Genomic DNA, 57,671 nt, shown 5'->3' on the forward strand with positions numbered 1-57,671 from the left:
GCCTTACGGGTTATCTGATTATCTAAACCGGCTTCGAACTTTTCTCCCCAACCATTGAAAGTAAAGTCCAGCAAACATGCTCCATTCGTATTCATCAGAGTGATGGCCCCATGATCACGTGCCCAAGTGTCATTCGTTTCGCACTCCAGAAAACGTACATTGTTCATATTCACTACTCCGGCTATCTGATTCTTTACCACCTCCGGACAGGGAGTAACAATAAGCAAAAGCTCACGCTTGGCAATTTCACGAGCTATGTTGATAAAACATTCCTGAACCTCAGAAAGCATATATGCCCAGTCTGTTTCAGCATGCGGCCATGTTAATTGCACACCACTTTGCAAAAACCATTCCGCAGGCAGAAAAGGAGCCAACATCTCTACCTGATCATCGACAGTTAAACCAAAGTTCAGTTGCAAATCTTTCTCTGAACCTCCTGAAGTAGGAAGACCGACTATTATTCCCATTATATTTTAGTTTTTTGAAGAATAGGATACGGATAACAAGTGGATACATCTTTGAATGCCACTTGCTATCTATGTTATTTATTAGATTTACGATCAAAAAATGGATTCTTGGAAGAAGCACTAACCGGAATAGCCATTACTTGGCGACACCCCTTCAACCAGTCAAGACGTTGGGCAGCCAATCCGGCCGAAAACATTACACGGGTGTCTACCCGCAGATCAGCAGCTGTAGCACATGCCGAACCAATAGCAATACCCACATCAATACTATTCAATGCACAAGGCACACCTTCGGCACGCCCCGCACAAGTAGCATAACCGCAATGCCCACAATTCAGTCCCTGTGCTTGCTCCCGTGTACCTATTAACAGAATACATTCAGCCTGGAGAATATTATCTGCATCCCGCAAGAAAAATTTCATTCCCATCTCTTCGAACATAACTTTCAATGTGTCCGAAAGTAACTGTATTTCTTTACCGGTGACAACTGCAGTTTCTATGATATCAATTCCTTTCCCTTTAGGGGCGGTACGGGCAGCAGTCATCATCTGCCGTGCCACATTCAATATATGCTCGTGGCGACTATCTCGTTCGTTCAGTATCATATCTTGTCCATTAATTAGTGATACAAAGATAAAAGAAATCCCGCACATATTATGAATTTTCACTAACTTTGCAAGATAGATTTAAAGATACACAATGTTACAAATAGACAATGCATGCATTGCTTTCGGGGAGGATATACTTTTTTCTGAGTTTTGCATGCAGCTTAAAAAAGGCGAAACAGCCTGTATAACAGGAGAATCCGGACGTGGAAAAACTTCTCTGCTCAACGCAATCATGGGATTCGTTCCTTTACGGAAAGGCCGAATCAAAGTAGGGGATATTTTACTTGAACCTGCCACCATTGATATTATACGCCGACATATAGCTTGGATTCCACAAGAGTTAGCGCTTCCCTCCGAGTGGGTAAAAGAAATGATAGCACTACCTTTTGCACTAAAAGCCAACCGACATATCTCTTTTTCTGAGGAAAAACTCTTCACTTATTTTGATGAATTAGGTCTGGACAAGGACTTATACCAGAAGCGGGTAGGAGAAATATCCGGTGGACAACGCCAACGCATTATGATAGCAGCGGCAGCTATGCTGGAAAAGCCTTTGATTATTGTAGACGAACCGACATCTGCATTGGATTCCGGTTCTACAGATAAAGTTTTAGCTTTTCTACGTAACCAGACAACAAAAGGAACAGCTATACTTGCCGTTTCACATGACCGGGCATTCGCCTACGGATGTAACCAGCTAATCACATTATAGTTATATGGGAACTATCGATATATCTTATTTCAACCTACTCGTAGGACTACTACTATTGGCAATCCCGCTTTTCTATCTGTGGAAATTCAAGACCGGATTACTGAAAGCCACCCTGATAGGGACGGGGCGCATGATTATACAGCTCTTCCTGATAGGCATGTACCTCAAATACCTGTTCCTATGGAACAATCCATGGATTAATTTTCTTTGGGTTATCATCATGATTTTTGTAGCCGGACAAACCGCCTTAATGCGCACCGGGCTAAAACGTGAAGTACTTTTGATCCCTATATCCGTTGGATTTCTGTGTAGTGTTGTTCTGGTTGGCATGTATTTCATAGGCATTGTATTGCAACTGGACAACATCTTCAGCGCCCAATATTTTATCCCCATCTTCGGGATCTTAATGGGAAATATGTTATCGAGCAATGTCATTGCATTGAATACATATTACAGCGGATTGAAACGGGAGCAACAATTGTACTGTTATCTGCTCGGCAATGGCGCCACCCGCCAGGAAGCACAGGCACCATTTATACGGCAAGCTATTATAAAATCCTTCAGTCCACTGATTGCCAACATCTCAGTAATGGGATTAGTAGCACTCCCAGGTACTATGATCGGACAGATTCTGGGAGGAAGCAGCCCGAATGTCGCCATCAAATACCAAATGATGATTATGGTCATTACTTTTACGGCTTCCATGCTATCACTAATGATCACCATCTCACTGGCCTCCCGTAAATCATTCGATGAATATGGCCGTATGTTACAAATAACCAAAGAATCCCTTAAATAAGTAACCATGACACTAACCGACTCCGTTTTACAATTAATAAGCGAAATACATATTCCGGGATTCTTCATTACCACAGATTTTCTGCAAACTGGAGAATTTCTCCCCCAAGGAATAGATTTTTTTTTTAAAAGAAAAGCATGCGAAGATAATTCAAGGTGCCAACGGAAGAAAATTCATTTATCAACAATCCGGCTGGCGCATAGCATTCACATTCTATCCAACCGATCGGGTAGTCGATGAAAAATATGCAATGAAAAACAAAATGATAAAGAAACGATATGATTATTGATGTAAATCAAATCATTACTATCAATATTTGCCTATATTTGCGAACATTAATAATTAAACAATACTACAAAGAATATGCACATCAGTCACATTGCTATCTGGAGTACCCATTTAGAAGAGCTAAAAAATTTCTATATTACTTATTTCAACGGAACAAGCCATGAAAAGTATATCAATCCTAAAAAGGGATTTGAATCTTATTTTGTCAGTTTTGACCAAGGATTCGCTTCCCTGGAAATTATGCAACGACAAGACATTACTACCCCGGCATTAAAAGATAGCCTCGGATTGGCCCATTTCTCCTTTTCTGCCGGTAGTAAAGAAGCTGTATTGAAACTCACCGAACGTCTACGCAAGGATGGCTTTACAATCGCAAGTGAGCCACGGACTACAGGAGACGGCTATTTCGAAAGTGCAATCCTGGATCCTGAAGGAAATATTGTAGAAATCACTATTTGACACGCTTAGCAAGTGCAGGTATGTAGCGAAGTTGCACATATTGCTCGCCAGGATTAATATACCGATTGTCCATCAGTATCTTCTTAACTTTGAAATCTTTCAGCCGGTAACGGATATATCGTTGTGCATTTGCAGGCTGTACTTCCACAAAGGACTGAAGGGCAATCGTCCCATCAGTCCGAATAATAACTTTAGCCTTGGCCGTACGAAAAGAAAGAGCATCGTCCTTTTTCATTTCTTTCATATGGTATTTATCGATCCAGAAAATAGCCGTTGCCTTGGAAAGGCTATCTACTGTTTCTTGCAATCCATTTTCCTCTTCAGTAGCAGATATAGGAGTTTCTTTATGCTGTTGACATGAAATAATAAAAAAGAGAGAAAAAAATAATAATAGAATTGCCTTCATCGGTTTGTGCTTTTATAAATTTGGAGGTAAATATATTAAAAAATCAATAAAAGCAAGGTAAAGTATTGGCTTTTTCTTATCTTTGCAACAAATTATCTACTGATAATGAAAATTAAAGAAATTGTAAGCGCCCTTGAACGGTTCGCGCCTCTGCCATTGCAAGACGGATTTGATAATGCCGGCCTGCAAATCGGACTGACAGATGCGGAAACAACAGGGGCTTTGTTGTGTCTTGACGTTACCGAAGCTGTGCTTGACGAAGCTATCGCGTCCGGCTGTAATCTTGTTATATCCCATCATCCCCTTATTTTTAAAGGTTATAAATCGATTACCGGTAAAGATTATGTTGAACGTTGCATCTTAAAAGCAATCAAAAACGACATCGTCATTTATTCGGCCCATACCAATCTTGACAATGCTCCGGGGGGAGTGAACTATAAAATAGCTGAGAAAATAGGATTAAAAGATGTACGCATACTTGAACCCAAAGAGAACTGCCTGATAAAGTTAGTCACATTCGTCCCGACCGCACAAGCCGAAGAGGTCCGTAATGCTTTATTCACTGCCGGATGTGGATATATAGGCGACTATGACTCATGCAGCTACAACACAGAAGGCGAGGGAACTTTCCGTGCACAGGAAGGAAGTAAACCTTTTTGTGGAAATATAGGAGAACTTCATCATGAAGCGGAAGTACGGATTGAAACCATCCTGCCGGAATATAAGAAAAGAGAGGTTATCCGTACGTTACTATTGACACATCCCTATGAAGAACCGGCATACGACTTATATCCTCTTTACAATAGTTGGGCACAGGTCGGAGCAGGAATCATCGGAGAGCTGGAAGAAGCTGAATCGGAGCTTGAATTCCTGAAGCGTATAAAGAAGACATTTGAAGTAGGGTGTTTGAAACATAACAAACTAACAGGCCGCCTGATTCAGAAAGTTGCCCTCTGTGGAGGGGCAGGAGCTTTCCTTATTCCACAAGCTATAGGTAGCGGAGCTGATGTTTTTATCACAGGTGAAATTAAATATCATGACTACTTTGGTCGTGAAACAGACATTTTACTTGCAGAAATAGGACATTACGAAAGCGAACAATACACAAAAGAAATTTTTTATTCCATAATACGGGATTTATTTCCTAATTTTGCACTCCAATTTAGTAAGGTTAACACGAATCCCATTAAATATTTATAAGTAAAATGGCAAGAGAAGCTAAAAATGAACCGAAAGAGTTGACAGTGGAACAAAAGTTGAAAGCTTTGTTTCAGCTGCAAACAACATTATCTAAAATTGACGAAATTAAAACGTTAAGAGGTGAACTTCCATTGGAAGTGCAAGACCTTGAGGACGAAATTGCCGGTCTGAGTACACGTATCGATAAGATCAAGGCGGAAGTAGACGAACTCAAATCAGCTATCGCCGGTAAGAGAGTGGAAATTGAAGCAGCCAAAGCTTCGGTTGAGAAATATAAATCACAGCAAGACAATGTTCGTAACAACCGCGAATATGACTTCCTGACAAAAGAAATCGAATTCCAGTCCCTGGAAATAGAGCTTTGCGAAAAAAGAATCAAAGAATTCACTGCAGAAGAGCAGGAAAAATCTGAAGAAATAGAGAAAAATACCAAAGCACTGGAGGAACGCCAGAAAGACCTTGACCAGAAAAAGAATGAGCTGGACGAGATCATCGAGGAAACTAAACAAGAGGAAGAAAAATTGAGAGATAAAGCTAAAGATCTTGAAACAAAAATAGAGCCGCGCTTACTCCAGTCTTTCAAACGTATCCGCAAGAATTCACGTAACGGATTGGGTATTGTTTACGTACAGCGTGATGCATGCGGTGGTTGTTTTAATAAAATTCCGCCTCAGAGACAGTTGGATATCCGTTCACGTAAGAAAATTATCGTTTGCGAATATTGCGGACGCATCATGATCGACCCGGAACTGGCAGGTGTGGAGATAGAGCACAAAGTAGAAGAAGCACCCGTTACAACCAAAAGAGCTATCAGAAGAAAAGCTGAATAAAGCCTTGCATTGATATTCTGATGGTCCAATTTTAAAAGTTCGGAATTCATTATATTTAAAACCCGTAATTTTACTATAGCCCGATTGTTAGCATAGTAAAGTTACGGGTTTATTCATTAATATCCGTTTCTTCAATAAAGAAAGTATATTCCCTTTAAGCATAGTGATTCTCTTATAGACAGGATAAACAAATATTTCTTTTCGTTGTTATGTTTTCATTTCTAAATAACCTAAACTTATGAAACTACGAATAGGAAATATCATGTTCTTGCTGTTTCTTTCGTCCGTAGCCTTTCCACAGGCTACGAACCGCTATCTGGACAAACCTTTGCCACAAGAATGGGAAGAAGATGCACAAATTTTTCAGCAAGTATTGCCGGTGGATGACCAATGGTGGAAAGCTTTTCAGGATCCGGTTCTCGATTCTCTTATTTCTGTTGCGGTCAAACAGAACTACTCGATACTGACCGCTATTGACCGTATCAATATGGCAAAAGCCAACCTGAGGATGGAACGTGGAAACTTTTTTCCAACGATCGGACTGAATGCCGGATGGACTCGTCAACAAAGTAGTGGCAATACCAGTGAATTGCCTCAATCCACTCAGCATTATTACGATGCCTCGCTGAATATGAGTTGGGAATTAGACCTCTTCGGAAGCATCCGTAACCGTGTAAAAGCTCAGAAAGAAAACTTTGCTGCCAGCAAAGAAGAGTACACCGGTACAATGGTATCACTCTGCGCCCAAGTAGCTTCAGCATATATCAACCTGCGGGAGCTGCAACAAGAATTGGCAGTAATACAAAAGAACTGCGCATCGCAGGAAGCCGTATTGAAAATCACAGAAGTGAGATACAATACCGGACTCGTTTCTAAATTGGACGTAGCACAAGCTAAATCTGTGTTTTTCAGCACAAAAGCCTCTATCCCCCAAATTGAATCGGGTATCAATCAATACATTACTACCCTTGCTATACTATTAGGCACTTATCCTCAGGAGATACGTCCCACATTAGAGTCTCCAGGAATATTGCCTGACTATATGGAACCAATTGGAGTAGGACTTCCGGCCGACTTACTGCTTCGTCGTCCGGACATCCGTAGTGCAGAACGAAGTGTGAATGCTCAAGCGGCTTTAGTGGGGGCATCCAAATCGGACTGGCTGCCTCAGATTTTTCTAAAAGGTTCGCTTGGTTATACTGCTAAGGACCTGAAAGATCTGACCCATCATAAGAGCATGACCTATGAAATAGCACCGGCACTAAGCTGGACACTTTTTAAAGGGACTCAATTGGTAAATGCCACCAAACTGGCTAAAGCACAATTAGACGAAGCTATCAACCAGTTTAATCAGACTGTATTGACTGCCGTACAAGAGACAGACAATGCCATGAATGCTTACCGGAACTCCATCAAGCAAATAGTAGCTCTACGCGAAGTGCGTAATCAAGGACAAGAAACCTTGACACTCTCACTGGAACTCTATAAACAAGGATTAACCCCATTCCAGAATGTACTGGATGCACAACGCTCGCTACTCAGTTATGAGAACCAACTGGTCCAAGCAAGAGGATATTCCTTGCTCCAGCTGATAGCCATGTACCAAGCCCTGGGAGGCGGATGGTCCGGAAACCTAAATGATTAACTATAAAGACCTATCATAATGAAAAAACTAATGTATATTTTTCTCATCTTTCCTTTGGTAATGACCGGATGTAAAGGAAAAAAAGAAGCCGGAAGAGGAGAGATGCCTACTCCGGAAATCAGTGTGGCATATCCACTCGTACAAAACATTACCCTGACAAAAGATTATCCGGGATATCTGACTACCGAACAAACCGTAAATCTGGTAGCCCGGGTCAACGGCACCCTGCAATCCGCCTCATTCACACCGGGGACTCGTGTAAAGCAGGGGCAACTCCTGTTCGTTATCGAACCTACTATCTACAAAGATAATGTAACACAGGCTGAAGCGCAATTGAAAACTGCGCTTGCACAACTGGAATATGCCCGCAATAACTATACCCGAATGAAAGAAGCTTTGAAAAGTGATGCAGTCAGTCGTATACAGGTTTTACAGGCAGAATCAAACGTTGCCGAAGCCACCGCTGCTGTTAGCAATGCTGAAGCCACCCTGAATACTGCACGTACCAATCTGGGATACTGCTACATCCGTGCTCCTTTCAATGGAACAATCAGCCGCTCACTTTACGATGTAGGAAGCTATATCAGCGGAGCCGGACAACCTGTCACTTTGGCCACGATCTATAAAGACGACCGAATGTATACCTACTTTAATGTAGCAGACAACCAATGGCTATCCATGCTACTTTCACAAACCGGTAAGGAGAAAGAACTTCCCAAAAATGTTATCGTACGCTTGGGAGAAAACGGTACACAAAACTATCCGGCTACACTGGATTACTTATCGCCCAATGTAGACCTGGGTACAGGAACACTTAACGTACGCGCCAACCTCGATAATCCGAAAGGGGTTCTGAAAAGCGGACTATACGTCAGCATTACATTGCCATATGCCGAAGCGAAGCAAGCATTGCTCGTACCAGAAGCCTCTATTGGAACAGACCAGTTAGGAAAATACCTATATATTGTAAATGATTCGAATGTTGTGCGCTATCGCCACATCGAGCCGGGACAGCTGGTTAACGATACGTTACGTCAAATTAAAAGCGGGCTTTCGGCTAAAGAGCAATACGTCACAACGGCATTAATGAAAGTGCGTGACGGCATGAAAATCAAGCCAATATCAGTCAATCACGAGTCACAAACCTCTAATCATTAAGTACATGTTTTCAAAGTTCTTTATCAATCGGCCTATATTTGCCACGGTACTGGCATTGATTATCGTGGTGGCGGGATTGGTAACATTAAATATATTGCCTGTTGCACAGTTTCCGGAGATTACTCCACCTACAGTACAGGTGTCTGCTTTCTATCCGGGAGCAAATGCTGAAACTGTAGCTCAAACTGTCGGCATCCCCATTGAACAGCAAGTGAACGGAGTAGACGGTATGCTTTACATGAGTTCCACCGCATCCAGTTCGGGTGCCTATTCACTGACTATAACCTTTGCCGTAGGCACAGATATCGACATGGCTACCGTACAGGTACAGAACCGGGTAAGTGTAGCGCAATCTTCACTGCCGGAACCAGTTGTAGTCCAGGGAGTAACTGTACAGAAACAATCGTCCAACATTGTGATGTTTCTCACAATGCAGGCAAAAGACTCTGTATACGACGGACTATATCTTACGAATTATGCACAACTAAATCTGGTAGATCAACTAACACGAGTACCGGGTGTAGGAGCTGTCAATGTAATGGGGGCAGGAAACTACAGTATGCGTGTCTGGCTCGATCCGGAAGCAATGCGTATCCGTAATCTCTCTCCTGCGCAAGTTTATCAAGCTATCCAGTCACAAAACATTGAAGTCAGTGCCGGCTATATCGGACAACCTATTGGAAAAAATAATAATAACGCCTACCAGTATACGTTGAATGTACAGGGACGGCTGACATCTCCCGAAGAGTTCGGTAACATCATTATCCGAACCGGAGAAGGAGGGAAAATGCTCCGACTGAAAGATATAGCACGCATCGACCTTGGCAGTTCCTCGTACAATGTTGTCTCTAAACTAAAAGGACATCCCACTGCTGCCATTGCTATTTATCAACAACCGGGTTCAAACTCGCTTGATGTTTCCAAAGGAGTCAAAGCTAAGATGCAGGAGCTTGCACAAAACTTCCCGGCAGGCGTCAGCTATAATGTGACATTGGATACAACCGATGTCATCAATGCATCTATCGATGAAGTATTGGTAACTTTCCTGGAAACCACCTTACTGGTAGTACTTGTTATTTTCCTGTTCCTGCAAAACTGGCGGGCTGTTATCATCCCATGTATCACCATCCCTGTATCACTGATTGGTACTTTGGCAGTAATGGCTGCTCTTGGATTCTCAATCAATACTTTAACTCTGTTTGGATTAATACTTGCCGTAGCGATAGTGGTAGACGATGCAATAGTAGTGGTAGAAAATGCTTCCCGATTATTGGAAACGGGACAGTATTCTCCTAAAGATGCCGTCACCAAAGCAATGGGAGAGATCACCGGCCCAATTGTCGGGGTTGTACTGGTATTGCTTGCTGTTTTCATACCAACTACATTGATCAGTGGCATCTCCGGACAGCTTTACAAACAATTTGCCTTGACCATTGCCGCTTCTACCGTATTGAGTGGCATTAACTCGTTGACACTGACCCCTGCATTATGTGCCTTGTTTTTGGAACATAACAAGCCATCCAATTTTTTCATATACAAAGGATTCAACAAAGTATATGACAAGACACAGAATCTCTATGACCGCATTGTAAAAGGATTACTCATTCGTCCGGGACTTGCACTGATCTCTTATGGGATCATTACAGCGATAGCTGTCATTCTGTTCATGAAATGGCCTTCAACTTTCGTGCCCGATGAAGATGACGGGTATTTTATCGCTGTCATCCAATTGCCACCGGCATCGAGCCTCGAACGCACACAAGCTGTCGGACAAAAAGTGAACCGAATTTTAGACAGTTATCCGGAAGTAAAAGACTACATTGGTATCAGTGGCTTTTCTATTATGGGAGGTGGCGAACAATCAAATACAGGTACCTATTTCGTTGTACTGAAAAACTGGGATGAACGGAAAGGAAAAGAACACACTGCTGCAGCTGTAGTAGAGCGTTTCAATGAAATGGCTTATGGCATTCAGGAAGCGCAGATATTTGCGATGGTGCCTCCGGCCATTCCCGGCTTAGGAGCCTCGGGAGGTTTACAGTTACAACTGGAAGATCGTAACAATCTGGGACCGACAGAAATGCAGAGAGCTATCGAAACTTTGATGGCTACCTATCACACACAACCGGCCCTCGCATCCATATCCAGTATGTACCAGGCCAATGTGCCACAATACTTCCTGAATATTGACCGTGATAAAGTCCAATTTATGGGTATCCAGTTGGACAATGTATTCTCTACGCTAAGTTATTACATGGGGGCAGCCTATGTCAACGACTTTGTTCAGTTCGGACGCATCTATCAGGTAAAAATAGAAGCCGGGGAACAGGCTCAGAAAGTGATCGATGATGTATTGAAGCTCAGTGTCCCCAACGCCGCGGGAAATATGGTACCATTTTCTTCTTTTACAAAAGTTGAAGAACGTCTGGGTATGGACCAGATAAGCCGCTACAATATGTATTCAACAGCTTCCATAACCTGCAACGTAGCCTCAGGAAGTAGTTCAGGTGAGGGAATACAACAGATGGAGAATCTCATAAAAGAGCAACTGGGCAATGAATTCGGTTACGAATGGACTTCGGTAGCTTACCAGGAAACGCAGGCAGGAAACACAACGACCATTGTATTCATTATGGCACTATTGGTAGCATTTCTGGTATTGGCAGCCCAATACGAAAGCTGGACAAGCCCGTTATCAGCTATCATGGGACTACCAATGGCTCTGTTGGGTGCCATGATAGGCTGCTTCGTCATGGGTACCCCAGTGAGCATCTACACTCAGATTGGAATTATTTTGCTGATTGCCCTTTCAGCTAAAAATGGAATTCTAATTGTAGAATTCGCACGCGATTTCCGTGCCGAAGGCAACTCCATACGTGACGCTGCCTATGAAGCCGGACACGTTCGTTTACGCCCGATCCTTATGACTTCTTTCGCCTTTGTGTTAGGAGTAATGCCATTGCTGTTCGCTACCGGAGCCGGGGCACAAAGCCGCATTGCTCTTGGGGCAGCTGTTGTCTTTGGTATGGCACTGAATACATTGCTGGCAACCGTATATATCCCCAATTTTTATGAATTGATGCAGAAATTCCAAGAAAACGTCTTGGATCGGAAGAAAAAGAAATAGTTCTCTATATCACTATCTCTATTGTAAAAAACGTCCTTTTCATTTCACAGTCTATTGTCACCGAGCTGAATCTCGGATGACAATAGACTTTTTCTTATACTTATCACAAAAACAATTAAGTGCTTTCATGCTTATTCCATAAAAATAGGAATATGTTGAGTTATTAGGTAATAGTTCTGATTATAAACAAATTATGAAGACAACAATCTGTCATTACGAAGTTAACTTTAACAGTGTGTTAAAGTTAACTTCGTAATGATAAACAATTAGCTTTTTACATTTACGATATTAACTTCCTAAAGATAAATCAATAAAGGTCCGAATTCACTGTTAACATTGTTAATTTTACAAGATAGCATAATCCGGAATATCAGCCAGAAATGAATAACTTTGAGTATCATAATTCATCCGGCAGCAATAGTGTTGCATACCATTACTGACAACCAGATAATCAACCTTCAAAACCATATTATAACGAGTAATCTGATCAAAAACAGCTTGTGTGATCTCAATGTGGGGAGCTTTGTATTCAACAATCATTCTGGCAGTAAGATCACGCTTATAAAGCACTGTGTCACATCGTTTCTTGGTTCCATTCAAGTTCAACAGCACCTCATTGGCCATCAGAGACGACGGATATCCTTTATAGACAATAAGAAAGTGTACAAAGTGCTGACGGACCCATTCCTCGGGGGTCAACGCGACATAACGACGGCGAATCACATCGAAAATAACATTTTTTCCATTTCGAGTGGCGATTTTAGTGTCAAATACTGGTAGGTTTAACGATAACATTTACTATTTTTGTAAGTTAAATAATGGCTTCCTGTTATTGGAAGCACAAATTTAATGGAATCTTATGAAAACAAAGCAAGAAATCGTAGCTAATTGGCTGCCCCGTTACACCAAACGTAATCTGGAAGACTTTGGAGAGTATATCCTGTTGACTAACTTCAACAAGTATGTAGAAATATTTGCGGAAAAATTTAATGTTCCTATCCTTGGCAGAGATGCCAATATGATATCTGCCAGCGCAGAAGGGATTACAATCATCAACTTCGGCATGGGAAGTCCCAATGCAGCCATTATCATGGATCTGTTAAGCGCCATTTCTCCCAAAGCTTGTCTGTTTCTGGGCAAATGTGGAGGAATTGATAAAAAGAACAAAATAGGTGATCTGATCCTGCCAATTGCCGCTATCCGGGGAGAAGGTACCTCAAACGACTATTTTCCACCCGAAGTTCCATCGTTACCGGCATTTATGTTACAACGTGCCGTATCATCGGCCATCCGCGACTATGCACGCGATTACTGGACAGGAACCGTCTACACAACCAACCGCCGTATATGGGAACATGATGACGCCTTTAAGGAATACCTGAAGAAAACTCGTGCAATGGCAGTCGACATGGAAACAGCAACCTTATTCAGTTGTGGCTTTGCCAATCATATTCCGACCGGTGCTTTGCTGCTTGTATCCGACCAGCCTATGATTCCGGAAGGAGTGAAAACCGATAAAAGCGATAATATAGTTACTAAAAACTATGTAGAGGAACATGTAGAGATAGGTATTGCTTCATTACGAATGATTATTGACGAAAAGAAAACTGTAAAACACTTGAAATTCGACTGGTAACGCCACACCAACATTTATATGGCAAAACAAGAACTGACTTGCGACGATATCCTCAAAGAATTGAGGGCCAAACAATATCGCCCCATCTATTATTTGATGGGAGAAGAATCTTATTATATCGACTTGATAGCCGATTATATCACCGACAATGTATTGACGGATACAGAAAAAGAGTTTAACCTTACTGTGGTTTATGGCGCGGATGTGGATGTAGCAACCGTAATTAATGCCGCTAAACGTTATCCGATGATGTCCGAACATCAGGTTGTAATAGTAAAAGAAGCACAAGCTATACGCAATATAGAAGAGTTATCTTATTATCTGCAAAAGCCATTAAATTCAACTATCTTAGTCATTTGTCATAAGCATGGCACTTTGGATCGTAGAAAAAAATTAGCTGCAGAAGTTGAAAAAGCAGGTGTCCTATTCGAATCTAAAAAGATAAAAGAGGCGCAACTACCTGCATTTATCAGTTCGTACATGAAACGTAAAGGCATAGATATGGAACCCAAAGCCACTGCGATGTTGGCCGATTTTGTAGGGACTGATCTCAGCCGTCTAACAGGCGAACTGGAAAAGCTAATTATTACATTACCCAGTGGTCAAAAACGTGTCACACCTGAACAGATAGAGAAAAACATAGGAATTAGCAAAGACTATAATAACTTTGAATTGCGTAGTGCACTGGTTGAGAAAGATATACTCAAAGCTAATAAAATAATAAAATACTTTGAGGAAAATCCTAAAACAAACCCGATACAGATGACACTTTCTTTACTATTTAATTTCTACTCAAATCTTATGTTAGCGTACTATGCACCGGATAAATCAGAGCAAGGAGTAGCCACAATGTTAGGACTAAAAACCCCATGGCAAGCTCGCGATTATCTGGCAGCAATGCGAAAATACAGTGGAGTAAAAACAATGCAAATTGTAGGAGAAATACGATATGCAGATGCTAAATCGAAAGGTGTGGGCAATGGTTCAATTAGTGATGGAGACATCCTCCGCGAGTTGGTCTTCAAGATTCTTCATTAAAAACAATCCACTTTAAATCTACTCCCTATATGCATATATTTTGCCGGTATAAAATATGTGTATGGGGAGTAAATATATCCTCATAATCCGAAATATACTTTCCTATAATTATCCACTTTATTCTTCACATCAATTTTACACTCTTTTCCCTGTCTCTACCATACATATAAAACTTAAATATAGTATTCTGTTTCTTCTAAAAGAAAACAGATTTTGCATGGGGCGAATAAGTATACTCCCAATAGAACAATATAAAAATCAACAAAAAGAAGATAACATATCCCATATAATAAAATTGTGATTATACTGATTCCTATCAATCATCTATATGGGTGTGATATGGTGCTAATGCTTCATCATAATGCTATCTAAAGTAGTATAAATTATATCATAATGCTATTTCTCTATGTATAGATTCATTTTTCTAGAATATAAAAAAAATATATATCAAAAAACAAGCATATTCTTCTATATATCAAATAATTAGGTAATATTTGACTTCCTCAGAATCGAATAATTTCATTTGGATAACCAACCATACGGAAATAACGCAAAAATTTGGCATTATAGCCTAAATGTAAGGTATGATGACACGCTATTCTTTATATTCTATATCCAATAGGCATAAAGACAAAAGCAACTCCCATGCTATTTGTTGCATATATAACGATACAATATGACAATTGTGAATAAGGACTATAGCCCTTATATGGATTTACAAAAGTAATAATATCATTTTTGTATAGCAAATAAATATAGTACAAATGTAAATAGACGACATTACATATGTGTATTTACATTTGTAGATGTAATAGGGGAGTAGTTAACATTTCCTTTTTTACATGCTAATGACAGAATAATCAATAAGAAAAAAAATATATATCAATCAAATATTCAACTAATGCATGAAAATATGGACACATTTGTAATAAACAAGCAACACAAGATAAAATTCATAGATACATATTACAATAAATCAATATATTATAATATCTATATAAAGTAATACTTTATATATTGTTACGACTGTATAGGCAATACAAACAGAATTAAAGAGGAAGTCCTATCTTGCGTTTACAATAGTAAAATATGAATTATGTATTTGTAATTTGCTTTTGTGATTTTTATTTTTTACTTTTGTGCATTAGTAAATATTTCATTTACTTTTGTGAATTAATATATAAGTCATACATTTGTAAAACCTTCAAAGGATATGGAAATAAAAGATAGGATTAAAATGATCATGGAAAAAGAGAATATGGCTTCCGGTGCTTTCGCTGAAAGCATAGGTATCCAACAATCCACTCTCTCGCACATTTTGAATGGCCGCAACAATCCCAGTTTAGATGTTATCATGAAAGTACATCAAAAATATAATTATGTAAATTTGGAATGGTTATTATATGGGCACGGCAATATGTCGGAAGAAACCATTCAACCGACTTCCGATTTTCAGCCTTCTTTATTTGCTGAGAATGCTATAATTCCGTCCAATGAGACGATGGCTCCGGAAAATCGCAGAGAAATAGCGTTAGAAAGCCCCGAAACATCCCATAAAGAGATTGTAAAACAGGAAATTAGATATATAGAAAAGCCTTCCAGAAAAATCACTGAAATAAGAATTTTCTTCGATGATAATACATACGAGACATTCAGAGGAGAAAAATAAGACAGATAAATCACTGTTTGCACAATTTCCCGTATCTTTGCAACACGAATACGAATTTACTCACAATACATGAAAAAATTTATTTTAGATCTGACAGTAACTGAGAATCTCAGATTGCATTCTAATTATGTTCTGCTGAAATTGACATCTCAGTCCGTCCTCCCGGATATGCTACCGGGACAGTTTGCGGAAATTCGGGTGGATGGTTCACCTACCACCTTCCTGCGCCGCCCTATCTCTATTAACTATGTAGACAGACAACGTAACGAAGTATGGTTTCTGATTCAACTCATCGGTGATGGAACAAAACGCCTTGCACAAGCCGCTCAAGGAGATATAATAAATGTAGTACTCCCGCTTGGAAGCAGTTTCACAATGCCTAAAACACCTTCTGACAAGTTACTATTAGTAGGTGGAGGTGTAGGGACAGCTCCTATGCTTTATTTAGGCGAGCAGCTGTTCAAAAGCGGTAGCAAACCAACATTCCTTTTAGGAGCACGTAGCGACAAAGATCTGCTCCAACTGGAAGAGTTTACCGCTTACGGAGAGGTTTACACCACAACAGAAGATGGCAGTTATGGCGAAAAAGGATATGTCACTCAACATTCTATATTAAATAAAATAAACTTCGAACAGATATATACATGCGGTCCCAAGCCCATGATGATGGCAGTAGCCAAATATGCCAAAGCTAATCATATCAATTGTGAAGTATCATTGGAAAATACAATGGCATGTGGCATAGGTGCATGTCTTTGTTGTGTTGAGAATACTACAGAAGGGCATTTGTGCGTTTGTAAAGAAGGTCCGGTTTTTAATATAAATAAACTATTATGGCAGATTTAAGTGTAAATATTGGTAAACTACAAATGAAGAACCCCGTAATGACAGCATCGGGTACATTTGGATATGGTGAAGAGTTTGCAGATTTTATTGATATAACGCGAATAGGCGGTATCATTGTGAAGGGTACTACTCTTCACAAGCGTGAAGGTAACCCATATCCGCGCATGGCTGAAACTCCTTCCGGAATGTTAAACGCTGTAGGACTGCAAAATAAGGGTGTGAAATATTTTTCTGATCACATATATCCCCGTATTAAGGACATTCAAACCCATATGATTGTGAATGTTTCCGGATCGGCTATTGAAGACTATGTAAAAACGGCAGAGATTATTAATGAACTTGACAAAATTCCTGCTATCGAACTAAACATCTCATGTCCTAATGTAAAACAAGGAGGTATGGCTTTTGGAGTAACAACTAAAGGAGTATCAGAAGTTGTTCAGGCAGTTCGTTCTGCTTACAAAAAGACACTTATCGTTAAGCTTTCCCCCAATGTTACCGATATAGCCGAAATGGCACGGGCAGCTGAAGCTAATGGTGCCGATAGTGTATCATTAATTAATACATTACTGGGAATGGCTATTGATGCTGAACGCAGACGTCCCATACTTTCAACCGTAACCGGAGGTATGTCGGGAGCAGCTGTAAAACCAATAGCATTACGGATGGTATGGCAGGTTGCTAAAGCGGTAAATATTCCAATCATAGGATTAGGAGGTATCATGAACTGGAAAGATGCCGTCGAGTTCATGCTTGCAGGGGCTTCAGCTGTACAGATTGGTACAGCAAATTTCATAGATCCGGCTATCACCATCAAAGTAATAGATGGTATAAATGATTACCTGGAAAGACATGGATGCAAGTCCGTTTCTGAAATTATAGGTGCACTTGAGGTATAGTAACAAACAGATAATAGCCCTTCGTCACAATTAGCCATAAAAAAGTTATTCAAACATGGATATTCCTTTCTCTGTTAATCCCGGAATAAGTTAGACAAATTCTGGTATTAAATAGAGAAGTTCCATGAAAACAAATTCCATTATTAATAGTATAGTTTCATAAAAAAAGAATGTCTTGCTAAAAGACAAGACATTCTTTTTTACATACAATAAGAATTAGTCTTCCAATAAATCGGGGCGAAGTCTTTTGGTGCGCTCCAACGATTGTTGAAGTTCCCACTCTTTAATTTTGGCTTCATGCCCTGAAAGCAAGATTTCAGGTACCTTCCAACCATTATACTCTGCCGGACGGGTATAAACAGGAGCTGCCAACAAATTATCCTGAAAAGAATCAGAAAGAGCAGACTGTTCATCAGAAATTACTCCCGGAATAATCCGCACTATAGCATCCGCCATCACGGCAGCAGCCAATTCACCACCAGTCAGAACATAATCTCCAATACTAATTTCTTTCGTTATCAGATGCTCCCGGATACGATAATCAATACCTTTAAAATGCCCGCATAAGATAATAAGATTACCAGATAATGATAAACTGTTGGCCATCCTCTGATCAAACTGCTCGCCATCCGGAGTAGTAAATATCACTTCATCATAATCGCGTTCTGCTTTCAAAGCATTAATGCATCGTTCAATAGGTTCTATCTTCATCACCATACCGGCAAATCCACCAAAAGGATAGTCATCTACCCGACGATACTTATCTTCTGTATAATCACGCAAATTATGAATATAAATCTCAGCAAGCCCTTTGTCTTGAGCCCGTTTCATAATAGAACAATTGAAGAAACCCTCAATCATTTCGGGCAATACTGTTATAATATCGATACGCATAATCTTTAATTTTTCGCAAAAGTACAAATATTCGAAGAGAAACCTGTATTTTTGCCTAAAACAATCTAAAGAATATATGACTGTAAAAGAAAAAATAGATCAGCTTCGAATCCAACTCCATCAACATAATTACAACTATTATGTGCTGAATGCTCCGGAAATCTCCGACAAAGAATTTGATGACTTAATGAGAGAACTCCAGACTTTGGAACAGGAACATCCAGAATATAAAGATGAAAACTCACCTACTATGCGTGTAGGTAGCGATATCAATAAAAACTTTACTCAAGTAGCTCATAAATACCCAATGCTTTCATTGTCAAACACCTATTCTGAGAATGAAGTAACCGATTTCTATGACAGAGTACGAAAAGCATTGAATGAAGATTTTGAGATCTGTTGCGAGATGAAGTATGACGGTACCTCGATCTCTTTGACCTACGAAAATGGTAAACTTATCCGTGCCGTAACCCGTGGCGATGGCGAAAAAGGAGACGATGTAACAGACAACGTAAAAACCATTCGGAGTATCCCTCTTGTTCTGCATGGAAATAATTATCCGGATGTTTTCGAAATCCGTGGAGAAATCCTAATGCCATGGGAAGTTTTCGAAGAGCTAAACCGGGAAAAAGAGGCCCGTGAAGAGCCTCTTTTCGCTAATCCCAGAAATGCCGCTTCAGGAACTTTAAAATTACAAAACTCAGCAATCGTGGCTTCCCGAAAACTGGATGCCTACCTCTACTACTTGCTTGGCGATAATTTGCCTACTGACGGACATTATGAAAACTTGCAAGAAGCGGCTAAATGGGGCTTCAAGATTTCTCCTCTAATGCGTAAATGCCAAACATTACAGGAGGTATTCGATTTTATTAATTATTGGAACGTAGAACGTAAAAACTTAAATGTTGCTACAGACGGAATCGTACTGAAAGTTAACAGTCTCAAACAACAAAAAAATCTTGGATTCACTGCCAAATCTCCACGCTGGGCAATAGCCTATAAATTTCAGGCTGAACGGGCACTCACTCGCCTGAATACAGTATCTTACCAGGTAGGAAGAACCGGAGCTGTTACACCTGTAGCCAACCTTGATCCGGTACAGCTTTCCGGAACAGTCGTAAAACGCGCATCTCTACACAATGCAGATATCATCGAAGGACTCGATCTACATATAGGTGATATGGTTTATGTAGAGAAAGGAGGAGAAATCATTCCTAAAATCACAGGCGTAGATGTTGCTGCCCGTTTTATGATCGGTGAAAAAGTAAAATTCATCACTCATTGTCCGGAATGTGGCAGCAAGTTAATAAGATATGAAGGAGAAGCTGCCCACTATTGCCCGAACGAAACTGCCTGTCCACCACAGATCAAAGGAAAAATAGAACATTTCATCAGCCGGAAAGCAATGAATATAGACGGATTAGGCCCTGAAACTGTTGATATGTTCTATCGTTTAGATCTAATTCATAATACAGCCGATCTTTATCAATTGACGACTGATGACATTAAGAATCTCGATCGTATGGGAGACAAATCTGCGGAAAACATCATCAGAGGAATTATGCAAAGTAAGGAAATTCCTTTTGAAAGAGTTATTTTTGCATTAGGCATTCGTTTTGTAGGTGAGACAGTAGCTAAAAAAATAGCTAAATCATTCAAAGACATAGTAGAATTGGAAAATGCAGATTTGGAAACTTTAGTCAGCATCGATGAAATCGGCGAAAAAATTGCCCAGAGTATTCTTAACTATTTTGCAAACGATTCAAACCGTAAATTAATTGACCGATTGAAAATAGCAGGATTACAGTTATACAGACCGGAAGAAGATCTAAGTGAGCATACTGACAAATTGGCCGGGCAATCCATCGTTATTAGTGGTGTGTTTACCCATCATTCAAGAGACGAATACAAAGATCTTATTGAAAAGCATGGAGGAAAAAATGTGGGAAGTATTTCCGCCAAAACCAGTTTTATCTTGGCCGGAGATAATATGGGACCTGCTAAATTAGAAAAAGCCAATAAACTGGGGATTAAAATTATGAACGAAGAGGAATTTCTAAAGCTTATATTGTAACATTTTTCTGCTATATTCTTATTTTATATATTATTATTGCTGTAAAAAAAGAAAATATTCGTACTTTTGCGAGCAAATTATTTAGAGATTATTATTAATACTCATGATACAGACTAGATTGAAAGGAATGGGGGTAGCGCTGATTACTCCTTTCAAAGAGGATGAAAGCGTTGATTACGATGCATTAATGCGATTAGTAGACTATCTGCTTCAAAATAATGCAGATTTTCTGTGTGTGCTGGGAACGACAGCCGAAACTCCAACTCTGAGCGAAGACGAGAAAAAGAAAATCAAAAAAATGGTAATCGACCGTGTCAACGGAAAAATTCCCATTCTATTAGGAGTCGGTGGAAACAATACACGAGCTATCGTAGAAACACTCAAAAATGATGATTTCACCGGAGTGGATGCCATCTTATCCGTGGTTCCTTACTATAACAAGCCCTCACAGGAAGGAATCTATCAACATTATAAGGCAATTGCAGGCGCTACAGAGCTTCCAATTGTATTGTATAATGTTCCCGGTCGGACAGGGGTTAATATGACCGCAGAAACGACTTTACGCATTGCTAAAGACTTCAAAAATGTCATAGCAATTAAAGAAGCATCAGGCAATATCACTCAGATGGACGATATTATCAAAAACAAACCGGCCAATTTTGATGTTATTTCCGGAGATGATGGCATTACTTTCCCTTTAATCACATTAGGAGCTGTAGGGGTTATTTCAGTTATTGGAAATGCTTTTCCACGTGAATTCAGCAGGATGACACGCCTGGCATTGCAAGGTGACTTTGCCAACGCCCTGACCATACACCATAAATTTACAGAGTTATTTAACCTGTTATTCGTAGACGGAAACCCTGCCGGAGTAAAATCAATGTTGAATGCAATGGGAATGATCGAGAATAAACTTCGTTTGCCACTGGTACCAACACGTATCACAACATTTGAAGCCATTCGAAACGTACTTAACGAGTTAAATATAAAATGCTAATAACTAAATCATTATAAGAAAACAAAGAGTAAAGTTACATAAAAAATGACTTTACTCTTTGTTTGTATATCCAGACCTTTCCTCTGTCACACAGCCTTCTTCGTATTGATGTTTTTCTTGAAGAGAAAGACAGTCCATCAACTTACGTTGATCCCGGATCAATGAATAACTCTGAGGGGTGAAATTATAAATTCTTATCTTTGCCTTCAAATTTATAGAAAATGGAGTTAAATGGTTATCGCCTTCTTCTTCCTGAAGGCACCTTGGATTACTTTGCTCTTGTTGATGTGAAGGAAAGCGTGAATGAGATTGTGATTTACCTTGAAGAGAAGAATCTGGTTCCTGAGCAGTATGCCGGTGAGGGCACTGAGAGCAAAGGCTTTTATGATCCAGTGGTTGTCCAGGACTTTCCCCTTCGTGGCAAGAAAGTGTATCTGAACATTCGCCGTCGTCGCTGGATATTAAAGAAGAGCAATGAGTATATCTGCCGTAACTGGCGCATGTTAGCTGAGGGTACTCGTATGACGCAGGATTTTGCGTTTTTTTTAAAAGAACTATATTGATAATTATCCGATCAGCTGCAAGTTATTGGGTACTTTATATGGCGTTGACGGGGATTTATTTGAACGTCAATACCGTAACCATTTAAGTGGCTACCTCCACTGGGAGCAGCTTGCCCACGCAGAGAACTGGCTTTTGTTTGAAAAGAACATTGGTGCCTACGTCTGCATTGATGAAGTGGCTCTCTCTCGTGGAGAACTCTATACTGTGTTGATTAATAAAGAGGCTCACGGTGGTAAAGGCAGTATTATCGCTATCATTAAAGGTACGGCTGTTTGTACAGTCACCTCTGTCCTGCTTAAACTTTCCCGTCGTCGTCGCTACCAGGTACGTGAGATAACATTGGATATGGCCCCCAATATGGCACAGATTGCCCGGACTTGCTTCCCTGCCGCCAAACGCGTTACAGATCGTTTCCATGTACCGAAATTAGCTTATGAAGCTGTTCAGGAGATGCGCGTGAAAGCTCGCTGGGAGGCTTTGGACGAAGAGTCCATACAGATTGCTTACGCAAAGGCCTGCGGAAAGATGTATCATGCGCCCGTTTTCGCTAATGGAGATACAAGAAAACAGTTGCTGGCAAGGAGTATTTATCTGCTTTACAAAAAAGAATCGCTATGGACTCAGTCACAAAGGATACGGGCCGAGATTCTATTTAAAGAATATCCCGATATAAAGAAGGGATATTATCTGGCCATGCGGTTAGGCTCAATCTATCATCAGTGTAAGTTTAAAGATATTGCTTTGACAAGGCTTGCAAGGTGGTATGATGAAGTAGACAAATCGGAGTTCCTCACCTTTGGAAGGGTAGCGCGCTCTATACAAACGCACTATCTGAATATAATAAACTTCTTTGAAAGAAGGGCTACCAATGCAGCAGCAGAATCATTTAATGCTAAAATCAAAGCGTTTAGGGCACAGTTCAGAGGAGTAAGAGATAAAGCATTTTTCTTGTACAGACTCGCCAAATTATATGCATAAAAAGAAAAGCCCTCAGATTTTTACATTGATCCTTGATCCCGGTATGATCCTAATGGCGGCATAACAAAAAAAGAAGGTACCCTTTTAAGACACCTTCTTTTGTGATCGCGACAGGATTCAAACCTGTAACCGGCTGATCCGTAGTCAGCTACTCTATTCAGTTGAGCTACGCGACCGTTTGTTATTTTTAGAGTGACCGCGACAGGATTCAAACCTGTAACCGGCTGATCCGTAGTCAGCTACTCTATTCAGTTGAGCTACGCGGCCATTAGTTAAACTTTAAAGTGATCGCGACAGGATTCAAACCTGTAACCGGCTGATCCGTAGTCAGCTACTCTATTCAGTTGAGCTACGCGACCATTGTTTTTGTTTAACGGGTGCAAAGATACGGACTTTTCTTGAATTTGCAAGCTTTCAGCAAACTTTTTTGCAAATAAATTATTCGATGAAACGATAGTTAAACAATTGCCAACCGAGCGTCAAACCGACATTCCACTCCCTTTTCGGTGAGCTATAATGATTTACATATGCCGAGATTGCACCAAACGGTAACTGACATACCACTGAAACTTCTCCCAAATATTCGAAACGAGAGAAAGCTTTTCCATAGTAAGCCTTATTAATTGGATTTCTTTCTATAGGAAAAATCGGCAAAAAGCCATAAAACTCTCCACGAACGTGAAACATCTGATTTAAACGATAAATAGGCCGTATCCCGGCTGCCAGATATTGATTGGCACGAAAAGCTTCATTATATGTTAATTTACTATGTGCAGTAGGTGCAAATTCACTGGCCTGCATCATTGTAGCTGTATAATTCTCTGAGAAGTTTTTAGACGCATATAATGCATCCAGATACCATCCTAATGTCCAATTTGCTCCCATTTTATGGTATTTCTCCTTCATATAAGATAACTGTAACCATGAATGTTTCTCTTCGGTAGATTTCCTACTCTCAGAATTCACCCCAGGGCGAAAGCGTTCCTTCCCTGTAAATATCTGTGCAACGAGTGCCTCTCGTGCTCCTTGAGTAGGAAATTGTCTAAAATTCAATGTACTACCATTAAAACTTACTGAACCGCCAAACAAACGATATTCACTTTTATCATATTTGTCTTTATCGAAGTCGATTACATTATTTTGGAAATACCGGTCTTCTATTTGTGCAATTCCAAACCCAAGCTCCACTCGTTTACTTGAAAGAAAAGGAAGAGCAACTTTGAGTTTCAGAAAACGCTCATCTTTTTGATTAAAAGCCGGTTTATCATTTTTAGAGAAAAGCTTATCCTTCTTAAAATAATCGAAAGTACTGATCGAAGCAATAAAGCGATAAGAAGTAGGAATAGTAGTGGCAAAGTCTACTTTTGCCATAAACTGAGCATTATTATATATTTTTCCCAACTGTCCATCGAATGTAAACTCCTTCGAATAATAGTTAAGATTCTGATATGTAAGTCCCAGATAAATTTGGTTAGAACTGGTAGTGGACACATTTCCACCCAAACGAACAGAAAATTCATTTTCCATCTTTATCTTCAAATGCAAATCGTAAGTATCATCTTCGGGGTTGAAAACTGCATGAGGAATAATCTCTGAGATCATATTATCAGATAATAGACGAAAATATCCCCGTTTCAAATCCTCATAGGTAAACTCTTTATCATCTGAAGTATGGAATTCTTTCTTTATGTAAACCTGTTGATGAGAATTAGCACCATCGATATATATATTTTTGAAACGGAGTTCCGGATAATTACTTTTATAAACCAACCGCCTCAGTCGTATATTATCCATATTTACTCTACGATGAACACGACTTTTGATAGAATCCATTAAGCCCATGGTCCGATCATATCCTATTTTCACCAGTTCATCCATTCGTTGAAAATCCATCAGATTAACATCGTTGTACTTAAATGTCATCAATATTCCAGCCGAATCCGGAAGAGAATAATCAGTCTTTTGCATTACCATATTCTCAATCTGACTCATCAAATCATTTTCTTTCGGTTTTCCTGGGTTGGTAGAAACAACACTACCTATAATTATATCCGGATGAAAATCCTCTCGCATGACATCTGTAGGAAAGTTATTATAAATTCCACCGTCATATGCCAATAAACTATCTATTTCAATGGGCTTAAACATAAAAGGGAAACTCATAGAGGCTCGTACTGCATCTCCAAGATCACCACGCTTTAAGACAAGTTGTTTTTTATTATACACATCGGAAGCTATGCATCGAAAAGGCACAAACAACTTATCAAAATCGCCTTCACAAGTGGCAGTTGCCCGTGCGTAAAGATCGATAAAGACAAGGTTCATCTGAATTGGATTAACCACACTGGTTGGCAAAAACTGTGGCTTTAAATTAAGTGAATCTTTGAACGAAAAGCGTATATTGAAAAGTTCAGGAGTCGGAAGATTCTTTTTGAAATAATACATATATTTTTCTTCCACTTCACCAGAATACCAACGTTTAAAGTCATCTGACTTCAGCAATATCTCCATATCATCAGGTGAATATCCCATGGCATAAAGAGACCCTATAATAGCTCCCATAGAAGTACCTGTAATATAATCAATTGGGATATTATTCTCTTCCAGAGCACGAATTATTCCTATGTGTGTCAGCCCCTTTGCACCGCCACCACTCAATACTAACCCAACTTTCTGAGCGTGGACAAGCATTGGCAAGAACAGTAAAAAGAGAAATAACAATAAAAAAACTTTCTTCATAAGGCTCAGCAAAACATCGTGTAAATGGTTGATTTAACGTTCAAATATATACAATAGTTTCTAATCTATCGACTCTGACAGCACATTTATTAATAAAAAAAGAGCATTACGGACACTTTTATCGTGCGCAATGCTCTTTTAATTTATGTTATATGAATTAAATGTGATAGACTAAATCAACTCAATACTTCTTTTTACAAAATTATTCAAGGCTTCACCTTTCAGCATGTTGTTCTGTAATAATGCCAGGTCAATCAGCTGACGAACAACCTTATTCTTACCTGCGTATCCTGCAAATATCGATTCTTTTTGTTGTTTCAAATTATCCCATTTCTTATCCAAATCGTTAAGTTCATCTTTTTCAGCAACAGGAATATCTTCGTCTTTTTTACCTTCTTGTTTTTTCTTGAGTGCATCACGGCGTTTTGTCACTTCATCCAATTCAGCTTGTACCGGTGCAATAGCTGCGCTACATTCTTTCTCCTCGTCAGACAGCACCTCTTTTACCAGTTTGTGATCTGAATTCAATACCAGATTGAACATATCCGGCATTTCGCCATAAAAACTCATTCCAGCCTGAATATTTGCCATCTCCTTCATGCGACGCATATATTCACTTTGCGTAATCATTACAGGAGCACCATTTTCGCCTAATGCCTGAGTCATCACATTAAACTCAACCTTTTCCATCTTTGGCAACTGGCTCTTGAAAGCTGCAGTCAGAGCTTCTTGCTTAGTGGCTTCAAGCACTTCGCTTTTCTTATCTTCTTTCACAATCAGATTGTCAATAACATCACTGTCTACACGAGTAAAGCGAGATTTCTCCAGTTTTTGTTCGAGCATGCTCACCATTGCCACATCCAACTGCCCATCCATCAACAATACATTATATCCTTTATTTTTGGCAGCTTCAATATAAGCAAACTGTTCATCTTTATTATTGGCATATAAATAAACCAGATTCTTATCTTTATCTGTCTGATTATCTTTAATAAGAGCCTGATATTCTTCGAAAGTGTAATGCTTTCCATCCGTATCTGTGAATAGGGCAAATTTCTGTGCTTTATCATAGAAATCCTCTTGGGTAAGCATTCCATAATTAATAAAGATCTTTAAATCATTCCACTTTTCTTCAAACTGTGTACGATCATTCTTAAAGATAGACTGCAAACGATCTGAAACTTTTTTTGAAATATAAGTCGAGATCTTCTTTACATTTGAATCACTTTGTAAATATGAACGGGACACATTCAACGGAATATCCGGTGAATCAAGTACTCCATGAAGTAAAGTAAGGAAATCCGGAACAATACCTTCTACCGAATCGGTCACATAAACCTGGTTGCTATATAACTGAATCTTATTCTTATTTAAGTCAATATTGCTTTTTACTTTCGGGAAATAGAGGATACCTGTCAGATGGAACGGATAATCCACATTCAAATGAATCCAAAACAATGGTTCATCAGACATTGGATACAACTCACGATAGAACTTCTTATAATCTTCATCAGAAAGCTCACTCGGTTTTTTAGTCCACAAAGGAGTAGTATCGTTGATTACATTATCCTCAGTGGTTTCAACCTGCTTGCCATCTTTCCACTCTTTTTTCTTACCAAAGGCAATAGGTACAGGTAAGAAGCTACAATATTTTTTCAAGAGTGCAGAGATACGAACTTCTTCAAGGAACTCTTTGCAATCATCATCGATATACAATACAATATCTGTTCCACGATCGGCCTTTTCTATCTCTTCAAGAGTAAACTCCGGGCTACCATCACAAGTCCATTTTACCGCTTGTGCACCTTCTTTATAAGATTTGGTAATGATTTCTACCTTTTTAGAAACCATAAAGGCGGAATAGAAACCTAAACCGAAATGCCCGATAATGGCATTAGCATCATTTTTATACTTTTCCAGAAAGTCATTTGCCCCCGAGAAAGCAATTTGGTTGATATATTTATCAATCTCCTCAGCTGTCAAACCGATGCCTCGATCGGAAATGGTAATAGTATCCTTGCCCAATGAAACATGTACGGTCAAATCACCCAATTCACCTTTGAACTCACTGATAGAAGCCAGTGTATTCAACTTCTGTGTAGCATCAACAGCATTGGAGACTAATTCCCGAAGGAAAATCTCATGATCACTGTACAAAAACTTTTTAATGATAGGGAAAATGTTCTCTGTTGTAACTCCAATATTACCTTTTTGCATAATAACGTGTATTTTTTAATTATCTGGTTATTAAATCGAATTATTTTTTGTAGAGATACAGACAAAAAAAATGCCAGACCCGAAGGTCTGACATTTTGACGTATACTCAAAGGAAATAACTTAGCTATTCAGTCGTTTTGGCTTCATGATTCATTTCCAACTCTCCTTTTTCTTCGTTCAAAGAAACAGTTATTGTATCTCCTTCTTTCAAAGCAGCCGAAATGATCAGTTCAGATAAACCATCTTCCAGATAAGCCTGAATTGCGCGCTTCAACGGACGGGCTCCATATTGTACATCGTAGCCCTTAGAAGCAATGAATTGCTTAGCCTTATCCTCAATAACCAGCTTATAACCAATCGAATCTATTCTATCATATAAGCCTTTCAACTCGATATCGATAATCTTCGTAATAGCTTCCAATGATAACTGATCGAAGGTGATAATTTCATCCACTCGGTTTAAGAATTCAGGTGCGAATGATTTATTCAAAGCCTTCTGAATTACACTTCGCGAGAATTCTTTATCGTCTAAGCGACTTTGTGTAGCAAATCCGACTCCACGGCCAAACTCCTTTAGTTGACGAGTACCAACGTTTGATGTCATGATGATTACCGTATTCTTAAAATCAACCATTCTGCCATAACTGTCAGTCAAACGTCCTTCATCCATTACCTGAAGCAGGAGATTAAACACATCAGGATGTGCCTTTTCTATCTCATCAAGCAAAACAATGGAATAGGGCTTACGACGTACTTTCTCAGTCAGCTGACCGCCTTCCTCGTATCCTACATATCCCGGAGGAGCACCAACTAAACGCGAAACTGTGAATTTCTCCATATATTCACTCATATCAATGCGAATCAACGCATCCGAAGAGCCAAACATATATTTAGCCAATTCTTTAGCTAAGTGGGTTTTACCGACACCTGTCGGTCCCAGAAACATGAAAGTACCGATAGGTTTATTGGGATCTTTCAGTCCGACGCGGCTACGCAAAATAGCTCTTACCAACTTCTCGATAGCAGCATCTTGAGCAATCACTTTCGACTGTAAGTCTTCTTTCATACCGGCCAATTTTATACCTTCAGCCTGCGCCATCCTCTGTACAGGTATGCCCGACATCATAGATACAACATTAGCAATTTCTTCTGCATCAACCGTTTCGCGATTATCTTTCAAACGCTCTTCCCACTCTTTTTTCATCACATCCAATTGAGTGGTAAGTTCTTTCTCTTTATCCCGGAAACTGGCAGCCAACTCAAAGTTCTGCGATTTCACTGCATCATTTTTCTTGTTCTTAGCCTCCTCAATCAGTTTCTCCTGATCTTCAATCTCTTTCGGAACACTGACATTTGTAAGATGTACACGTGAACCGGCTTCATCCAATGCATCAATAGCCTTATCAGGGAAGTTACGATCAGTTATATAACGATCTGTCAACTTGACACAAGCTTCCAGTGCAGCATCTGTATAATTTACATTGTGGTGATCTTCGTATTTATCTTTAATATTACGAAGAATCTGCAAAGTCTCCTCAGCCGTAGTAGGTTCTACCATCACTTTTTGAAAACGGCGCTCTAAAGCACCATCCTTTTCTATATTTTTCCGGTACTCATCAAGAGTAGTAGCTCCGATGCATTGTATCTCACCACGTGCCAAAGCTGGTTTCAACATATTGGCAGCATCCATCGATCCGGCAGCTGATCCGGCTCCGACAATAGTATGGATTTCATCTATAAACAAAATCACATTCGGATTCTTCTGCAATTCATTCAAAATAGAACGTATTCGCTCTTCAAACTGCCCACGGTATTTAGTTCCGGCCACAACAGCAGTCATGTCAAGCGCTACCACACGTTTATCAAACAGAATGCGGGACACTTTTTTCTGAATAATACGAAGCGCCAATCCTTCCACAATAGCCGATTTACCAACACCCGGCTCACCAATCAGGATAGGATTATTCTTTTTACGACGACTAAGTATCTGTGCTAAACGTTCTATTTCACGTTCACGTCCTACAACAGGATCTAATCGACCTTCTTCGGCCGCTTTAGTCATATCCGTACCGAAGTTGTCAAGCACAGGAGTATCATTTGTCGGCTTTCTGGAAGCTGTCTGTGCTTGTTGCTGATGTTCACCCGCTCCATGAGCGGACCGAGACTGATTCATCTCATCTTCATCGTCATCATCCTCTGTGAATCCCATACCTGCACTGATATCAGGTTGTAACGACAATTGTTCAAACACCTGCTGATAGTCTACATGGTTGGCTTCAAGAACTGTAGCTGCCAAATTATCCTTATCTTTAAGAATAGCCAGCAAAACATGTTCTGTATCTGCAACTTGACTTTTCATCACACGTGCTTCTAAAATACATAATTTTAATATCTTTGCAGCCCCATTTGACAATGGAACGTCAGCATCAGGCAGCAGCATGTCATCTGCATGTTCTTTCAGTATGGCCTCAATCTGCTTCTTTATGTCGGTCAGGTTTGTTTTGAGCTTAGACAATATCTCAATTGCTTTTCCCTCACCATCGCGAAGCATGCCAAGCAATAAGTGCTCAGGGCCTATATAGCTGCTTCTCAGGCGGTTGGCCTCTTCCTTGCTATATACGATAATATCGGAAACTTTTTGTGAGAATTGATTATTCATACTTTTCTTCCTTCTTCTAAGAGATTATTTACTTGCAAATATACGCATTTCATATCGTTTGCTTATGCATCATTTGCTTTATTTGTTATATAACAAATGTCGTGCCATTATTTCTTTCATTTCTATACATTATAATATAATAGAGCAATAAAACACACAAAAACTACTAAAGAAAAGAAATTGATACAGCCAGTATACAAGCATCATCATATTATAAGAACTAACTTCGGACCCTTTTAAAAAGCCTAAAAACTTTCTTCGTTAAAACTTTCGTATATCAAGGAAAAGTAGTACTTTAGCGTGGTTTTTCATAAGCCACAAATGTATAATTAATAATCTTTTTAAATGCTTGAACAAGACAGAATTATAAAGATTAACATTGAGGAGGAAATGAAGTCATCGTACATTGACTACTCCATGTCGGTCATCGTTTCACGTGCCCTTCCTGATGTTAGAGATGGATTTAAGCCCGTTCACCGTAGAATTCTTTACGGAATGATGGAACTGGGAAATACGTCAGATAAACCTTATAAAAAATCAGCTAGAATCGTAGGTGAAGTACTTGGTAAATATCACCCGCATGGAGATTCTTCCGTATATTTTGCTATGGTACGTATGGCTCAAGAATGGGCAATGCGTTATCCGTTGGTAGACGGACAAGGAAACTTCGGTTCTGTAGACGGTGACAGTCCTGCTGCCATGCGTTATACTGAAGCACGCTTGAATAAATTAGGTGAAGAAATGATGCAGGACCTCTACAAAGAAACTGTAGACTTTGAGCCTAATTTTGACAACACACTGATGGAACCCAAAGTGATGCCAACACGCATTCCTAACTTACTGGTCAACGGGGCTTCGGGTATCGCTGTAGGTATGGCCACGAACATGCCACCTCATAATCTGTCTGAAGTCATCGATGCCTGTGAAGCTTATCTTGACAATAAAGATGTTACTGTAGAGGAATTGATGGAATACGTAAAGGCACCCGATTTTCCGACAGGAGGATATATATATGGTATAAGTGGTGTACGTGAAGCCTACCTTACAGGACGTGGGCGTGTTGTCATGCGTGCAAAAGCCGAAATAGAGTCTGGACAAACACATGACAAGATCGTTGTTACAGAGATTCCGTACAACGTTAATAAGGCAGAATTGATCAAAGCAATTGCTGACCTTGTTAATGAAAAGAGAATAGAAGGCATCTCCAATGCTAATGACGAGTCCGACCGTGAAGGTATGCGTATTGTTATCGATATCAAGCGTGATGCTAACGCAAGTGTAGTGCTGAACAAACTTTATAAAATGACAGCATTGCAGACTTCGTTTGGTGTAAACAACGTAGCATTAGTCAACGGACGTCCTAAGATGCTGAATTTACGTGACTTAATCGTATATTTTGTAGAGCATAGACACGATGTGGTCATTCGCCGTACCCAGTTTGATCTACGTAAAGCTAAAGAACGTGCACACATATTAGAGGGGTTAATTATTGCTTCGGATAATATTGATGAAGTAATCCGTATTATTCGTGCAGCAAAAACACCTAACGACGCAATCTCCGGGCTGATGGAACGTTTCAAACTGAGCGAAATTCAAGCACGTGCTATTGTTGAAATGCGTCTGCGCCAATTAACCGGCTTGATGCAGGATCAGCTTCATGCTGAATACGACGAGGTTATGAAGCAAATAGCTTATTTGGAAAGTATCTTGGCTGATGATGAAGTATGCCGTAAGGTGATTAAAGATGAACTATTGGAAGTAAGAGCTAAATACGGTGACGAACGACGTTCCGAAATCGTATATTCTTCAGAAGAATTTAATCCGGAAGACTTCTATGCAGACGACCAAATGATCATCACCATTTCGCATATGGGATATATCAAACGTACACCATTAACTGAGTTCCGTGCCCAGAACCGTGGCGGAGTAGGCTCCAAAGGCACTGAAACCCGTGACGAAGACTTTATTGAGCATATTTATCCGGCAACAATGCACAACACTATGATGTTCTTCACTCAAAAAGGTAAGTGCTATTGGTTGAAAGTATACGAAATTCCCGAAGGTACCAAAAACTCAAAAGGACGTGCAATACAGAATTTACTGAACATAGATTCAGACGATGCTGTTAATGCATACCTGCGTGTAAAGAGCTTGAATGATCAGAAATATATTAATAGTCATTACGTACTGTTCTGTACCAAGAATGGTGTTATAAAGAAAACATCATTAGAACAATATTCGCGTCCACGTCAGAATGGTGTAAATGCCATAACTATTCGTGAAGACGACCGTGTAATTGAAGTACGTATGACAAACGGAAACAATGAAATCATTATCGCTAATCGTAATGGACGTGCAATACGCTTCCATGAAGCAGCAGTACGCGTTATGGGACGTACAGCAACTGGAGTTCGAGGAATCACATTGGATGATGACGGACAGGACGAAGTGATAGGTATGATTTGCATCAAGGATCTTGAAACAGAATCTGTAATGGTTGTTTCAGAACAAGGATATGGTAAACGTTCCGATATTGAAGACTATCGCAAAACGAATCGCGGTGGTAAAGGTGTAAAAACAATGAATATCACCGAAAAAACAGGCAAATTGGTTACAATTAAGTCTGTAACAGATGACAATGACTTGATGATTATCAATAAGTCAGGTATCACGATTCGTCTGAAAGTAGCTGATGTTCGTATTATGGGACGTGCAACTCAAGGAGTTCGTCTGATAAATCTTGAGAAACGTAATGACCAGATTGGCTCGGTATGTAAAGTAACGTCAGAGAGTTTGGAAGATGAAATTCCTGCAGAAGAGGGAGAGGGAAATATTCCAAGTAATCCAGAAACTGACACGTTGGTAAATGAAACAGAAGAATAGACATAATATTAATAATTAATCAAACAACAATCATGAAAAGAGTATTATTTTCAATGGTCTTACTGATGGCTGTAAGTTTTGCTTTCGCTCAAGAAAAGAATGTGAAAGAAGCGAAAAGTATTGCCGGTGAAGTAAAACCAGACTTCGCAAAAGCTGAACAGCTGATTAATGAAGCACTAACCAATCCTGAAACAAAGGATAATGCAGCTACTTGGGATGTAGCTGGTTATATCCAAAAAAGAATCAATGAAAAGGAGATGGAAAATGCTTATCTGAGAAAACCCTATGATACATTGAAGGTATACAACAGTGTACTGAACATGTATAATTATTTTGTTAAATGTGACGAATTGGCACAGATTCCCAATGAAAAGGGTAAGATTAAAAACAAATATAGAAGTGCCAACTCAAAAACGATTCTGGCAGAACGCCCCAATTTAATTAATGGTGGTATTCAGTATTTTAACCTAAACCAAAACGAAGAAGCATTAAAATTCTTTGCTGCTTACGTAGATGCAGCTACACTGCCTATGTTAGAAAAAGAAAATCTACTGGAAAAAGACACTATCTTACCGCAAGTAGCATATTATGCAACTTTGGCTGCCGATAGAGTAGGCGATAAGGATGCTGTCATGAAATATGCTCAATATGCCTTGAAAGATAAAGAAAATGGCCAATTCGCAATGCAGTTGTTAACAGACGCTTATAAAGCTAAAGGCGATACTGCCAAATGGGTAGAGAAGTTGCAGGAAGGTATTGTTAAATTCCCAGAAAATCAATATTTCTTTGCTAATCTGGTTGATTATTATAGTAGCTCTAACCAGAATGACAAAGCAATGCAATTTGCTAATGACATGTTGGCTAAAGATCCTAACAACAAATTATATTTGTATGTAAAAGCGTATTTGTATCATAATATGAAAGATTATGAGAAAGCAATTGAATTCTATAAGAAGACTCTTGATGTAGACCCTACATATGCAGAAGCATGCTCAAACTTGGGATTAGTCTATCTGCTACAGGCACAAGACTATGCTGATAAAGCACCAACAGATATTAATGATCCGAATTATGCTACAGCACAAGCCAACATCAAAAAGTTCTACGAGGAAGCTAAACCGTATTACGAAAAAGCAAGAGAACTAAAACCTGATCAGAAAGATTTGTGGCTGCAAGGTCTTTATAGAGTTTATTATAACTTAAATATGGGACCGGAATTTGAAGCTATAGAGAAACTGATGAATTAATCTCACTGATGGATTAATCAGAGATATAAATTACAAAACTTGTCTTTAAAAAGAGGTATCACAAGCTAAAGTGATACCTCTTTATTTTTCCAGAAAAATATAAGAAATAGTGTATTTATCATTATCAAAAAGGCAACTTACTTAAGTATAGTAAGTTGCCTTTTTCTATTAAACATAATGGTTATTATTCCATTATTTTAAAGCGCGCATTTTGAGAACTTGATCATCCATTAATAACTAAGAGCGGTGTATCAGAATGAAAGATCATCTTACGAGCTATGCCTGGATTAAACAAACGAGAAAATATATTCCGCTTATAAGAAGTTAATGTAATAATATCAATCTGATTTGTTTTAATGTAGTTTTCTAAACTATTTAGAAAATCATTACTCATTACCACATCATAATGAATTTCAAGATCCGGATATTGCTTCTGGAAATAGTCTTTAATGCCTGCCAGTTTTATCTCATTCCATGTATCTTTTACATCTGATAAGTGAATAAGAGAAACAGAAAAATGAAATGGATCAAGTCCATTGATAAATGAATCAAAAGCAATCAAATCACGCTGATCAAAGTTTGTCATAAAAGCTATCCGTTTCACTTCATTAAAACTATTAAATGGAGTATTCTCAGGGATAGCCAATACTGTAGTATGACTACGTTCTATCACTTCAGCGGTTACACTACCAATAAGATCAATATCTTTTTGATTTTTACCACGTGTACCCATTATAATGATTCTAGGACGATGTTCTTTATTATACCGTAATATTTCTTCCTCAGGAATGCCTTCTCGTAACACACAGGTATATTTCACATCAGGGAATTCGCCTGACGCTACCTTTTGTTTTATTTTCTCTGATAAAGCATTCAAATCATCATGAACTTTATGCAACACATTCTTTACGGTCTCTTCATCGCTAATCTGATAATTAAATACATCACCATATGGCAGTGATGAAGCATAAATTGGTGTAAAGTAAACATGTAATAGTATTACCTCCGCATCATAAGATTTCGCGAAATTAAAGCCAAATTCACAAGCCTTCATCGAATAATTAGAGAAATCGACTGGAATAAGTACCTTTTTAGTACGGTGTTCTACTTTAGGCGCCTTCTCTCCCACTATACTTTCAGCAAGCCAAGCTGAACTTTCTGTGATTTTTAAAGCACGAGGTAAGTCGCTTTCTTTAATACGCAAACGCACACCAGATGACACAACCGGTTGTATTTGGTTAACATTGTGAATATACGTCTCTATACCCTCATTTTCAAGAACATTCTTCAATATCTGAGCTTTTGTATAAGTCAGAATAGCTAAAGTTACTAATTTGTCTTCCATAATTCGTTTGTTTTATTGAATTTAACAAATAAGAAATCCCAATTGTTTTTGCCAATTGGGATTCTGACTTTATCTTTTATTTAAGCCTGCATAGCTTCGGTAGCTTCTTCTTTTCTCATATTCAATTCATCCAATATCCTTAATGCCCGATCAAGCACAGTGGTATCATCAATCATAACCAATCCACCATCCGGACCAGGCTCAAGATGTATTCCGACACTTTTCCCCTCCTTAAAGTTATGACCACCAAAAAAATTTCTCACCGTGTCGACGTTTAAATTTAGTTCGTCGGCTATTCTATGCATGCTACCGCTAGGCAATGAATCTTTAATTTTACGAAGTTCATTAAATGTTATTGTTCTCATGTCTCATAAATTTAATGGTTAATACTACGTGACTATATTATCACGCTATAAACTTAAGGAAAAAAAAAGATAAAACAAAAAAAAAGTGCTTCTTTTTTCGCTAAAACAATCTAAATCAATAGTAACTTCTTATAATACAATAAAGTCCCTCTTCAATAAATCCAATACTATTAAAGAGGGACTTTGATAAAATATTTATAGATTCTATTCTCAAATAATTTCAATCGAACTAACCGGTACCCATCCTACCTTTCCATCTTCAAGACGAATTTCTTTCCAGTCTTTCATAGAGCTATCTTTAATATCAACTTTATGCCCTTCATGAAGAATAAACAAACTAGTACCACTCTCACTGGGTGTACTCCTAACCGTAACACTTGGATTCATTATGATTGCACTATCCCGATGCAATAATTCTTCTTTTTGCTTAGAAGCAAAAACATTGGCCATTACAACAACTATTAGAAAGACTATGCCTGTAATAAATCCCACTTTCTTCAACACCACTTGTTTTGAGAATATAAAGAAATAGAGAGATACGATTAGCAACAGGAAGCTCACAACACCCCATACAGCCCATGCATCTACGCTCATACTATTAATCAATGCTTTGGTCCACGTCACAAAGAACACCTCGGGCACAGCTTCCACCTTGTCAACAGTCTTACCACGAGCTATCTCTAAATTAGCACGAATATCTCCGTTACCAGGTTGAAGTAATAATGCTCTTTCATAATTTAAGATAGCCTTTGCTATCTCATTGACTTTATAATAGCTATTTCCAAGATTATAATATACATCAGCTGCATCTCCTTTACGTAATAGTGATTCATAAATTTGAATTGCAGATGCAAAATCATTTCTTATATAAGCACTGTCGCCTTCAGATTTCGTAGCATCCTCTAATTTAGAACTGGAAAACTCTGTATTACGAATATTGACAGAATCGCCTTCCATCCTCTGAGTAGAATCTGTTACTAATGAATCCTGCCCGAAAGAAGTCACTGCCACTAACAAGCCCAAAGTAAAAAACAATATTTTTTTCATGACTTTATCTTCTCTAATTTAGCGTTTTATTGAATTCTCCATCTTACTAACCACTTCCAACGATGATGAATAAACCTTATCCATAGCTTGGCTTTCATCTCCCGGCGCAAAACGTGCAAACTCACACTCATTCAGAGCAGCCAAGAAATCTTTTATCAACTCGTCACTGACTCCATGATTTCTAAGTTTATCTTCCACATTATCTTTTGACAAACGAGAAACCGGAATATTAAGTTTATCACTAATATACCCCCACAAAGCTTTGAGTACTTCATCATAAAATGCTTCTTTCTTATTCTCTGCAAGCAATTTTCCAGCCAACTTCATTCGCCTTGCAGCTACTTTATTAGCTTTCTTTGTACGCATCTTAGCTACATTTGCATTTTCTGCAGCTTGCTTACGGTAAACTATGAAGAATATGATAAATATAACAGCAGGAATAATGTAGAATAGCCAATAAATTAAAGAACCGAATAAAAGACTATCTTTTGGCTGAAGCTTAACATCATTCAATTTTATATAGCGAATGTCTTCACCTAATATTTTCAGATCCTCTTTATTTGTAAAGTTTGCAATAACCTGATCTGCATTTCCTGCCCCTTTTTCCACTTTGACTTCATAATCTTCAGTACTCAGTGTTTTATAAGACTTTGACTTTATATCAAAATAACTGAAAGAAACTCCCGGAATCTTATAAACTCCAGCATGTCTCGGAATGGCAAGATATTCAATAACCTTACTTCCTGAAAGTCCTTCTTGGGTCAAACGAACTTTACTGTCCATCTTCGGTTCATATACATCAAAATCTTCTGGGAATTTTATTTCCGGGTTGGCTATTAATTTCAAGTTACCAGTTCCTGAAATTACCAGCTTTACCGTTATAGCATCATTCGTCTTCACTTCTTTAGAATTAATAGAAGAAGTGATGCTAAACTCCCCTACTCCTCCAGAAAAGTTAGCGGGTTTACCAGCAGGCAACGGAGTTACATTAATTGTGATTTTGGGTGTCACGATTACCTTACTCACATTTACATAATTGCTACCACCATTAAAAAAAGCATCAAATGGATCATCAGATTGTACAGCTTTCGCGATAGTAGCATCAAAACGTGCAGGTTCAATCGTCAGCTTTCCGGATTGTTGAGGAAATAATACAAATTGACGATATACAGTCGTAAAATAATTCCTTCCCTTATAATGTTCCTGTGACCATTTAGCATTAGCCGGCATTTCTATTTCTTGAGAATGGAATCCCTTAAAATCAGGTAGTTTCACATTCTCAAATCGAAGTTGGGACTCACGAGTATAAATTTTAAAAGTTAAAAGGAAAGCCTCCTGCTCATATACATTAGTCTTATTGGCTGTAGCAGTAATAAGCAGATCCTGATTGGAAGCGGAAGAGGATGTCCCAGTTGGGCTACTTGATGACGAAGCGCTACTACCGCCAGTATTTCCTCCAGCTTTATCGGGAGGAAGAACCTTTATTTTTACCGAATTAGAAACCATCTGATTTCCATCTGCCGTAATCGTAGCACCCGGAATAGAATATTCTCCTTCAGCCGTAGCCATCAGAATATAAGTAAAAGTAATACTATTATTGGTAACCCCATTAATCGATTGCATACGTTGCGAACGATTAGGTCCCATTAATACATCAAATCCTTTTATAGAAGGCACACGAAAATCCCTTACCTTTATCGTATTTACTGTATACGATAACCTAAACTGGTCACCCACTACTACAGCATCAGGTGCAGATGCAGTAAATACTACCTTCCCATCAGCCCACGCCTGTGTAGTCACCGCTACCAGTGTAATCAATAAGAAAATCAATTTTCTCATTTCCTCTGAAGTTTTTATCATCAATTATTTTATTATTACCAATCCTTCTCTAAACGTCTTCCCTGAAGAGTCTGTTGCTTCTTCACTTTATCTTGAACACCTTTTTCATCTTGCATTACAGAATTAAGCAACTGCTCTGCATTTTCCTTAGACATTTCATTGTCGTTCTTCTCAGACTTAGGAGGTTGCTGCTGCTGTTTATCCTTATTTTGATCATTTTGCTTATTCTGATCTTTATTATCTTGTTGCTTTTGCTGATCATCTTTATTCTGATCTTGATTTTGGTCTTGGTTCTGTTGATTTTGCTGTTGATCTTTCAACAACTTTTGAGCCAATGCCAAGTTATAACGGGTTTCATCATCTTTCGGATTATTTCTCAAAGACATCTTATATGCTTCAACCGCTTTCTGATAATCTTTACCAGACTGGAATAATACTCCCATATTATGATAAATCTGTCCCAACTTGGCCTTATCTTTTTCTATTTGAGTTGCAGCTACATATTGCTCCATCGCATCTTTAAACTTTTGCTGTTGCGACAACGTATTACCCAAATTATACATAGAAACAGTTGATTTGGGATTCACCTCTAATGCTTTTCGGTAATTAACCTCAGCATCCACAAAAACACTGTCCTTAAAAAGACGATTGCCTTTACGGATATAATCACGCTCAGCCTTTTGTGCAAAAGTACCCAGAGAGAGGGATAGCAACAGAGCGAATAATATATATTTACTTCTTGACATACACATTATTACTTATTAGAAAACAACCGAATGTTTTTAAACAATGGATTTTTACGATCTAAAATCAACATCTCTACCAATAATAAAAGCAATATCATCCAAGCAATTACTTGGAATTGTTCATTATATTCTGTATACACTTTAGACTCAACATCTGATTTAGCCATCTTATTAATTTCTTGATTAATAGCCTTTTGCGCAGAATTCGAGTTATCTACACGAACATAAATCCCATTCCCTACCTTTGCAATTTCCTGACACATAGCCTCATTCAAACGGGTCACAATTACATTGCCTTCACGATCACGGCGAAAATCGTTACTACCTTCAATTGGAATAGGAGCACCATCGGGCAAACCAACTCCCAAAACGTTCACTTGAATACCTTTTTTGGCAGCTTCTTTAGCAGCTTCAACAGCCCCGCCTTCATGGTTCTCACCATCGGTAATCACTACAATAGCACGTCCTACTCCTTCTTGTGGAGTAAAGCTGCGAGCTGCCAGACTGATCGCTGCACCAATAGCTGTACCTTGTTTAGATATTAACGAAGGATTAATAGATTCCAGGAACATTTTAGCGGAAATATAATCACTCGTTATTGGCAACTGAGTAAAAGCATCTCCCGCAAATACAATCATACCCACTTTGTCATTCTCCATACCATCTACTAATTTAGATATAAGCCTCTTAGCTTTTTCCAAACGACTTGGCTGAACATCTTGTGCAAGCATAGAGTTAGAAATGTCCAATGCAATCATAACCTCTACTCCTTTACGCTTTACAGTTTCAAGTTTAGAGCCGAATTGTGGACGGGCTAACAATACCGCAAACAGACCTATGGCGGTAAATACCAACCAGAACTTTACATCGGGACGATATTTAGATACATCAGGCATCAGTTGTGCCATCAATACCGGATCCCCGAATTTACGAATAGCTTTCCTCCTTCTATAGTTAGAAAAAAGATAGAAGGCTACCAACAATGGTAGCAACAACAACAAATATAAATATGCAGGTTCTTCAAATCGAAACATCTTTCTATCTATTTTATGGTATCTTCTTCAATATTGAGTTACGTAACAATAGTTCAAGCAGTACACATAAGAAAGCAGCCAGCGCAAACCAACGATATTCTTCCTGACGCTTACTATACTCTTTCACGTTCAATTTCGTTTTCTCCAATTTATCAATCTCTTCATAAACCTCTTTCAGTTTCGAATTGCTGGTAGCACGAAAATAGTTTCCATCCGTAATACCTGCTATTTGAGTAAGGGTTTTTTCATCAATTTCAACCGGCGTATTAATATACTGTACTGTTCCCCCGACCGGTACCGGATAAGGAGCCATACCATTTGTTCCCACACCAATAGTATAAACACGTATACCAAAACTTTTTGCTATTTCAGCAGCTGTCAATGGAGAAATATCTCCTTTATTATTTGTACCATCTGTCAGCAAAATAATCACTTTTGATTTTGCTTTACTATCTTTCAGCCTAGTTACTGCATTAGCAATTCCCATTCCCACTGCTGTCCCATCCTCTATAATATCGCACTTAATACCTTGAAATAGATTCAGTAATACAGCATGATCTACCGTTAAAGGACACTGAGTAAAACTTTCACCGGCAAAAAGCGTAATACCTATATTATCATTCGGACGGCCATTAATAAATTCCGCAGCTACATCTTTTGCAGCCTCCAATCTATTAGGCTTCAAGTCCTCCGCCAACATACTGGTAGATACATCGATAGCTAACATAATATCAATACCTTCGATTTCGCTGTTTTGCCAGCTATTGGTTGTTTGAGGGCGTGCCAAAACCAAGATGATCAATATTAGAGCAATGATGCGCAAACCAAAAGGTACATGCAGCAAATAGTTCCTATAACTTTTCGGTGCATGTGCATATACACGTGCATCAGAAATCTGAAGAGTCGGCTCCGTCTTCTTCCGCTTCATTATATACCACACAATATATGGTATAAGCAACAGCAGCAAAAACAAATATTCAATATTGGCAAAAACCATTCTATTTACAATTTACTATTTCTTATTTTATATGATAAAAGTAAAAACCTATTACGCAAACAGATTATAGAGTTGTAACCCTATATATACAAAGGTTCCAATAAGAGCAGCCGACAAAAATACAATACCACATATCAGTAATATCTTTGTACGCAAAGACCTTTTCTCTATAATGGTGATTTCAGTAGGCTGTGGCTTCAGGTTCTCTTCTTCCGGTTGTTTGGTTTCATTAATAAAATCAATTGCATTAATTAAATTCGCATCATTTTCGTTCATTTGCGGATCATGCTTAGCGAATTTAACCAAATCGGCTGTCTGGAATAAATATTTTAAATCCGATATAGCTTCTTTATCATTAAATTCAAGCAATTTATCTATAATTTCAGATGAAGTCATTTCCAATGCATTAAAACCAAATCGATTCTTAATATATGTGCGAAGAGCATCTGTCAATTCCGTATAATACTCCTTCGGTTGTCCCTTTTGCCATATCTTCTCTGTCTTAATACGCTCTATCTCTTTCATTGCCAGTTGATGTGGAGGCAACTTAGGCTCAACCTTTATTTTACGAATAATAGGCTTATTATCACGGATGCGAACAATCAAATAAATGAGCAATCCTAACAGTGGTAATGCCAAAAAAGAGCAACCAATCAAGCCATACCAATCTTCCCATGCAAAAGGAGCCTTCATAACGGTCTTCTGACCAAAAAACTGATCAGGATGCAAAGTATCCACAGGCATTGAGTACACTTTCAATGCCAATGCTTTCGATTTATACTCTTTATTATCAATCTTCACACCCATAGGAGGAATATAATATAAAGCTGAATCAAAAGAAGTTACCATATACTCCTGGGTAATTAACATTCTCTGGCGATCATTTAAATATTGTGTATCAGGTTTAGCAGTTTCCACAATTTCCACCCCACGTACCAGCGTATCTGTAAATACCGGAAAAACAGCTTTCTGCTTCACATCCATCGCTACTTGTAACTGCACTTTTGCCTGTTCTCCTATTAGAATTTGCAAAGAGTCTATTTTAGCATCGACAGTCACAGACTGTGCAGCAATTCTGCCAGAAACCAGAAATAACAATACTATCAGAAATATATTTTTATTCATCTTTCCTGTTAATTTCGTTTAGCAAATAAATTCAGTAACGCTTTCACGTAATCCTGATCAGTACGTACCGAAACAGAATCAACATTACTTTTGGTAAACGTCTCGTCTAACTCAGTTTGTTTATTTACCCACCATTCATGATGCGCCTTACGCACTCCGGCCGAAGATGTGTCTATCCACTGTTCATGTCCGGTTTCCGCATCTTTAATCCGCATCAAACCTACTGCCGGTAACTCAGCTACTCTCCTGTCATATACTTGAATAGCGACAACATCATGTTTCCTATTGGCTATGGTCATTGCATTCTTAAAGCTTTCCTGATCTATAAAATCGGATAAAATGAAAGCTGTACAACGTCTTTTCATGACATTCGTCAGATATTCCAGAGCAAGGCGAACATTTGTACGACGACTTTCGGGCTTAAAATCAATCAATTCACGAATAATGTACAGAATGTGTTTACGCCCTTTCTTGGGAGGAATAAATTTTTCTATTCTGTCTGAAAAAAAAATAACTCCGATCTTATCGTTATTCTGAATAGCAGAAAATGCGAGAGTAGCTGCAATTTCTGTTACCATATCCTTCTTCAGTTGTTTTACGGTGCCAAATTCCAAACTACCGGAAACATCCACCATCAACATCACCGTCAGTTCACGCTCTTCCTCAAACACCTTCACAAAAGGTTTGTTAAAACGCGCTGTCACATTCCAGTCAATGTCACGTATATCATCACCAAACTGATATTCACGCACCTCAGAAAAAGCCATACCTCTACCTTTGAAGGCCGAATGGTACTGTCCTGCAAAAATATTGTTCGACAATCCACGCGTCTTTATTTCAATCCGACGAACTTTTTTTAGAATTTCACTTGTTTCCATCTATTTAATTGAGAATTGAAAGTTGGTAATTGAGGATTATTCATTCTCAATTAAAATTAAGGCACTTCTATCTTATTCAATATTTTACTTACAATTTCATCAGAAGTTACATTGCTGGCTTCCGCTTCATATGTCAATCCGATACGATGCCGGAGGACATCATGTGCAACAGCACGTACATCTTCCGGAATCACATAGCCACGACGTTTAATAAATGCATAAGTACGTGCAGCCAAAGCCAGATTAATGGAAGCACGAGGTGAACCACCGAATCCAATCATATCTTTCAGCTCTTTCAAATCATATTTTTCGGGATAACGTGTAGCAAATACGATGTCTACAATATAGCGTTCAATCTTTTCATCCAGATAAACCTGGCGTACTACTTTACGGGCTTCAATTATTTCTTCTGCCTTCAAAATAGGTTTCACATTGAATTTCTCTCCATTAATGTTTTGGCGAATAATTAATTTCTCCTCTTCCTGCTTCGGATAATCAATAATCACCTTAAGCATAAAACGGTCTACCTGAGCTTCCGGAAGCGGATATGTACCTTCCTGCTCAATCGGGTTCTGTGTAGCTAACACAAGGAATGGCTCAGGCAACAAGAATGTCTCTTTACCAATGGTCACCTGACGTTCCTGCATTGCTTCAAGCAGGGCACTCTGCACTTTGGCAGGCGCACGGTTTATTTCATCGGCCAATACAAAATTAGCAAAAATCGGACCTTTTTTCACTTGAAAGGTTTCATCTTTCTGACTGTAAACCATAGTACCTACAACATCGGCAGGCAACAAATCAGGCGTAAACTGTATGCGGCTGTATTTTGCATCGATCAACGAAGCCAATGTCTTGATTGCCAAAGTTTTTGCCAATCCTGGTACACCCTCAAGCAATACATGCCCGTCAGAAAGTAGCCCGATTAACAGTGACTCTACCAAATGTTTCTGACCCACAATGATCTGGTCCATGCCTGTTGTAAGATTGGTAACGAAAGCACTCTGTCTTTCAATCCGCTCGTTCAATTCGCGGATGTCAATTGATTCAGCCATAAATACTAATTATTTTATTGTTTAATTTCTTACTTATAATATAAATGAAACCTATGTTGTAAGGCTTTTTAATTTCGATTCCAAAAGTACACTATATCTTTAACCATTCCAACTAATTTTTATTAAAAAACAATGCGAAGTCTTTAGATTAAGGTACTTTCATACGCTTTTGTATTTGTATAACATAAACACGGCACCCGGATGTATACAAGTTTATACACCCGGGTGCCATACAAAGCCGTTACTTTTTAACAAGTTCCGGTATTTTAAGTACAGTACCATATGGCACACTATTCGGATTCTTAATCACTCCCTGATTATGCTTAACAATATAAGGCCACAAATCTTTTGTACCATAGAAGCGTAAAGAAACCTTGGTTAAAGTCTCCCCCTCTTTCATCGTATAGGTAGTCTTAGTACCGGTAATTATGTAGTTTACAGAATCCGGCTTAACAGGTATTGACACCACCTTCTTAGTAACCTTTTCCTGAGAAACCGATTTACTCTCCGATACTTTATCCGTTTTCACCGACACAGGTTTAGGATTCACTACCTGTTGTTTATCCTGCATTTTTACCACCACTTCGGCTATAGTATCTGTTTTCATAACAGTATCTAACGGGACTTCCTTTATAGGCTCTTTTTTCTCCACCGCTTCAATTACGGTTGATTGCATTTCTTTTTTAGAAAACAAATCCGGATAATAAACAAAAACCAGAGCCGCACCACAAAGCAGCATAACAACCGCTATGATAGTTACCAAATAAGGGACAGGAGATTTCTCTTTTTTGAATTTAATTTCTTTTTGGGGGTGCCTCTCCTTTCTCATAGGAACAATCGGAACTTCTGTTTTCTGAATCTCCCGAGCAATTATTTCTTCTGCAGTCAGTTTAGGAGCCTCACCTTCTTCTATTTCTTTTTCCGCCGGCTCTTGTTCTTCCTCGAATCCCTCGTCAGTCTTATCTGGTTTAATGTCTTCCGATACTTCACCAACAGATAATCCTTCTATTTCTATGATAGTCTTTGTGCCCGTATCCTTGCAGGTTTCCTTTTCAACTTCTTCAGGCACATCAACCATTCGACCTCCAATTTCTATATTTTCCGTTTTTTTCGTATCCTCCTCAATATCCCCTGTAGTAGTCTCAGCATTCTCTGCGTTTTGCTCTGGCATACCCTCCGATTCTGCTGTTTCTATCTGCTTTGCTGCCTCTATAGGCTCTGTTTCAATCTGCTCTTTCCCTGAAACATCCTCTATAAACTGTGTTCCTTCTACTCCAGGCACATCCACCGGATCTCCCTCCAATTCCTCTATCGGCGTATCTTCCAATACAGTATTCTCATTCAGTACAACCGTCTCAAAATGAGAAAAAGGCCTATTAATAATATCCCGCAAAGAAGGATCAGGAGTAAAAGAAATCTTTGTATGTCCTTCTATCTTAATTCGTTCGCCTGTATTGATATTTACACTTTCACGGCTATTAACCCCTATCAGTTTAAATGTTCCCAGCCCCTTGATTTTCACGTACTGATCATTCTCCAGAGCCTGTTCTATCAACAGAAAAAACTCCCGAACAAAAACATCGGCATCTTTTTGAGGGACCCCATGCCTGCTAACCAGTAAATCAACAAGATTCTGTATAGTCAACCTTTCATTCATACGGAAATGCTTCTTTAAACTTATCCTTTAAGATTGGACTTGGCTTGAATGCCAACACCAGTTTGGGTGGAACCAACAAGCGTAGTCTGGTGACAGGATTGATGACAATACGCTCAGCCTTCTTTTTTACTTCAAAAGCACCAAATCCCTGTATTCCTATAGCATTACCTTCCTGCAGCTCCTGAATGATGTCAGACAGCAGAGTAGTTATCAAGTCAGAAGTATCTTTTGTATTATATCCTAACCTGCGCGAAAGTTCTGAAGTAAATTCTTTGTTATTCAAAATACTACAATTTTAAAAGTGTGTTGCTATATTAGTCAATCCGAATGAAAAAAACAAATTCTTAGGGAAATATCTTTAGATAACTTTCGCAAAAAGATCGAATTCATCGGAATCAATCACCTCTATTTGATAAAAGTCACCAACCCTCAGACTATCTCCCTCGCACTTTATTAATACCTCAGGATCTACTTCCGGAGAATCAAATTCAGTGCGCCCAACATAATAATCACCCTCTATACGATCAATGATAACTTTCATTTGCCACCCCACCTTAGATGCACTAAGTTCAGCAGAAATCCCCTGTTGAATATCCATCAGTTCATCCAAGCGGGCCTGTTTCACTTCTTGAGGAATAGAATCTTCATAATTAGCTGCCGCATACGTGCCCTCTTCCTCTGAATAAGCAAAAGCTCCCATTCTATCGAAACGGACTTTACGAACAAACTCTTTCAATTCCTCAAAATCCTCTTCTGTTTCACCCGGATGCCCCACCATCAACGTTGTACGTAAATGAATACCGGGAACTTCTTTACGAAACTGTTCAATTAACCGATAGGTGTCTTCTTTGGTCACATGACGCCGCATACGTTGCAACATGTTATCACTAATATGTTGCAATGCTATATCCATGTATTTGCATACATTATCCCGTTCACGCATCACTCTAAACAAGTCTTCAGGAAAATGTGCCGGGTATGCATAGTGTAAACGTATCCATTCCACACCCGGAATCTCAGAAACACGCTCAATCAATTCCGGGAGCATTTGTTTCTTGCATAAATCGACTCCATAGTAAGTCAACTCCTGGGCAATCACCTGAAACTCTTTCACACCATTGGAAACCAAGTATCTCACTTCGTCCAAGATCTCTTCCATGGGACGAGACACATGACGTCCTGTAATGATTGGTATAGCGCAATAAGAACATTTACGGTCACACCCCTCTGATATTTTCAGATAAGCATAATGTTTAGGGGTAGTTAGCGTACGTTCAATATGAAGTTCGTCATGGTAGGCTTTTCCCAAGTCCTGCAACAACTCTTTCCAGTTGAATTTACCATAAAACTTATCAACCTGAGGAATTTCAATCGCCAATTCTTTTAAATAGCGTTCCGAAAGACAGCCCATAACAAAAAGTTTTTCCAGATTTCCTTCTTCTTTTTCCTGGGCAAATTCCAGAATCATATTAATTGATTCTTCTTTCGCATCACCGATGAAACCGCAGGTATTGATAACTGCTATTTCTCCTGTCGGTTTTTCCGAGTCATGGGTAACATCATATCCGGCTTCTTCCAACTGACGCATCAACTGTTCCGAATCCACCAAATTCTTAGAGCACCCTAATGTTATAATATCTATAGTTTTTCTTTTCATGCATTCTCTCCAAATAAGGAGTCTACAAATTCTTTCTTGCGGAAAACCTGCAGGTCTTCCATACCTTCACCCAATCCAATATATTTCACCGGAATCTTAAACTGATCTGAAATTCCGATAACAACGCCTCCCTTTGCCGTTCCGTCCAGTTTTGTTATAGCCATGGCAGTCACCTCTGTAGCCAACGTGAATTGTTTAGCCTGCTCAAAGGCATTCTGCCCGGTTGAACCATCAAGCACCAGCAACACCTCATTCGGAGCATCAGGTACCACCTTCTTCATTACATTCTTAATCTTCGTCAGTTCATTCATCAAACCGACCTTATTGTGTAGGCGTCCTGCTGTATCTATAATCACAACATCCGAATCATTAGCAACGGCCGAGCTTAATGTATCAAATGCAACCGAAGCGGGATCAGCACCCATTTTTTGTTTTATTACCGGTACCCCTACTCTATCTCCCCAAATTACAAGCTGTTCTACAGCTGCTGCACGAAATGTATCGGCCGCACCCAAGTAAACAGATTTACCAGCTTTCTTGAATTGATAAGCAAGTTTACCAATGGTAGTTGTTTTACCAACTCCATTCACACCCACTACCATAATGACATAAGGCTTTTTCTCTACCGGAACATCGAAATCAGCAACATCATCCGAATTATTCTCAGTCAACAATGCTGCAATTTCTTCACGCAGAATTGAGTTTAGCTCTTGTGTATTTACATATTTATCTTCTGCTGCACGTTTTTCAATACGTTTAATGATATTAAGAGTAGTCTCTACTCCCACATCCGATGTGATAAGCACCTCTTCCAGATTATCCAGCACTTCATCATCCACCTTCGACTTGCCGGCTACCGCACGGGCAATCTTGCTGAATACACTTTCTTTGGTTTTAGATAATCCTTTATCTAAAGTTTCCTTCTTTTCCTTTGAGAAAAAACTAAAAAATCCCATGATTACAATTATTTGTATAATACATTATGCTACAAAGATATAATAAAACTGGCGTAAAGTAAAAATTGAAGCGAATAAAATTGGCAAAAAAAATCCCCTCAATGAATATCAGTGAGAGGATTTTTCAGGTTGCAATCTAATGCAACCGGCTTATTTCTTAAAAAAGTCTTGTACTTTTTCGTTAGGAACCATTTGTTCATCAAAAATGTAAGCTCCAGTCTTCGGAGATTTAACCATTTTGATAACCTTAGTATAAGCACGACCTTCTTTAGATCCTTCGTGCAAACTTGCTACTGTTTTCTTTGCCATGGGTTATACTCTTTCTTTTTTATTTAATTTCTTTGTGTACTGTTACTCTCTTCAGAATCGGGTTGTATTTTTTCAACTCAAGTCTTTCTGTAGTATTCTTTCTGTTCTTAGTTGTGATATAACGAGATGTTCCCGGCATACCGCTATCTTTGTGTTCTGTGCATTCCAGAATCACCTGAACTCTATTACCTTTTGCTTTCTTTGCCATAATCAGTTTCTCCTCTTACGTTTTAGCCAATAACTTTAATGGTTTTCCAATCACAATACCCTTTGGCAACTGCATCATTCAGAGCAGCGTCCAAACCTTTTTTATTAATAATACGCAAACCAGCAGCGCAGAGGCTCAGGCTGATCCAGCAGTCCTGTTCTACATAGTAGAACTTTTTGTTAAACAAGTTCAAATCAAAGGTTCTCTTAGTTCTTCTCTTTGAGTGTGAAACATTGTTGCCAATCATGGCTTTCTTTCCGGTAATTTGACAAATCTTCGACATTTCTATCTTATTTTTATAGTTTTAATCTATACTTCTTTCAAACAGAGCGCAAAGTAAGCACTTTTATAGATATAAAACAAGCATTTCTTAAATAAATTCATTATTCAGCAGTAATTTTTCTTCATTTCACCAATTTTCGAAGTAACAGAAGAGCATTATTACCTGCTCTCTCCACATTCATTTCTCTTCCGCGGTCAGTTTCCTGCTTCATAGTGCAAATTTCATTTTTATAGGCAGCAGCAATCCAGACTGTACCAACAGGCTTCTGCTTAGTACCTCCGCCAGGACCTGCGATACCCGAAGTGGCGACTGCACAATCAGTTTTCAGCGCTTCCATCGCACCTTTTACCATCTCAATTACGGTTTCCTCGCTTACAGCACCTTTCTTTTCAAGCGTTTCCATCGATACCCCCAGCAATTTCATCTTTACTTCATTAGAGTATGCCACTACACTTCCTTTAAAATATTCCGAACTTCCGGCAACCGAAGTAACACGGGCTGCAATACTTCCACCGGTGCAACTTTCTGCGGTGGAAAGGGTCAATTTCTTCTTTTTCAGAAGTTCCCCAATCAGAATCTCAATCGGTGTATCTTCTTCATCCAAAATATCTTCACCTAAAATGGCTTCCAATTTGGCGCTCTCAACATTTAAGTATGTCTCTACTTCCTGACGATCTTGTCCACGTCCTGTCAATCTCAAACGAATCAAACCGGGTTTAGGCAAGTAAGCAAGTTTAATACAGGACGGCAGCGCCACCTCCCAAGGCTCCAGTTTTTCAGCCAGCACTGATTCCGGATAGTTTTGCACAGTAAAAGTACGATGTACAATGGCATCTGTATGAAACTTTGCGCACAAACGAGGAATCACTTCTTCACTCATTACCGTAGTCATCTCCTGAGGAACACCGGGCATGGAAACAAGCACTTTACTATCCTTTTCAAACCAACTGACAGAGGCACTTCCCACCCGATTATTAATGACCGTACAATTCTCTGGCACCATCGCCTGACTCTTATTCAACGCATTCATCGGTATTTTTCCAGCTAATACCCGCTTCACATTTTCAAATACAGCCTCACTAAAAATCAGTTTGGTACCAAAATATTCACAAAGGGTTTGTTTGGTAATATCATCCTTAGTAGGGCCCAAACCACCTGTCATCAATACAATATCCGCCCTTTTCATCGAGGCATCCACTGCTTCGGTTATCTCTTCTGCACGATCACGTACAGACACTACACGAATAACTTCGATACCGACTTTATTTAATTCGCGTCCCATCCATGCCGAATTAGTGTCAGTCACCTGGCCTATCAGCAACTCATCACCGATGGTTATTATCTCTGCAAACATGATTTTTTTTATTTAGCTTTCTCAATATTATAGATATAAAGAAGAAGAAAGATCTACCCTCTTTTCTTTTATAAAGTCACACGTGAATAAGCCGGCAATTCCATAGGACAGAAGTCTTTATCCTGATATTTAAAATATCCCGTAATAGCGATCATTGCAGCATTGTCCGTGGTATAGCTAAACTTTGGAATAAAAATCTTCCAGCCATACTTCTCCGCATGCTCACGGAAAGCATTACGCAAACCGTTATTGGCGGACACACCACCTGCTACAGCTACCTCGTTAATTTTATACTGTTTGGCTGCTTTACGGAGTTTATCCATCAATATATCTACAACAGTCGCTTCAAGAGAAGCGGCTAAATCAGTCTTATGATGTTCGATGAAATCGGGATCTTCTTTCATCCAATCACGCAACGAGTAAAGAAACGATGTCTTCAATCCACTAAAACTATAGTCCAACCCCGGGATGTGGGGTTTGCTGAATGTATAAGCCTTCGGATTGCCCTGACGTGCCAAACGGTCAATAATAGGACCGCCCGGGTAACCAAGCCCCATCACTTTTGAACATTTGTCAATAGCTTCTCCGGCAGCATCATCAATTGTCTGTCCCAAAATCTCCATATCATTGTATGCCTTCACCAGTACGATTTGAGAATTACCTCCGGACACCAACAAGCAAAGGAATGGGAAAGTGGGTTGTTCATTCTCTTCATCCTTTTCTTTAATGAAATGTGCTAATACATGTCCTGTCAGATGATTAACATCGATCATGGGAATGTTTAATGAGCGGGCAAACCCTTTCGCAAAAGATACTCCTACCAGCAACGATCCCATCAGTCCGGGGCCTCTTGTAAAAGCTACCGCACTCAATTCCTCTTTCGTCACCCCTGCACGTTTCAATGCTTCATGCACCACAGGTACTATATTTTGCTGATGCGCACGTGATGCTAATTCGGGTACTACACCACCGTAAGCTTCATGCACCGCCTGACTGGACACTACATTCGACAACAGAAAACCATCTTTTATTACCGCAGCCGACGTATCGTCACAGGAAGACTCAATTCCTAATATAATTGTACTCATACGCTTTTTGATATTTAAACGATGCAAAAGTAATGATAAAAGTAGGATTCATAACGAACTATTTTATATTTTTGTTCGCAAAATAAAAACAACCGCTTATCAGAACGCTGAAGAAGACTGTACGCTGGGTTATCGGTATTATATTAGGTGTATATATCGGAACTATCATTTTGCTGAATATTCCTTTTATTCAGCGAAATATGACCACGTTTGTCGCAAAAGAACTATCCCGGACATTAGGTACTGAACTGACTATCGGTAAGATAGATATCGGACTATTGAATCGTATCATCATAGACGATGTGCTGCTCGACGATCAATCGGGCAAAGAGATGCTTAAAATTACTCGTCTTTCCGCCAAATTTGATATTATCCCCCTATTCAACGGAAAAATCGCAATCAGCAGTGTACAATTGTTCGGCTTTAACATCAACCTGAACAAACCTACTCCGAATACGGACCCTAATTTCAAATTTGTCCTTGACGCATTTGCCTCTAAAGACACAGTAAAAACAGACAAGAGCCTCGACTTGCGTATCAACTCTATATTGATACGCCGTGGTAAGTTGGCTTACGATGTACTGTCGGAAAAAGAAACTCCCGGAAAGTTCAACCCCCAGCATGTCAAATTGCATAATATCATTGCCAACATCTCTCTCAAAGCACTTCAAGGCGATTCGATCAATGCGGCCATCAAACGGCTAAGCGTGGATGAACAATCGGGCTTTGAGCTGAGAAAGTTGAGCCTGAAAGTCATAGCTAATGACAGAGGCATGAAAATAGAGAATTTTGCTATAGAAATGCCGGGTACCGAAATGAAAATGGATACCATTCGGATGGAATATGACAGTTTGGGAGCACTCAATCATTTTGCCGATGAAGTCCGTTTCTCTTTCCGTACTCTGCCATCCTACGTGACCCTGAATGATATTTCAGCTTTTGTTCCGGCACTATCCAACTTTAAAGAAAAGCTGGATCTGGGCATCGATGTAGAAGGCACACTCAACCAGTTGAACTGCAAAACGCTGGAAATTAATGCAGGCGATAAATTCCGACTGAAGGGAGATGTCTCTTTACAGGATCTATCACGCCCGCAAGATGCCTATGTATACGGGCATCTTGCCAATCTATCTGCTAATAACGATGGAATCGGATTCCTGGTACGCAACCTGAGTCCGCATTACAATGGGGTTCCTCCTATTCTGCAACGTTTAGGAAATGCTTCCTTTCACGGTGAAATATCGGGGTATTTCACAGATTTGGTCATGTACGGTCTGTTTCGTACCAACATTGGTTCTGTCCAAACTGACTTAAAGCTCAGTTCCGATAAGGCCAAAGCCTTGTTTTCTTATTCGGGAGGTGTAAAGACCACCGACTTCGAACTGGGACAGTTGCTGGATAACAAGCAACTGGGCAAAATTACCTTTAATCTGAATGTTCAAGGCAGCCACTACCGTAACCAGTACCCCGCCATCACGCTAAAAGGCCTGATAGCTGCCTTTGAATACAGTAATTATAAATATGAGAATATCACACTCGACGGAGAGTTCGAACGTGGCGGCTTCGACGGAAAGGTAGCACTGGATGATGAAAACGGTTCGATACATTTAAATGGTAACATTAATGTAGTCGAGAAAATCCCGACTTTCAACTTCAATGCTGTAATAGATAAAGTACGCCCGCACGACTTGAACCTGAGCAAGGATTATCCGGACGCAGAATTCTCTCTGAAGCTGAAAGCTAACTTCCGTGGCGGTTCCATCGATGAAATGATAGGTGAAATCAACATAGACAGTCTACAATTCACCGCACCCGAAAAGAATTACTTTCTGGATAATATCAACATCATAGCCACTCGACAAGACAAACAAAACCAATTGAAACTGACCTCCAGTTTCCTGAAAGCAAGTATTGAAGGTAAATATCTGTATCACACACTTCCGGCAAGCGTAATGAATATTATGCGGCGATATATTCCTTCATTGATCCAGCCGGATAAGAAGCCGATTGAAACGAATAACAACTTCAGTTTCGATGTCCACATATTCAATACAGAACTGCTGTCTACCGTATTCGACATCCCATTGAAGATATATACTCACTCGACTGTAAAGGGTTACTTCAATGACCAGGCACAGCGGCTGCGAGTAGAGGGCTATTTCCCCCGGCTACAATATCAAAACACGTTTATCGAGTCCGGACTGGTGCTCTGTGAAAATCCTACTGACCAGTTCAAGGCCAAGATACGGTTCAATAACCTGAAAAAAGAGAGTGCCGTAAGCATCTCACTGGATGCGCAAGCCCAAAATGATACCATAAGTGCCAACATCAATTGGGGCAATAATACCATCAATACTTATAGTGGACGATTATCCGCTGCTGCCAGCTTCTTCCGCAAGGCCGAAGAAAAGTCGGCACTGAAAACAGTCGTAGACATCAAGCAGACAGACATTATCCTGAACGACACTTTGTGGCAGATTCATCCGTCACAAGTAGTAGTAGATTCGGGCAAAGTAGATGTAAACGATTTCTATTTCTCGCATAAAGACCGTCACATCCGCATCGACGGACGCATCTCGGAACATGCCGAAGATACACTGAAGGTAGACCTGAAGGACATCAATGTGGGTTACGTATTCGATGTGGTAGATTTTGACGATGTGGACTTTAAAGGAGATGCCACCGGAACGGCATATGCCAGTGGCATTTTGAAGGAGCCGGTCATGAATACCCGCTTACATTTTAAAAACTTCACTTTCAATGATGCTTCTTTGGGAGCAATGGATATTTACGGAGCATGGGAGAACGACAAACGTGCCATCTTCCTTGATGCTCACATGGAAGAAGAAGGGCTATCGAAAACGCACGTCATCGGGCACGTCTATCCGTTAAAGCCGGAAAGTAAACTGGATTTGAATATAGAAACGGAGCATACAAACATTCAGTTCCTCCAATATTTCATGCGTTCCATTGTCGAAGACCTGCATGGACGTACCAGCGGCAAAGCTCATTTCTATGGAAAATTCAAGGAACTCAACATCGAAGGGGATCTGATGACAGATGCGTCGTTGAAGATAGGAATATTAAACACATCATTTGCCGTAAAAGACACTATCCGTCTGTCCACCACCGGTATCACTTTCGACAATATACATATCGCAGATATGGAAGGGCACCAAGGCACGATGAACGGCAAACTGAATTTCAGGCATTTCAGGGATTTGAGCTATCACTTCGAATTCAACGTGAACAACATGTTACTGATGGACACGAAAGAAAGCTCTGATATCAACTTCTACGGAAAAGTGTATGGAACCGGCAATGCGATGCTGGTTGGCAATCCGCAGGAACTGCAAGTCAATGCAGCCGTCACGACCAACCGCAATACCAATTTTGTCTACATAACCAATGCCACTGCTTCAGCAGCCAGCAACCAGTTCATTAAGTTTATCGACAAAACTCCGCGCAGATTCGTTCAAGATTCCATCAATGTAATATCAGAATATGAGCGGCTGCAGCAGGAGATGGAGGAGGAAGAGATAAAAACGGATATCCGCCTGAATCTGTTGATAGATGCTACTCCGGACGCTACTATGAAAATTATCATGGACCCCATTGCCGGAGACTACATCAGCGGTAAAGGCTCCGGCAACATACGGACAGAGTTCTTTAATAAAGGAGATGTGAAAATGTTCGGAAACTACCGCATCAGCCAGGGTATTTATAAGTTCAGCTTGCAGGAAGTCATCCGCAAGGACTTTATCATAAAAGACGGAAGCAGTATCACTTTCAACGGTCCCCCGTTGGATGCGACGCTCGATATACAAGCCAGTTATACGGTGAACTCTGCTTCGCTGAATGACCTGATCCCCGATGCCGCAGACCCGATCACCCAGCAACCCAATGTAAAGGTGAATTGCATCATGAACCTGACCGGAATTCTCTGGCGCCCCAATATTAAATTAGGTATCGAACTCCCCAACGAACGGGACGAGATACAGACGCTGGTACGCAATTACATCAGTACGGAAGAGCAGATGAACATACAGATACTCTATCTGCTGGGTATCGGCAAGTTCTATCCACAGGAGAGTACCGGAGGCACCCAAAACTCCAATATGACATCGTCAGCCCTATTCTCTACCCTGTCCGGACAGTTAAACAATCTGTTATCGCAGGTATTCGATAACAACAACTGGAACATCGGAACGAATCTCAGTACCGGTGACAAAGGCTGGACGGACATGGAAATAGAAGGTATCCTGTCCGGGCAGTTATTGAACAACCGTCTGATTATTAATGGTAATTTCGGCTACCGGGATAATCCGTTAGCTAATACCAATTTCATCGGAGACTTTGAAGCGGAATGGCTGCTCAACCGCTCAGGAGACATACGTCTGAAGGCGTATAATGAAACGAACGACCGTTATTATACACGGACCAACCTGACTACCCAAGGAATCGGTATCATGTACAAAAAAGATTTTAATAAATGGAGTGAACTTCTCTTCTGGAATAAATGGAAGTTGAGAAACCTGAGAAAGAAACAGGCTGCCGCACGGGACAGCATCCCGAATGACACGGTAAAAGACATCACCAAAGCTAAATCGGAAATGAAAAGAGAGCATCCAATGTGACGCTCTCTTTTCTTCAGTCTTTATTTTCGTATGTCTCTCTTACAAAGAAAGA

47 protein-coding genes, 3 tRNA genes and 1 pseudogene (1 of these 51 running past the window's edge) are annotated in these 57,671 nt (G+C 39.5%); 21 read left to right on the plus strand and 30 right to left on the minus strand.

Features of this window, described 5'->3' with window-relative positions:
- A protein-coding gene (locus G7Y45_RS13635; protein WP_032539277.1) for an agmatine deiminase family protein crosses the window boundary here: on the minus strand, positions 1–467 show its start. It extends 649 nt beyond the left edge of the window; only the first 467 of its 1,116 coding nucleotides appear in the window; it begins with the start codon at positions 465–467; its stop codon lies beyond the left edge, outside the window.
- A gap of 74 nt (positions 468–541) precedes the next feature.
- A complete protein-coding gene (locus G7Y45_RS13640) occupies positions 542–1,072 on the minus strand; it encodes a ferredoxin domain-containing protein (RefSeq protein ID WP_005806227.1) in 531 nt (176 codons plus the stop codon).
- Positions 1,073–1,166: 94 nt separating this feature from the next.
- Here G7Y45_RS13640 and G7Y45_RS13645 point away from each other — a divergent pair, with 94 nt between their 5' ends.
- From G7Y45_RS13645 to G7Y45_RS13655, 4 genes and pseudogenes are all read left to right on the plus strand, one after another.
- Entirely contained in the window at positions 1,167–1,787 is a 621-nt protein-coding gene (locus tag G7Y45_RS13645; protein ID WP_005777834.1) for an ATP-binding cassette domain-containing protein, read from the plus strand.
- Positions 1,788–1,791: 4 nt separating this feature from the next.
- On the plus strand, positions 1,792–2,586 hold the full coding sequence (locus G7Y45_RS13650; RefSeq protein WP_165017125.1) for an ABC transporter permease: 795 nt from the start codon (positions 1,792–1,794) through the stop codon (positions 2,584–2,586).
- Positions 2,587–2,592: 6 nt separating this feature from the next.
- Positions 2,593–2,875 (plus strand): annotated as a pseudogene (locus tag G7Y45_RS19970) (hypothetical protein).
- Between the two features lie 74 nt (positions 2,876–2,949).
- Positions 2,950–3,333 (plus strand): VOC family protein, encoded by a 384-nt coding sequence (locus G7Y45_RS13655; RefSeq protein WP_005777837.1) that lies wholly within the window; start codon positions 2,950–2,952, stop codon positions 3,331–3,333.
- On the opposite strand, the gene G7Y45_RS13660 is transcribed toward G7Y45_RS13655, so the two are convergent.
- Positions 3,326–3,739, minus strand: coding sequence for a DUF4891 domain-containing protein (locus tag G7Y45_RS13660; RefSeq protein ID WP_005806231.1), 414 nt, complete (start codon positions 3,737–3,739; stop codon positions 3,326–3,328). The genes G7Y45_RS13655 and G7Y45_RS13660 overlap by 8 nt on opposite strands.
- A 105-nt stretch (positions 3,740–3,844) precedes the next feature.
- Between G7Y45_RS13660 and G7Y45_RS13665 the strand changes: the two genes are divergently transcribed.
- The 5 genes from G7Y45_RS13665 to G7Y45_RS13685 all read left to right on the plus strand — a co-directional run bounded on the left by G7Y45_RS13665 (position 3,845) and on the right by G7Y45_RS13685 (position 11,699).
- Entirely contained in the window at positions 3,845–4,939 is a 1,095-nt protein-coding gene (locus G7Y45_RS13665) for a Nif3-like dinuclear metal center hexameric protein (protein WP_005777839.1), read from the plus strand.
- A gap of 5 nt (positions 4,940–4,944) precedes the next feature.
- Positions 4,945–5,769 carry a zinc ribbon domain-containing protein gene (locus G7Y45_RS13670; protein WP_005777840.1) on the plus strand — a complete coding sequence of 275 codons (825 nt, stop codon included), beginning with the start codon at positions 4,945–4,947 and terminating at the stop codon, positions 5,767–5,769.
- Between the two features lie 238 nt (positions 5,770–6,007).
- Complete coding sequence (locus G7Y45_RS13675; protein ID WP_005806235.1) at positions 6,008–7,414, plus strand: efflux transporter outer membrane subunit; 1,407 nt, start codon at positions 6,008–6,010, stop codon at positions 7,412–7,414.
- An 18-nt stretch (positions 7,415–7,432) separates the two neighbouring features.
- Positions 7,433–8,572: an efflux RND transporter periplasmic adaptor subunit gene (locus G7Y45_RS13680; RefSeq protein WP_005820339.1), complete on the plus strand. Its 1,140-nt coding sequence runs from the start codon at positions 7,433–7,435 to the stop codon at positions 8,570–8,572.
- A 4-nt stretch (positions 8,573–8,576) separates the two neighbouring features.
- Complete coding sequence (locus G7Y45_RS13685) at positions 8,577–11,699, plus strand: efflux RND transporter permease subunit (RefSeq protein ID WP_005777843.1); 3,123 nt, start codon at positions 8,577–8,579, stop codon at positions 11,697–11,699.
- A gap of 345 nt (positions 11,700–12,044) precedes the next feature.
- Here the strand turns inward: G7Y45_RS13685 and G7Y45_RS13690 are convergent, their stop codons facing one another.
- On the minus strand, positions 12,045–12,494 hold the full coding sequence (locus G7Y45_RS13690) for a type I restriction enzyme HsdR N-terminal domain-containing protein (RefSeq protein ID WP_005777844.1): 450 nt from the start codon (positions 12,492–12,494) through the stop codon (positions 12,045–12,047).
- A gap of 64 nt (positions 12,495–12,558) precedes the next feature.
- Between G7Y45_RS13690 and G7Y45_RS13695 the strand changes: the two genes are divergently transcribed.
- The 5 genes from G7Y45_RS13695 to G7Y45_RS13715 all read left to right on the plus strand — a co-directional run bounded on the left by G7Y45_RS13695 (position 12,559) and on the right by G7Y45_RS13715 (position 17,787).
- On the plus strand, positions 12,559–13,335 hold the full coding sequence (locus G7Y45_RS13695; RefSeq protein WP_005777845.1) for an AMP nucleosidase: 777 nt from the start codon (positions 12,559–12,561) through the stop codon (positions 13,333–13,335).
- 18 nt (positions 13,336–13,353) lie between these two features.
- Positions 13,354–14,373 (plus strand): DNA polymerase III subunit delta, encoded by a 1,020-nt coding sequence (holA, locus tag G7Y45_RS13700; RefSeq protein ID WP_005777846.1) that lies wholly within the window; start codon positions 13,354–13,356, stop codon positions 14,371–14,373.
- 1,213 nt (positions 14,374–15,586) lie between these two features.
- A complete protein-coding gene (locus G7Y45_RS13705; RefSeq protein ID WP_005806250.1) occupies positions 15,587–16,042 on the plus strand; it encodes a helix-turn-helix transcriptional regulator in 456 nt (151 codons plus the stop codon).
- Between the two features lie 69 nt (positions 16,043–16,111).
- Positions 16,112–16,888, plus strand: a complete 777-nt coding sequence (locus G7Y45_RS13710) for a dihydroorotate dehydrogenase electron transfer subunit (RefSeq protein WP_005806253.1) — start codon at positions 16,112–16,114, stop codon at positions 16,886–16,888.
- A complete protein-coding gene (locus G7Y45_RS13715; RefSeq protein ID WP_044299417.1) occupies positions 16,876–17,787 on the plus strand; it encodes a dihydroorotate dehydrogenase in 912 nt (303 codons plus the stop codon). The genes G7Y45_RS13710 and G7Y45_RS13715 overlap by 13 nt, the downstream gene beginning before the upstream one ends.
- Before the next feature lie 216 nt (positions 17,788–18,003).
- Here G7Y45_RS13715 and trmD read toward each other — a convergent pair whose 3' ends face one another.
- Entirely contained in the window at positions 18,004–18,681 is a 678-nt protein-coding gene (gene trmD, locus G7Y45_RS13720; RefSeq protein WP_005777857.1) for a tRNA (guanosine(37)-N1)-methyltransferase TrmD, read from the minus strand.
- Between the two features lie 76 nt (positions 18,682–18,757).
- Between trmD and ligA the strand changes: the two genes are divergently transcribed.
- From ligA to G7Y45_RS13740, 4 genes are all read left to right on the plus strand, one after another.
- Positions 18,758–20,755, plus strand: coding sequence for an NAD-dependent DNA ligase LigA (gene ligA, locus G7Y45_RS13725; RefSeq protein ID WP_005777859.1), 1,998 nt, complete (start codon positions 18,758–18,760; stop codon positions 20,753–20,755).
- A gap of 103 nt (positions 20,756–20,858) precedes the next feature.
- On the plus strand, positions 20,859–21,752 hold the full coding sequence (dapA, locus tag G7Y45_RS13730; protein WP_005777861.1) for a 4-hydroxy-tetrahydrodipicolinate synthase: 894 nt from the start codon (positions 20,859–20,861) through the stop codon (positions 21,750–21,752).
- A gap of 221 nt (positions 21,753–21,973) precedes the next feature.
- Positions 21,974–22,315, plus strand: coding sequence for a transposase family protein (locus G7Y45_RS13735; RefSeq protein WP_033572485.1), 342 nt, complete (start codon positions 21,974–21,976; stop codon positions 22,313–22,315).
- A gap of 25 nt (positions 22,316–22,340) precedes the next feature.
- The gene (locus G7Y45_RS13740; RefSeq protein ID WP_165018068.1) at positions 22,341–23,294 is read left to right on the plus strand and encodes a transposase; all 954 of its coding nucleotides are present in this window, start codon (positions 22,341–22,343) and stop codon (positions 23,292–23,294) included.
- A 102-nt stretch (positions 23,295–23,396) separates the two neighbouring features.
- On the opposite strand, the gene G7Y45_RS13745 is transcribed toward G7Y45_RS13740, so the two are convergent.
- From G7Y45_RS13745 to G7Y45_RS13770, 6 genes are all read right to left on the minus strand, one after another.
- Positions 23,397–23,470: transfer RNA gene (locus G7Y45_RS13745), tRNA-Arg, on the minus strand.
- A gap of 17 nt (positions 23,471–23,487) precedes the next feature.
- A tRNA-Arg gene (locus G7Y45_RS13750) sits at positions 23,488–23,561 on the minus strand.
- An 18-nt stretch (positions 23,562–23,579) separates the two neighbouring features.
- Positions 23,580–23,653, minus strand: a tRNA-Arg gene (locus tag G7Y45_RS13755).
- A gap of 79 nt (positions 23,654–23,732) precedes the next feature.
- Positions 23,733–25,985 carry a patatin-like phospholipase family protein gene (locus G7Y45_RS13760; RefSeq protein ID WP_229067051.1) on the minus strand — a complete coding sequence of 751 codons (2,253 nt, stop codon included), beginning with the start codon at positions 25,983–25,985 and terminating at the stop codon, positions 23,733–23,735.
- Positions 25,986–26,204: 219 nt separating this feature from the next.
- Entirely contained in the window at positions 26,205–28,250 is a 2,046-nt protein-coding gene (gene htpG, locus G7Y45_RS13765; RefSeq protein ID WP_032537076.1) for a molecular chaperone HtpG, read from the minus strand.
- Positions 28,251–28,374: 124 nt separating this feature from the next.
- A complete protein-coding gene (locus G7Y45_RS13770; RefSeq protein WP_032530164.1) occupies positions 28,375–30,909 on the minus strand; it encodes an ATP-dependent Clp protease ATP-binding subunit in 2,535 nt (844 codons plus the stop codon).
- Positions 30,910–31,254: 345 nt separating this feature from the next.
- Between G7Y45_RS13770 and gyrA the strand changes: the two genes are divergently transcribed.
- Both gyrA and G7Y45_RS13780 read left to right on the plus strand, forming a co-directional pair.
- Positions 31,255–33,792 (plus strand): DNA gyrase subunit A, encoded by a 2,538-nt coding sequence (gyrA, locus tag G7Y45_RS13775; RefSeq protein WP_005806271.1) that lies wholly within the window; start codon positions 31,255–31,257, stop codon positions 33,790–33,792.
- Between the two features lie 32 nt (positions 33,793–33,824).
- Positions 33,825–35,039 (plus strand): tetratricopeptide repeat protein, encoded by a 1,215-nt coding sequence (locus G7Y45_RS13780; RefSeq protein ID WP_005777869.1) that lies wholly within the window; start codon positions 33,825–33,827, stop codon positions 35,037–35,039.
- Positions 35,040–35,262: 223 nt separating this feature from the next.
- On the opposite strand, the gene G7Y45_RS13785 is transcribed toward G7Y45_RS13780, so the two are convergent.
- The 19 genes from G7Y45_RS13785 to tsaD all read right to left on the minus strand — a co-directional run bounded on the left by G7Y45_RS13785 (position 35,263) and on the right by tsaD (position 52,982).
- Positions 35,263–36,384: a universal stress protein gene (locus G7Y45_RS13785; protein WP_022011368.1), complete on the minus strand. Its 1,122-nt coding sequence runs from the start codon at positions 36,382–36,384 to the stop codon at positions 35,263–35,265.
- An 80-nt stretch (positions 36,385–36,464) separates the two neighbouring features.
- Positions 36,465–36,749 (minus strand): hypothetical protein, encoded by a 285-nt coding sequence (locus G7Y45_RS13790; protein WP_005777873.1) that lies wholly within the window; start codon positions 36,747–36,749, stop codon positions 36,465–36,467.
- Positions 36,750–36,959: 210 nt separating this feature from the next.
- Entirely contained in the window at positions 36,960–37,796 is an 837-nt protein-coding gene (locus G7Y45_RS13795; RefSeq protein WP_005777875.1) for a tetratricopeptide repeat protein, read from the minus strand.
- A gap of 18 nt (positions 37,797–37,814) precedes the next feature.
- Positions 37,815–39,638, minus strand: a complete 1,824-nt coding sequence (locus G7Y45_RS13800) for a BatD family protein (RefSeq protein WP_165015271.1) — start codon at positions 39,636–39,638, stop codon at positions 37,815–37,817.
- 35 nt (positions 39,639–39,673) lie between these two features.
- On the minus strand, positions 39,674–40,384 hold the full coding sequence (locus G7Y45_RS13805; protein ID WP_175413947.1) for a tetratricopeptide repeat protein: 711 nt from the start codon (positions 40,382–40,384) through the stop codon (positions 39,674–39,676).
- An 8-nt stretch (positions 40,385–40,392) separates the two neighbouring features.
- Entirely contained in the window at positions 40,393–41,418 is a 1,026-nt protein-coding gene (locus G7Y45_RS13810; RefSeq protein ID WP_005777880.1) for a VWA domain-containing protein, read from the minus strand.
- Positions 41,419–41,431: 13 nt separating this feature from the next.
- The gene (locus G7Y45_RS13815; protein WP_032531023.1) at positions 41,432–42,415 is read right to left on the minus strand and encodes a VWA domain-containing protein; all 984 of its coding nucleotides are present in this window, start codon (positions 42,413–42,415) and stop codon (positions 41,432–41,434) included.
- A 51-nt stretch (positions 42,416–42,466) separates the two neighbouring features.
- The gene (locus G7Y45_RS13820) at positions 42,467–43,540 is read right to left on the minus strand and encodes a hypothetical protein (RefSeq protein ID WP_165015060.1); all 1,074 of its coding nucleotides are present in this window, start codon (positions 43,538–43,540) and stop codon (positions 42,467–42,469) included.
- 8 nt (positions 43,541–43,548) lie between these two features.
- Positions 43,549–44,418, minus strand: a complete 870-nt coding sequence (locus G7Y45_RS13825) for a DUF58 domain-containing protein (RefSeq protein ID WP_005777886.1) — start codon at positions 44,416–44,418, stop codon at positions 43,549–43,551.
- A 56-nt stretch (positions 44,419–44,474) separates the two neighbouring features.
- Positions 44,475–45,470 carry a MoxR family ATPase gene (locus G7Y45_RS13830; protein WP_005777888.1) on the minus strand — a complete coding sequence of 332 codons (996 nt, stop codon included), beginning with the start codon at positions 45,468–45,470 and terminating at the stop codon, positions 44,475–44,477.
- A 241-nt stretch (positions 45,471–45,711) separates the two neighbouring features.
- Positions 45,712–47,127 (minus strand): HU family DNA-binding protein, encoded by a 1,416-nt coding sequence (locus G7Y45_RS13835; RefSeq protein ID WP_005820349.1) that lies wholly within the window; start codon positions 47,125–47,127, stop codon positions 45,712–45,714.
- Complete coding sequence (locus G7Y45_RS13840) at positions 47,120–47,410, minus strand: HU family DNA-binding protein (RefSeq protein ID WP_005777892.1); 291 nt, start codon at positions 47,408–47,410, stop codon at positions 47,120–47,122. The genes G7Y45_RS13835 and G7Y45_RS13840 overlap by 8 nt, the downstream gene beginning before the upstream one ends.
- A 75-nt stretch (positions 47,411–47,485) precedes the next feature.
- Positions 47,486–48,784, minus strand: a complete 1,299-nt coding sequence (rimO, locus tag G7Y45_RS13845) for a 30S ribosomal protein S12 methylthiotransferase RimO (RefSeq protein WP_165015064.1) — start codon at positions 48,782–48,784, stop codon at positions 47,486–47,488.
- The gene (ftsY, locus tag G7Y45_RS13850; protein ID WP_165015067.1) at positions 48,781–49,740 is read right to left on the minus strand and encodes a signal recognition particle-docking protein FtsY; all 960 of its coding nucleotides are present in this window, start codon (positions 49,738–49,740) and stop codon (positions 48,781–48,783) included. The genes rimO and ftsY overlap by 4 nt, the downstream gene beginning before the upstream one ends.
- A 150-nt stretch (positions 49,741–49,890) precedes the next feature.
- Positions 49,891–50,049, minus strand: a complete 159-nt coding sequence (locus G7Y45_RS13855; protein ID WP_005777897.1) for a DUF4295 domain-containing protein — start codon at positions 50,047–50,049, stop codon at positions 49,891–49,893.
- A 19-nt stretch (positions 50,050–50,068) separates the two neighbouring features.
- Positions 50,069–50,257: a 50S ribosomal protein L33 gene (rpmG, locus tag G7Y45_RS13860; RefSeq protein WP_002560155.1), complete on the minus strand. Its 189-nt coding sequence runs from the start codon at positions 50,255–50,257 to the stop codon at positions 50,069–50,071.
- 22 nt (positions 50,258–50,279) lie between these two features.
- Entirely contained in the window at positions 50,280–50,540 is a 261-nt protein-coding gene (rpmB, locus tag G7Y45_RS13865) for a 50S ribosomal protein L28 (RefSeq protein ID WP_002560154.1), read from the minus strand.
- 121 nt (positions 50,541–50,661) lie between these two features.
- Positions 50,662–51,894 carry a CinA family nicotinamide mononucleotide deamidase-related protein gene (locus tag G7Y45_RS13870; protein WP_165015070.1) on the minus strand — a complete coding sequence of 411 codons (1,233 nt, stop codon included), beginning with the start codon at positions 51,892–51,894 and terminating at the stop codon, positions 50,662–50,664.
- Between the two features lie 68 nt (positions 51,895–51,962).
- On the minus strand, positions 51,963–52,982 hold the full coding sequence (tsaD, locus tag G7Y45_RS13875) for a tRNA (adenosine(37)-N6)-threonylcarbamoyltransferase complex transferase subunit TsaD (protein ID WP_165015073.1): 1,020 nt from the start codon (positions 52,980–52,982) through the stop codon (positions 51,963–51,965).
- Between the two features lie 200 nt (positions 52,983–53,182).
- Here tsaD and G7Y45_RS13880 point away from each other — a divergent pair, with 200 nt between their 5' ends.
- On the plus strand, positions 53,183–57,619 hold the full coding sequence (locus G7Y45_RS13880; RefSeq protein ID WP_165015076.1) for a translocation/assembly module TamB domain-containing protein: 4,437 nt from the start codon (positions 53,183–53,185) through the stop codon (positions 57,617–57,619).
- Positions 57,620–57,671 lie beyond the last annotated feature (52 nt).

The organism is Bacteroides sp. ZJ-18 (assembly GCF_011038705.2).
GTDB classification, from domain to species: Bacteria; Bacteroidota; Bacteroidia; order Bacteroidales; family Bacteroidaceae; genus Bacteroides; species Bacteroides hominis.

What these genes read in the sequence shown, in the direction of transcription:
- G7Y45_RS13640 (WP_005806227.1), bottom strand. Translation starts at nt 1,072, where the DNA reads ATGATACTGAACGAACGAGATAGTCGCCACGAGCATATATTGAATGTG.
- G7Y45_RS13645 (WP_005777834.1), top strand. Translation starts at nt 1,167, where the DNA reads ATGTTACAAATAGACAATGCATGCATTGCTTTCGGGGAGGATATACTT.
- G7Y45_RS13650 (WP_165017125.1), top strand. Translation starts at nt 1,792, where the DNA reads ATGGGAACTATCGATATATCTTATTTCAACCTACTCGTAGGACTACTA.
- G7Y45_RS13655 (WP_005777837.1), top strand. Translation starts at nt 2,950, where the DNA reads ATGCACATCAGTCACATTGCTATCTGGAGTACCCATTTAGAAGAGCTA.
- G7Y45_RS13660 (WP_005806231.1), bottom strand. Translation starts at nt 3,739, where the DNA reads ATGAAGGCAATTCTATTATTATTTTTTTCTCTCTTTTTTATTATTTCA.
- G7Y45_RS13665 (WP_005777839.1), top strand. Translation starts at nt 3,845, where the DNA reads ATGAAAATTAAAGAAATTGTAAGCGCCCTTGAACGGTTCGCGCCTCTG.
- G7Y45_RS13670 (WP_005777840.1), top strand. Translation starts at nt 4,945, where the DNA reads ATGGCAAGAGAAGCTAAAAATGAACCGAAAGAGTTGACAGTGGAACAA.
- G7Y45_RS13675 (WP_005806235.1), top strand. Translation starts at nt 6,008, where the DNA reads ATGAAACTACGAATAGGAAATATCATGTTCTTGCTGTTTCTTTCGTCC.
- G7Y45_RS13680 (WP_005820339.1), top strand. Translation starts at nt 7,433, where the DNA reads ATGAAAAAACTAATGTATATTTTTCTCATCTTTCCTTTGGTAATGACC.
- G7Y45_RS13685 (WP_005777843.1), top strand. Translation starts at nt 8,577, where the DNA reads ATGTTTTCAAAGTTCTTTATCAATCGGCCTATATTTGCCACGGTACTG.
- G7Y45_RS13690 (WP_005777844.1), bottom strand. Translation starts at nt 12,494, where the DNA reads ATGTTATCGTTAAACCTACCAGTATTTGACACTAAAATCGCCACTCGA.
- G7Y45_RS13695 (WP_005777845.1), top strand. Translation starts at nt 12,559, where the DNA reads ATGAAAACAAAGCAAGAAATCGTAGCTAATTGGCTGCCCCGTTACACC.
- holA (WP_005777846.1), top strand. Translation starts at nt 13,354, where the DNA reads ATGGCAAAACAAGAACTGACTTGCGACGATATCCTCAAAGAATTGAGG.
- G7Y45_RS13705 (WP_005806250.1), top strand. Translation starts at nt 15,587, where the DNA reads ATGGAAATAAAAGATAGGATTAAAATGATCATGGAAAAAGAGAATATG.
- G7Y45_RS13710 (WP_005806253.1), top strand. Translation starts at nt 16,112, where the DNA reads ATGAAAAAATTTATTTTAGATCTGACAGTAACTGAGAATCTCAGATTG.
- G7Y45_RS13715 (WP_044299417.1), top strand. Translation starts at nt 16,876, where the DNA reads ATGGCAGATTTAAGTGTAAATATTGGTAAACTACAAATGAAGAACCCC.
- trmD (WP_005777857.1), bottom strand. Translation starts at nt 18,681, where the DNA reads ATGCGTATCGATATTATAACAGTATTGCCCGAAATGATTGAGGGTTTC.
- ligA (WP_005777859.1), top strand. Translation starts at nt 18,758, where the DNA reads ATGACTGTAAAAGAAAAAATAGATCAGCTTCGAATCCAACTCCATCAA.
- dapA (WP_005777861.1), top strand. Translation starts at nt 20,859, where the DNA reads ATGATACAGACTAGATTGAAAGGAATGGGGGTAGCGCTGATTACTCCT.
- G7Y45_RS13735 (WP_033572485.1), top strand. Translation starts at nt 21,974, where the DNA reads ATGGAGTTAAATGGTTATCGCCTTCTTCTTCCTGAAGGCACCTTGGAT.
- G7Y45_RS13760 (WP_229067051.1), bottom strand. Translation starts at nt 25,985, where the DNA reads ATGCTTGTCCACGCTCAGAAAGTTGGGTTAGTATTGAGTGGTGGCGGT.
- htpG (WP_032537076.1), bottom strand. Translation starts at nt 28,250, where the DNA reads ATGCAAAAAGGTAATATTGGAGTTACAACAGAGAACATTTTCCCTATC.
- G7Y45_RS13770 (WP_032530164.1), bottom strand. Translation starts at nt 30,909, where the DNA reads ATGAATAATCAATTCTCACAAAAAGTTTCCGATATTATCGTATATAGC.
- gyrA (WP_005806271.1), top strand. Translation starts at nt 31,255, where the DNA reads ATGCTTGAACAAGACAGAATTATAAAGATTAACATTGAGGAGGAAATG.
- G7Y45_RS13780 (WP_005777869.1), top strand. Translation starts at nt 33,825, where the DNA reads ATGAAAAGAGTATTATTTTCAATGGTCTTACTGATGGCTGTAAGTTTT.
- G7Y45_RS13785 (WP_022011368.1), bottom strand. Translation starts at nt 36,384, where the DNA reads ATGGAAGACAAATTAGTAACTTTAGCTATTCTGACTTATACAAAAGCT.
- G7Y45_RS13790 (WP_005777873.1), bottom strand. Translation starts at nt 36,749, where the DNA reads ATGAGAACAATAACATTTAATGAACTTCGTAAAATTAAAGATTCATTG.
- G7Y45_RS13795 (WP_005777875.1), bottom strand. Translation starts at nt 37,796, where the DNA reads ATGAAAAAAATATTGTTTTTTACTTTGGGCTTGTTAGTGGCAGTGACT.
- G7Y45_RS13800 (WP_165015271.1), bottom strand. Translation starts at nt 39,638, where the DNA reads ATGAGAAAATTGATTTTCTTATTGATTACACTGGTAGCGGTGACTACA.
- G7Y45_RS13805 (WP_175413947.1), bottom strand. Translation starts at nt 40,384, where the DNA reads ATGTCAAGAAGTAAATATATATTATTCGCTCTGTTGCTATCCCTCTCT.
- G7Y45_RS13810 (WP_005777880.1), bottom strand. Translation starts at nt 41,418, where the DNA reads ATGTTTCGATTTGAAGAACCTGCATATTTATATTTGTTGTTGTTGCTA.
- G7Y45_RS13815 (WP_032531023.1), bottom strand. Translation starts at nt 42,415, where the DNA reads ATGGTTTTTGCCAATATTGAATATTTGTTTTTGCTGCTGTTGCTTATA.
- G7Y45_RS13820 (WP_165015060.1), bottom strand. Translation starts at nt 43,540, where the DNA reads ATGAATAAAAATATATTTCTGATAGTATTGTTATTTCTGGTTTCTGGC.
- G7Y45_RS13825 (WP_005777886.1), bottom strand. Translation starts at nt 44,418, where the DNA reads ATGGAAACAAGTGAAATTCTAAAAAAAGTTCGTCGGATTGAAATAAAG.
- G7Y45_RS13830 (WP_005777888.1), bottom strand. Translation starts at nt 45,470, where the DNA reads ATGGCTGAATCAATTGACATCCGCGAATTGAACGAGCGGATTGAAAGA.
- G7Y45_RS13835 (WP_005820349.1), bottom strand. Translation starts at nt 47,127, where the DNA reads ATGAATGAAAGGTTGACTATACAGAATCTTGTTGATTTACTGGTTAGC.
- rimO (WP_165015064.1), bottom strand. Translation starts at nt 48,784, where the DNA reads ATGAAAAGAAAAACTATAGATATTATAACATTAGGGTGCTCTAAGAAT.
- ftsY (WP_165015067.1), bottom strand. Translation starts at nt 49,740, where the DNA reads ATGGGATTTTTTAGTTTTTTCTCAAAGGAAAAGAAGGAAACTTTAGAT.
- G7Y45_RS13855 (WP_005777897.1), bottom strand. Translation starts at nt 50,049, where the DNA reads ATGGCAAAGAAAACAGTAGCAAGTTTGCACGAAGGATCTAAAGAAGGT.
- rpmG (WP_002560155.1), bottom strand. Translation starts at nt 50,257, where the DNA reads ATGGCAAAGAAAGCAAAAGGTAATAGAGTTCAGGTGATTCTGGAATGC.
- rpmB (WP_002560154.1), bottom strand. Translation starts at nt 50,540, where the DNA reads ATGTCGAAGATTTGTCAAATTACCGGAAAGAAAGCCATGATTGGCAAC.
- G7Y45_RS13870 (WP_165015070.1), bottom strand. Translation starts at nt 51,894, where the DNA reads ATGTTTGCAGAGATAATAACCATCGGTGATGAGTTGCTGATAGGCCAG.
- tsaD (WP_165015073.1), bottom strand. Translation starts at nt 52,982, where the DNA reads ATGAGTACAATTATATTAGGAATTGAGTCTTCCTGTGACGATACGTCG.
- G7Y45_RS13880 (WP_165015076.1), top strand. Translation starts at nt 53,183, where the DNA reads ATGACCACGTTTGTCGCAAAAGAACTATCCCGGACATTAGGTACTGAA.